36 protein-coding genes and 1 pseudogene are annotated in these 47,614 nt (G+C 30.3%); 29 read left to right on the top strand and 8 right to left on the bottom strand.

Going from position 1 to position 47,614, the window contains the following annotated elements; all coding sequences use genetic code 11:
• The first annotated feature begins 221 nt into the window (after positions 1–221).
• The 6 genes from ACFDSN_RS00630 (at position 222) to ACFDSN_RS00605 (ending at position 6,009) form a co-directional block, all read left to right on the top strand.
• Entirely contained in the window at positions 222–668 is a 447-nt protein-coding gene (locus tag ACFDSN_RS00630; RefSeq protein WP_375237879.1) for a DUF4870 domain-containing protein, read from the top strand.
• Positions 669–712: 44 nt separating this feature from the next.
• Positions 713–1,057 carry a PadR family transcriptional regulator gene (locus ACFDSN_RS00625; RefSeq protein WP_375237878.1) on the top strand — a complete coding sequence of 115 codons (345 nt, stop codon included), beginning with the start codon at positions 713–715 and terminating at the stop codon, positions 1,055–1,057.
• The gene (locus ACFDSN_RS00620; protein WP_375237877.1) at positions 1,050–2,867 is read left to right on the top strand and encodes a PspC domain-containing protein; all 1,818 of its coding nucleotides are present in this window, start codon (positions 1,050–1,052) and stop codon (positions 2,865–2,867) included. Before ACFDSN_RS00625 ends, ACFDSN_RS00620 begins: the two co-directional genes overlap by 8 nt.
• Positions 2,868–3,070: 203 nt before the next feature.
• Positions 3,071–3,898, top strand: coding sequence for a GIN domain-containing protein (locus tag ACFDSN_RS00615; RefSeq protein WP_375237876.1), 828 nt, complete (start codon positions 3,071–3,073; stop codon positions 3,896–3,898).
• Positions 3,899–4,161: 263 nt separating this feature from the next.
• Positions 4,162–5,115: a tRNA dihydrouridine synthase gene (locus tag ACFDSN_RS00610; protein WP_375237875.1), complete on the top strand. Its 954-nt coding sequence runs from the start codon at positions 4,162–4,164 to the stop codon at positions 5,113–5,115.
• Between the two features lie 483 nt (positions 5,116–5,598).
• The gene (locus ACFDSN_RS00605; RefSeq protein WP_375237874.1) at positions 5,599–6,009 is read left to right on the top strand and encodes a hypothetical protein; all 411 of its coding nucleotides are present in this window, start codon (positions 5,599–5,601) and stop codon (positions 6,007–6,009) included.
• 153 nt (positions 6,010–6,162) lie between these two features.
• Here the strand turns inward: ACFDSN_RS00605 and ACFDSN_RS00600 are convergent, their stop codons facing one another.
• Entirely contained in the window at positions 6,163–8,025 is a 1,863-nt protein-coding gene (locus tag ACFDSN_RS00600) for a tetratricopeptide repeat protein (RefSeq protein WP_375237873.1), read from the bottom strand.
• 138 nt (positions 8,026–8,163) lie between these two features.
• Here ACFDSN_RS00600 and ACFDSN_RS00595 point away from each other — a divergent pair, with 138 nt between their 5' ends.
• The 4 genes from ACFDSN_RS00595 (at position 8,164) to ACFDSN_RS00580 (ending at position 17,251) form a co-directional block, all read left to right on the top strand.
• A complete protein-coding gene (locus ACFDSN_RS00595; protein ID WP_375237872.1) occupies positions 8,164–10,947 on the top strand; it encodes a beta strand repeat-containing protein in 2,784 nt (927 codons plus the stop codon).
• 216 nt (positions 10,948–11,163) lie between these two features.
• Positions 11,164–12,177: a T9SS type A sorting domain-containing protein gene (locus tag ACFDSN_RS00590; protein ID WP_375237871.1), complete on the top strand. Its 1,014-nt coding sequence runs from the start codon at positions 11,164–11,166 to the stop codon at positions 12,175–12,177.
• A 28-nt stretch (positions 12,178–12,205) separates the two neighbouring features.
• Positions 12,206–14,146, top strand: coding sequence for a S8/S53 family peptidase (locus ACFDSN_RS00585; protein WP_375237870.1), 1,941 nt, complete (start codon positions 12,206–12,208; stop codon positions 14,144–14,146).
• 288 nt (positions 14,147–14,434) lie between these two features.
• On the top strand, positions 14,435–17,251 hold the full coding sequence (locus tag ACFDSN_RS00580; protein ID WP_375237869.1) for a T9SS type A sorting domain-containing protein: 2,817 nt from the start codon (positions 14,435–14,437) through the stop codon (positions 17,249–17,251).
• A 186-nt stretch (positions 17,252–17,437) separates the two neighbouring features.
• On the opposite strand, the gene ACFDSN_RS00575 is transcribed toward ACFDSN_RS00580, so the two are convergent.
• Positions 17,438–19,195, bottom strand: coding sequence for a T9SS type A sorting domain-containing protein (locus ACFDSN_RS00575; RefSeq protein ID WP_375237868.1), 1,758 nt, complete (start codon positions 19,193–19,195; stop codon positions 17,438–17,440).
• Positions 19,196–19,475: 280 nt separating this feature from the next.
• On the opposite strand from ACFDSN_RS00575, the gene ACFDSN_RS00570 reads away from it, so the two are divergent.
• The 16 genes and pseudogenes from ACFDSN_RS00570 (at position 19,476) to ACFDSN_RS00495 (ending at position 40,891) form a co-directional block, all read left to right on the top strand.
• On the top strand, positions 19,476–21,668 hold the full coding sequence (locus ACFDSN_RS00570) for a B12-binding domain-containing radical SAM protein (protein ID WP_375237867.1): 2,193 nt from the start codon (positions 19,476–19,478) through the stop codon (positions 21,666–21,668).
• A 167-nt stretch (positions 21,669–21,835) separates the two neighbouring features.
• On the top strand, positions 21,836–23,077 hold the full coding sequence (locus tag ACFDSN_RS00565) for a DEAD/DEAH box helicase (protein WP_375237866.1): 1,242 nt from the start codon (positions 21,836–21,838) through the stop codon (positions 23,075–23,077).
• Between the two features lie 104 nt (positions 23,078–23,181).
• Positions 23,182–24,171 (top strand): hypothetical protein, encoded by a 990-nt coding sequence (locus ACFDSN_RS00560; RefSeq protein ID WP_375237865.1) that lies wholly within the window; start codon positions 23,182–23,184, stop codon positions 24,169–24,171.
• A gap of 76 nt (positions 24,172–24,247) precedes the next feature.
• Positions 24,248–26,461 (top strand): RelA/SpoT family protein, encoded by a 2,214-nt coding sequence (locus ACFDSN_RS00555; protein WP_375237864.1) that lies wholly within the window; start codon positions 24,248–24,250, stop codon positions 26,459–26,461.
• Between the two features lie 27 nt (positions 26,462–26,488).
• On the top strand, positions 26,489–26,941 hold the full coding sequence (locus ACFDSN_RS00550) for a Fur family transcriptional regulator (protein ID WP_375237863.1): 453 nt from the start codon (positions 26,489–26,491) through the stop codon (positions 26,939–26,941).
• Between the two features lie 8 nt (positions 26,942–26,949).
• Positions 26,950–28,221: an adenylosuccinate synthase gene (locus tag ACFDSN_RS00545; RefSeq protein WP_375237862.1), complete on the top strand. Its 1,272-nt coding sequence runs from the start codon at positions 26,950–26,952 to the stop codon at positions 28,219–28,221.
• Between the two features lie 129 nt (positions 28,222–28,350).
• On the top strand, positions 28,351–30,168 hold the full coding sequence (locus tag ACFDSN_RS00540) for an OstA-like protein (protein WP_375237861.1): 1,818 nt from the start codon (positions 28,351–28,353) through the stop codon (positions 30,166–30,168).
• Positions 30,168–31,352, top strand: coding sequence for an aspartate aminotransferase family protein (locus ACFDSN_RS00535; RefSeq protein ID WP_375237860.1), 1,185 nt, complete (start codon positions 30,168–30,170; stop codon positions 31,350–31,352). Before ACFDSN_RS00540 ends, ACFDSN_RS00535 begins: the two co-directional genes overlap by 1 nt.
• A gap of 146 nt (positions 31,353–31,498) precedes the next feature.
• Complete coding sequence (locus ACFDSN_RS00530) at positions 31,499–32,893, top strand: tetratricopeptide repeat protein (protein WP_375237859.1); 1,395 nt, start codon at positions 31,499–31,501, stop codon at positions 32,891–32,893.
• Between the two features lie 51 nt (positions 32,894–32,944).
• The gene (locus ACFDSN_RS00525; RefSeq protein ID WP_375237858.1) at positions 32,945–33,952 is read left to right on the top strand and encodes a DUF368 domain-containing protein; all 1,008 of its coding nucleotides are present in this window, start codon (positions 32,945–32,947) and stop codon (positions 33,950–33,952) included.
• An 8-nt stretch (positions 33,953–33,960) separates the two neighbouring features.
• A pseudogene (locus ACFDSN_RS00520) lies at positions 33,961–34,962 on the top strand (DUF368 domain-containing protein); the annotation flags it as partial.
• 9 nt (positions 34,963–34,971) lie between these two features.
• Positions 34,972–35,703 carry a shikimate dehydrogenase family protein gene (locus ACFDSN_RS00515; protein WP_375237915.1) on the top strand — a complete coding sequence of 244 codons (732 nt, stop codon included), beginning with the start codon at positions 34,972–34,974 and terminating at the stop codon, positions 35,701–35,703.
• 88 nt (positions 35,704–35,791) lie between these two features.
• Positions 35,792–37,729, top strand: a complete 1,938-nt coding sequence (locus tag ACFDSN_RS00510; protein ID WP_375237857.1) for a DUF349 domain-containing protein — start codon at positions 35,792–35,794, stop codon at positions 37,727–37,729.
• Between the two features lie 145 nt (positions 37,730–37,874).
• Entirely contained in the window at positions 37,875–38,654 is a 780-nt protein-coding gene (locus ACFDSN_RS00505) for an RluA family pseudouridine synthase (RefSeq protein ID WP_375237856.1), read from the top strand.
• A gap of 104 nt (positions 38,655–38,758) precedes the next feature.
• Entirely contained in the window at positions 38,759–40,171 is a 1,413-nt protein-coding gene (locus ACFDSN_RS00500; RefSeq protein WP_375237855.1) for an FAD-dependent oxidoreductase, read from the top strand.
• 216 nt (positions 40,172–40,387) lie between these two features.
• Complete coding sequence (locus tag ACFDSN_RS00495) at positions 40,388–40,891, top strand: hypothetical protein (RefSeq protein ID WP_375237854.1); 504 nt, start codon at positions 40,388–40,390, stop codon at positions 40,889–40,891.
• 113 nt (positions 40,892–41,004) lie between these two features.
• Here ACFDSN_RS00495 and mazG read toward each other — a convergent pair whose 3' ends face one another.
• The 4 genes from mazG to ruvX form a co-directional block, all read right to left on the bottom strand.
• Positions 41,005–41,787, bottom strand: coding sequence for a nucleoside triphosphate pyrophosphohydrolase (mazG, locus tag ACFDSN_RS00490; protein ID WP_375237853.1), 783 nt, complete (start codon positions 41,785–41,787; stop codon positions 41,005–41,007).
• 94 nt (positions 41,788–41,881) lie between these two features.
• A complete protein-coding gene (locus tag ACFDSN_RS00485; protein ID WP_375237852.1) occupies positions 41,882–42,295 on the bottom strand; it encodes a DUF5606 domain-containing protein in 414 nt (137 codons plus the stop codon).
• A gap of 54 nt (positions 42,296–42,349) precedes the next feature.
• Positions 42,350–42,940 carry a peptide deformylase gene (gene def / locus ACFDSN_RS00480; RefSeq protein ID WP_375237851.1) on the bottom strand — a complete coding sequence of 197 codons (591 nt, stop codon included), beginning with the start codon at positions 42,938–42,940 and terminating at the stop codon, positions 42,350–42,352.
• Between the two features lie 12 nt (positions 42,941–42,952).
• Positions 42,953–43,363 (bottom strand): Holliday junction resolvase RuvX, encoded by a 411-nt coding sequence (gene ruvX, locus ACFDSN_RS00475; protein ID WP_375237850.1) that lies wholly within the window; start codon positions 43,361–43,363, stop codon positions 42,953–42,955.
• A gap of 229 nt (positions 43,364–43,592) precedes the next feature.
• Between ruvX and ACFDSN_RS00470 the strand changes: the two genes are divergently transcribed.
• The gene (locus ACFDSN_RS00470; RefSeq protein WP_375237849.1) at positions 43,593–44,408 is read left to right on the top strand and encodes a 2,3,4,5-tetrahydropyridine-2,6-dicarboxylate N-succinyltransferase; all 816 of its coding nucleotides are present in this window, start codon (positions 43,593–43,595) and stop codon (positions 44,406–44,408) included.
• Between the two features lie 77 nt (positions 44,409–44,485).
• Here the strand turns inward: ACFDSN_RS00470 and ACFDSN_RS00465 are convergent, their stop codons facing one another.
• Positions 44,486–45,235, bottom strand: a complete 750-nt coding sequence (locus tag ACFDSN_RS00465) for a lipopolysaccharide kinase InaA family protein (protein ID WP_375237848.1) — start codon at positions 45,233–45,235, stop codon at positions 44,486–44,488.
• Between the two features lie 143 nt (positions 45,236–45,378).
• Between ACFDSN_RS00465 and ACFDSN_RS00460 the strand changes: the two genes are divergently transcribed.
• The gene (locus ACFDSN_RS00460; RefSeq protein WP_375237847.1) at positions 45,379–46,458 is read left to right on the top strand and encodes a glycosyltransferase family 9 protein; all 1,080 of its coding nucleotides are present in this window, start codon (positions 45,379–45,381) and stop codon (positions 46,456–46,458) included.
• A 6-nt stretch (positions 46,459–46,464) separates the two neighbouring features.
• Here the strand turns inward: ACFDSN_RS00460 and ACFDSN_RS00455 are convergent, their stop codons facing one another.
• Positions 46,465–47,283: a glycosyltransferase family 2 protein gene (locus tag ACFDSN_RS00455; RefSeq protein ID WP_375237846.1), complete on the bottom strand. Its 819-nt coding sequence runs from the start codon at positions 47,281–47,283 to the stop codon at positions 46,465–46,467.
• 51 nt (positions 47,284–47,334) lie between these two features.
• On the opposite strand from ACFDSN_RS00455, the gene ACFDSN_RS00450 reads away from it, so the two are divergent.
• Positions 47,335–47,614 (top strand): glycosyltransferase (locus ACFDSN_RS00450; protein WP_375237845.1); only part of this gene is annotated, 280 nt, incomplete at its 3' end.

Raw genomic sequence — 47,614 nt, 5'->3', positions numbered from 1 at the left:
AAAAAGTCTAAATAGCTTGATAAAAGCAAACTTCCTATTTTATATTACTCTCTCGTCCAACTCTCTACACAAAACACCTAATTAACTAAAAAACAGAAGATTGAATGATTATGTTGGCTTCTTTAAATGTTAATTTTTTGTTAATTTTTAGTACTTTGTATTGCATAATACCTTTTTTTAAACTTATCTTTGCATAGGATACTATTATATAATTTTAAAAAATGATTACAACACATCAAAGAAACATAGCTACATTTATTCATTTATCTACGTTTACACGTTTTATTTTTCCGTTTGGAAATTTTATAGCTCCAATAGTATTATGGAGTTTAAATAAAGATAAATCTGACTATATAGATCATCATGGAAAGCAAGCCATAAATTTCCAAATGAGCATTTTAATTTATGCGCTAATAATTGGCTTAATTACAGTTCCGTTTTTTGTATTTGGCTTATTTAGTCATTTTGATTTTCTAGACATTAATACATTTAACAATATTACTATAAATGCAACCAAACCTTCGCCTCTACTCTATATTTGTGGCGCATTAGGCGGATTAGCAGTTGTAGGATTTATTTTAGAACTAATTTTTATTCTATTAGCAAGTATAAAAGCTAGAGATGGTCAAAATTATAAGTATCCATTAACTATTAATTTTATTAAGTAAGTCTAAAAAGACAAACTCATGAAAAACATAAACACAACACAAACATGAAAATAGAAAACACAAAAGCTCAAATGCGCAAAGGTGTTTTAGAATATTGTATTTTGTCTGTATTAAAAGACGATGATGCATATGTTGCTGAAATATTAAACACACTAAAAGACGCAAAATTATTAGTAGTAGAAGGTACTATTTACCCATTATTAACCAGATTAAAAAATGCCGGTTTATTAAATTATAGATGGGAAGAATCTACTTCTGGTCCGCCACGTAAATATTATGGACTCACAGAAACAGGACAATTATTTTTAAAAGAATTAACCACAACTTGGGACGAATTACGCCACGCAGTAAATATGGTAACAAGCACTAAAACGACCACAGATGAATAAGACAGTAAACATAAATTTAGCCGGGTTATTTTTTCATATAGATGAAGAAGCATACCTTAAACTACAACGCTATTTAAATGCTATTAAGCGTTCGTTTACAGATTCTCAAGGTAGGTCTGAAATTGTTAGTGATATTGAAGCTAGAATTGCTGAACTTTTTACAGAACGTGTAAAAACTAGCAATCAAGTTATTGGTTCTAAAGAAGTAGACGAAGTTATTACCATTATGGGGCAACCTGAAGATTATTTGGTAGACGACGATATTTTTGAGGACGAACCACAATCAACCCAAAAACGTTCTTCTAGTATTAAAAAACTTTTTAGAGACACAGAAAACTCTTATGTAAGTGGTGTTTCTTCTGGTTTAGGTCATTACTTAGGAATAAACGCTATTTGGATTAGACTAATATGGTTACTATTGATTTTTGGTCTTGGTACTGGTATTTTAATTTATATTCTATTATGGATTTTTGTTCCTGAGGCTAAAACCACAACAGATAAATTACAAATGACTGGTGATCCAATTAATATCTCTAACATAGAAAAAAAAATTAGAGATGGATTTGATGGTGTTTCAGAAAATCTAAAAAATGTAGATTTTCAAAAACATGGCGATAAATTTAAAGAAGGATTCGATAACGTTACAGATGCAGTAAGTTCATCCGTTAAAAACGTAAAAGATAATTCTAATTTAAAAGCTACAACGACTTCATTCTTTGATGGTATTAGTGATATTGTTATGTTTTTTGTAAAGCTTTTTGCAAAATTTATAGGTGTAATATTAATGATTACCGGTATTTCAATGTTTATTGGAACTGCAGTAAGTGTTTTAACATTAGGAATTGCCGATGGCATAAATATGCCAGGTTTAGATTTCCTAGACCTATCTTATAATGCTGGTATTCCAATTTGGTTAATCTCATTAATTGTATTCTTATTTGTAGGTATTATGGGCTTCTTTATTTTCTACTTAGGACTAAAAATAGTAGTAAATAATCTAAAATCTATTGGAAGACCTGCAAAATTTGGATTGTTAGGAATTTGGCTACTTTCTTTAATTGCTTTAATTTATTTAGGAATTAATCAAGGCATGAGTTACCAAGAAAAAGCAACCATTACAACATCAGAAACCTTATATAATATTACAAAAAACGACACGTTAAATGTTGCAATGGTTTATAATGAAAATTACACGGAACGTTTTACAAGACGAAATGGTATTAGCCATGTAATTAATGAGTTTGATGAACGCGAATTATATTCTCAGAACATTAGATTAAATATTAAACCAACTAGAGATTCTATTGCTAAAATTAAAGTAGTAAATTCTGCAAGAGGCTTTGATTATGATACTGCAAAATTAAGAGCAGAAAACATAAATTACAACTACATTATTAATGACAAAGAATTATTATTAAATAATTATTTTTTAATAACTAATAATGCAACACCAAAAGACCAGAAAGTTGAAGTTACCTTATATCTTCCAGTTGGAACAACTATTTACTTAGATGAAAACACTTACGAGTATAATTACTTATCATCTAATAAAGACGAACAGTTTTTAATTATGGACAAAAATGAATTAATCTGTAACGATTGTGATAATAAAGATGATAATGATGAAGATTTTGAAATTGATGTAAATATTAATGGAGAAAAAGGAAAACTAATTATTAATTCTGATGGAATAAAAACCCAAAAAGATAATTTAGAATTAGTTATAGATAGCAGTGGCGTAAAATCCAACTCTACTAATTTAAAAATTAATATAGGAGACGGAAAATTAGAAATTAAAGACAACAATTAATTATGATAGCTTTAGCCGAAATTATAGTAAACTTTATTCTATCTCTACTGTTTTAACCTACTTTTTTTGATTGATTTTCCTAAACCATTCCAAACGTTTTAAGTTTGGGATGGTTTTTGTTTATATTTACCAAATCAATTATAGTCAATAATTTAGTGGTACTATTTTTTTTATTGACTTCATTTTTAAAATAAATTAAAAGAATGAAAAACCTTATTTTATCGTTAATTACAATAATTAGCATAGCAACAATTTCTAACGCACAAGAAAAAATAAAAGGTAGCAGAGAAGTTGCTACAAAACTAAAAACAGTTACACCATTTAATCGTTTGGTTGTTGGAGAAGAATTTGAAGTGCGTTTATTACGCAGCGACGAATATTCTGTAGAAGTAACCGCAGACGATAATTTACATGACGTAATTGAGATTATGAGTTTTGATGGTACATTATCTTTTAAAACCACAAAAAAAATAACCTCAGCAAAAAAAATGGAAATCACTGTTTTTTATTCAGACAGTTTAAATACTATAGAAGTTAAAGACAAAGCCGAAATCCATTCAGACGTTACTTTAAAATTTAAAGATTTAACCTTATTAACTAATCAAAATTCTAAAACTTATTTAACCGTAAAATCAAATAAATTTAAGCTTAGTCATAACGAAGATTCTAAAGCAGAATTAAATATTACTGCAGACAATATAACGTTAGAACTAAACGACAATAGTAACATTAAAGCTTTAGTAAACAGTAATAATCTAGAAATAGATATGGTACAACGTTCTAAAGCTAAAATTGAAGGAGATACACCTAATCTTGAATTAAACGTAGATAATTCGTGCCAGTTTACAGGAGAGAAATTAACAGCAAAAAAAGCTAAATTAACAACAAATAACCGTTGTAAAGTAGAAATAGAAGTAAAAGAAGAATTAACAATTAATGCTTCAGGAACTTCAGAAATTTCTATTTATGGTACACCAAAAATAAATTTAAACAAATTTGAAGACGAAGCTGTTCTTTATAAAAAGAAATAACCGTTTTAACTAAAATATTATTAAACCTCTAAATTAGTTTTTAGAGGTTTTTTTTTATGTAGTAAAGTATAACTTGACTTTGTCATTTTTTTCAACTAACTTCGTTTAACTGCTGATATAAAACATTAAAACGTGTTCATATCATCTTGTTAAACGAAACTTTTTTAAAATAGATTTTGTTATAACTTTATAGAAATAAAACTTCTATAAATTACATTTAAGCTCAATTAATAATTCACTTATATTTGCGGTAAGTTTACTTTATGAGCATAACGCTACTTTCATCACCATTACAAGGTTTTACAGATTTTAGATTTCGTAATGCATTCCATCATTATTTTGGTGGTATAGACACCTTTTATGCGCCATACATTCGTTTAAATGGTAAACTGAAAATAAAAACATCTTACCAAAACGATTTACAACCAGAAAATAACACCACACTAACCGTTATACCACAAGTAATGACCAATAGTTCGGAAGAATTTTTATTTGTAGTAAAATATGTGCAGTCGTTAGGTTATAAAGAATTAAACTGGAATTTAGGTTGTCCCTATCCAATGGTTACAAAATCTGGAATGGGTTCTGGATTAATTTGTCAGCCAGAAAAAATAGACGATATTCTAAAACAAGTCCATAACGAAACAGATATTACGGTTTCTATGAAAATGCGTTTGGGTTACGAAAGTCCATTAGAAATTATAGAATCTTTTAAAGTTTTAGACCAATATCCGCTTAAAAACGTTGCAATTCATGCAAGACTTGGAAAACAATTGTATAAAGGTGGCGTAGATTTAGATGGCTTTCAAAAATGTATAGAAACCACCAAACACAAACTCTATTACAATGGAGATATTACAACGGTAGATGCTTTTAAAAACCGAAAAGACCGTTTTCCTACTATAGATCATTTTATGATTGGTCGTGGCTTAATTGCAGATCCGTTTTTACCACAAATGATAAAAGCAAACAGCACAGAATACCCAAAAGATAGATGGAAAACATTTAAAGCATTCCATGATACTATTTACGCAGATTACGATGTGTACTTACAGGGTCCAACACCTATAAAAATGAAAATGTTAGGCTTTTGGGAATTCTTTTCTAAATCGTTTAGTAATCCTCAAAAAACCTATAAAAAGATTAAAAAAGCGGGGAATCCTCATAAATACCAAGCCGCAGTTGCAGAGATTTTTGCTTCGGAAGAAAGGCTTTAATTAGTGTACGGTTTTGGCTTTGTCCTTTTTTTATTATAGCTTCGTTTCATTACTATGTATTATAATGTACAACTAAAGAACATAGGTTATATCGCATTAAAACAACTATAAATAAAAAAAGAATATTCGATTGAAGGTACGTCTCAAATAAATGGCGGTGAAGAAAAGGATTTTAAAATAACTTATGATAATCTTCCTGAAAATGAAGAAAACAATAATAAACTTCTACAGTTACTTAATCATCCGTGGCGGTTAATAAAAGAAGGAGGAAAACTTGGTGTTAATGGCGTAAAACGTTTTTTTACCATTTTATTTCTTTTTTCAATATCAAACACTATTTTATTTTTTTATTCAATAAGTAAACTTTTTTCTACAAACTTTGAATTTAGTAAAATATTTTACATTTTCTTAGTATTAGTTATTGGCTTAGGAATAACTATTTATGCATCTTACAGAACGTATCAATACGTTATTATTGATACTATGAGAGTGATTTACGAAAACTTATCTTCATTTTTTAAAAAAATAAGCGAACTTGTTATTGATAAAGCAGAGGGATTATTTCAAGGTAAAATAGATTTATCAGACAATCAATTAACAAAAGCATTAGATTTTGGAAAAATAGTAAATTCAAAATATCAAAAAACGCCAGCCTTTTTAAGAAAAGGAATTATTCTAATTCTAAACAAAATTCCTTTTGTTGGAATGTTAATAGATTTAAAAGAAGATATTGTTAAAGGAAATAAAATTGAAGCTAGCACAAAACTCTATAGTAAAATGGATGGTTTTATATCCGGAACAATCTTTGGAAATAATAACACCAAATGGGTTTGGTGGTTATTACCACTAAATATTATTATTTTAATAGCTCTTATAAAATTTAAAATAGGTTAATACTACGCCATAAGAAAAAAAATATTCTGTATTTTAAAAACTTGACTTTGTTATTTTTTTAGACAATTATTATTTATTAAAAATAGCTTCTTGGTCTCCCGTTTTCCATTAGCATTATCTTTTTCAATAAATCTATTTAAGTAAATAAATCTGTTAATTAAGACTTCTTAAGGATTCATTCAAATTATCTTTTTTATCAATACCCATTTTTTTACGAAGTGAAAGTCTATAATTATAAATAGATTGTTCTTTAATTTGCATTTGGTTAGCGACTTGTTTTGATGTTAAATTCAGAACTAAATATGTAGCTACCTGAATTTCTTTTTGACTTAAATTAGGGAATTTTTGTTTTAGTTTAAAAATAAAATCTTGTTGTTCAGTACCAACTTTAGTATCAAGCGCAATTTTTTCTTTATTAATATCCATATTGTCTTTAATATAAATTTGGAGATTAGTAAGACCCGATTTAACTGCAGATTCAATAGCTTTTCTTTTTACACTTTTTATTTGGGTTAATAAATTATCTAATAATTTATTATGTTCATTAATGTGTATGGCATACTCAGTAATTTCTTTTTTGCCTTGTAAAATTTGAGCTTGTTTTAACGAATTCAATTCTTTTTCAACGATTAATGTTGTTTTATTTATACTATTGATTTTGCGCTGTCTGTATATAAAAAATATTAGTCCTATCAAGACAAACCCTAAAAGGATATTACGATATTGACTATTTTTTTTTTGAGAATCAAAAAGGGCTAATTTTTGATCTTTTACTAAAATATCTTGTTCATATTGTGCAATATCAAATTGTACTTTAAGTGTTTCAATTTCTTTTGTTTTATTTCGTTGAGCAACACTATCTCCATAAATCTTATATTTTTTATAGGCTTCTAACGCTGCTTTTGAATCCCCTGTGTTTTCTTGAATTTCAAATAGTTTTCGATAGCAAGCTTCAATATTTCCCATAATTTTATTTTCCTTAGAAATAGAAATCCCTTCATTTAACAATGCTATAGCTTTTATGGTATTTTGATTATGTATAGCTAAATTAGCTCTAGCCAGTTTTATTTGACCTAAACGAGTTGGTAGCCTTTCTTCGTATATTTTTTCTGCTTTATCTAAATAAAAATTTGCACTTTCAACATCGTTTAAAGCAGCTAAGCTTTCGGCATATAATCGATAAACAGAGGCTTTTGCATATTCACTATTTGTTTTTGGTAATAAAATGATAGCTTTTTTAAAGACAATAACAGCTTCTTTATATTTTTCGACCCCATTATAGTAATGACCAATATTATGTAAACATTTAATTTGTCCTATATAGTTTTCTTGATTTTCAGCTATCTCTAGTGCTTTTTCTAAAGAAACAAGTACTTCGTTACTTTTACCACTTTTTAAATATACTGTTGCCAGTCCATTATGTATATTATATAAAAACACATCATTATCAAGTTCTTTAGAAATTCTAAATGCTTCATTATAACGAAAACTAGCCTGCTCTAAATTATTTAATTGTATTTGAACAGTAGCTAATCCAATTTGTACCGCTATTTGATCTTTATTTTTAGCATTTGGAAGTGCATTTTTAAAAAACCGTAAGGCTTCTTTGTTATTAAACAATAAACGATGTGTATTTCCTAATAAAATTTCAGTGTTAGCTTTTTTATCTGTCTTTTCTAATTTTTTAAAAAGTTTAATGGACTTTTCTCCAAAATAAAAAACGGAATCGTATGTTGAACTTAAATAGTGAGCATGGGCAAATTGTCGGTAAGTTTCACCAAATAATAAACTGTCAGATTCTCTTTTTGCAATGTCTTTTAATATATGTGAATATTTAAAAATACTATCACTATTTTTTTCTTTTTCAATGTAATGATTCGCTATTTTAATTAGCAGTTTAATTGAGTCTTCTTCTTTTTTTAGCTCTTTTTTTAATATAGTTATTTGGTTTTGTGAAAAACTAAAAAACGACACTAAAAATAGTAGCATAGTTATTGATTTTACTAACTTTTTCATAATTATAAGCAAATTAAAAACGGGTATAAATAGTATACTAAAAACTTACTTTAGTAGGTTAAAAGTAATACTTTTTTATGGTAAAACAATAGTTGGAACTTAATTTAGCCAAGAATCAATTACAAAAATTGTTTAATTATGGATATTAAAAACAAAATATTAGTACTATCAACATTGCTTTTAACTTTAGGCGCTTTTGGGCAAGTAGGAATTGGGAACACGAGTCCGCAAGCAACATTAGATATATCAGCATCTAATCAAGCAACACCATCTAATGAAGACGGAATATTGATTCCTAGAATAGATACTTTTCCTGCTACAAATCCAACAGTAACTCAAGACGCAATGATTGTGTATTTAACGACTACAGATGGTACTGATGCTCCAGGGTTTTATTACTGGAATAACGCTACGACAAACTGGTTGCCGTTTGGAGGAGCATCTTCAGGTTGGGAAATAACAGGAAATGCAGGAACTTTATCTGGTACAAACTTTTTAGGTACTAGAGATAATCAAGCGTTAGACGTCAGAACAAACAATGTTATACGTGCTCGTTTTACTACAGATAGTAAATTAGAAATTTTAAATTCCGGTAATTCAGTATACATTGGTGAAAATGCCGGAGCAGCAGATCCAACAACTGTTGCTAAAGAAAACGTAATGATTGGTACTAATGCAGGTCAAGATATTACTACAGGTGCTAGTTCAGCTTTTGAAGGTGCATATAATACAGGTGTAGGATTTAATGCATTAGCAAGTCAAACCACAGGTAATAGAAACACAGTCGTAGGTAATAATGCCGCTTCAAATACTACTACAGGGAATTTTAATGTGGCAGTAGGACAAGACGCTTTGTTAAATGCTGTTAGTGCAAGTTATAATACAGCATTAGGACAAGATGCTATAGAAAATGTTCAAGGAGATCGTAATACCGCTGTTGGTTATCGTGCACTAGCTGGAAAACAAAATGCAACCATAGGATCAGCTACAAGAAATACTGTAGTTGGTACTCAGGCAGGATTACGCGTACAAGATGCTACAAACAATGTTTGGTTAGGTGATGATGTAGATCAATTTAACAACGATGGTATTCAAAATACGATTGTTGGTTCTCAAGCTGGAGCTAGCTTTGGTTCGGCAAGAGATCTTAACGGTAGAGTATTAATAGGTTACCAAGCCGGTAGTACTTTTGGAGGAGCTGACAATACATTATACATCGAAAATTCTGATAGTGAAACACCTTTAATATATGGAGAGTTTGATAATGATATTGTAAGAATTGGTGGTCAATTACAAATTGGAAGAAGCGATGGAACAGTTGGAAGTATTTATGCTTTTCCTACGGTTGATGGAACTACAGGTCAAGTGTTAACGACAGATGGTTCTGGAAACGTGACTTGGCAAAATGGAGGTTCAGGAGCATCAGCAGATGCTGATTGGTTCGCGCAAGGAACAACAGCTGCACCTACAGCAATTACAGATAATATTTTTACAAATGGTAATGTAGGTATTGGTGATACTACCCCTGATGCTGAATTAGATATAGAAGCGGCAACAGGTGATGCTACTTTGATTATTACTGCAGATCCAACAAATACGAATGAAGAAAACAACCCAGTGATAACATTGGTACAAGATGGTGGAGGTGTTACAGGTCAAATAGAAATGGGTAGTAATACTTTAAGCCCAAATGATTTAGTAATTAGTACGTCAAACACAAATTCTGATATTTTGTTTAGACCTGAAAATACTAATTCTGTTGCTTTTCAAACTGACGGGCAAGTTCGATTACATCAATATGCAACAACAACATCTTTTACTGGAACTGCAACTTCAATATTAGCTGTAGATGCTAATGGTAGAATTATTCAAGAAGCAATTCCTGGTTCAATTAACGCATGGGAATTAACAGGTAACTCAGGTACAACTTCTGGTACAAACTTTTTAGGTACAACAGATAATCAAGCGTTAGACGTAAGCACAAACAATGTTATACGTGCTCGTTTTACTACAGATAGTAAATTAGAAATTTTAAATTCCGGTAATTCAGTATACATTGGTGAAAATGCCGGAGCAGCAGATCCAACAACTGTTGCTAAAGAAAACGTAATGATTGGTACTAATGCAGGTCAAGATATTACTACAGGTGCTAGTTCAGCTTTTGAAGGTGCATATAATACAGGTGTAGGATTTAATGCATTAGCAAGTCAAACCACAGGTAATAGAAACACAGTCGTAGGTAATAATGCCGCTTCAAATACTACTACAGGGAATTTTAATGTGGCAGTAGGACAAGACGCTTTGTTAAATGCTGTTAGTGCAAGTTATAATACAGCATTAGGACAAGATGCTATAGAAAATGTTCAAGGAGATCGTAATACCGCTGTTGGTTATCGTGCACTAGCTGGAAAACAAAATGCAACCATAGGATCAGCTACAAGAAATACTGTAGTTGGTACTCAGGCAGGATTACGCGTACAAGATGCTACAAACAATGTTTGGTTAGGTGATGATGTAGATCAATTTAACAACAATGGTATTCAAAATACCATAATAGGCTCTCAAGCTGGAGCTAGCTTTGGTTCAGCAAGAGATCTTAACGGTAGAGTATTAATAGGTTACCAAGCCGGTAGTACTTTAGGAGGAGCTGACAATACATTATACATCGAAAACTCTGACAGTGAAACGCCTTTAATTGGTGGGGATTTTGCAAATAATCGTTTAGGTGTTAATGTTGATATGAGTACAACTGCTAATTTAACGCACACGTTAACAGTAGGAGGAAGTGTTAAAATTAATACCCTTATGAATTTAACACCAGGTACAGCGCCAGCAACACCAGCTGAAGGAGATGTGTATTATGATAGTGCTACTAAAAAAGTTCGTGTTTGGACAGGTGCTGCTTGGGAAAATTTAAACTAAAAATTGAATTAAGATGAATGATAGAGTTTTAATGGGTGTATTTGTAATAATAATTGTATTACTACTAGTTATTGCAATAAAATTAATACGTGATGGCATTATGATAAGTAAAGAGTCTAAAGAAAATGAATATTAGTTAGGAACATTTAATTAACAAATAGAAATATGAAAAAAATATATTTACTTGGTTTGATTTTTATATCAACTATCATGTCAATGAACGCGCAAACAGTTACAGATTATATTACGGATTTATCTGGACCAAGAGGCTTACTTTTAAATGGAAACGATTTATATATTGCAGAGGCTACTGCTGGAAAAATATTAAAAGTAGATATTACGCAAGCTAGTCCCACACCAGTTGAGGTAGTTACAGGTTTAATTCAACCAAGAGCATTAGCTTTAGATACTAATAATAACATGCTTTATATAGCAGAGTGGGGTAACGAAAGAATTATAAAGATAAATATTACTCAATCTTCCCCAACGCTGCAAGTGGTTACTACAAATATAACAACACCTTATAGTTTAGCACTATCAGGTAATGAGCTGTTTATTGCAGATTCACTAATTGGTAAAATTTTAAAACTTAATATAACAGATGCTATTCCTACTGTATCAACGGAAGTTATAACGGGTTTAGGTTACCCGCAATCAATTGCTATTAATGGGAATGACTTGTACATTAGTGAAGGAACTAATGATTTGATTTCAAAAATAGATGTTACGCAAACAACTCCAACTAAAACTATAGTTTTAGCGACAACAGGATCTCCTTTTCACATGTCGATGATTAGCGGCAAATTATATTTTACTGAAATCGTTACAGATAAATTAGCATCTTTAGATGTTAATGCAGCAACTCCTACTACATCAACAGATGTTGTTACAGGTATTAATGGGGCATATGGGCTTGTTTATGATGGGACAGACTTTTATGTGGGAGCACTTTTTGACAATAAAATTGTAAAAGTTGAAAACCTATTATCGATTAATGAAAACGAGTTTAACAAAAACAATGTTAAGATTTATCCTAATCCAACTTCAAGTTTTTTGAAAATTTCTGGCTTACAAAAACCAGAGCCATACAAAATATATAATAACCTTGGGCAACAGGTTACTTCTGGAACAATCTCTAAGAGTGAAAGTATTGATGTAACAAAATATATGAATGGTATTTATTTGATTACTTTTTCTTCTGGAACTTCACATAAGTTCATAAAAAAATAAATAGATGCTACCACAGGATAAAAATATTATGAAAATAAAATTATCTTTAAAGGTTATTGTAGCCTTCTTGTTCGTTAACGTTACTCTTGCTCAAACAGAGAAACAAAGAGCAGAAATTAAAAGTACATATAATAAAGATGTTTTAAACACAATTTCTCAAAACATTAAAACATATACAATTCAACAAAAAGCAGCAGTTAAGCGCTTAGTTTCAGAAGGACATAGTGAGTTTATTTATCATAAAGATGGTACTTTTGATCAGCTTACAGGTATTTCTGCAGATGATAGTCCGATGTATCTCTCTTTATATAATGATGATTCTGCAGATGCAGTAAATGCTTCAGCTTTATATACTGGTGGAAGTCTTGGTTTAGATATTAATGGTGAAGGTATGGTTGCTTATGTATGGGATGGCGGAAAAGTTAGAACTTCACATCAAGAATTTGATGGTACTAATAAGGTAGAGCAAGTTGATCATGAAGGTCCAGTTACACCAGCCGACCTAAATGGGAATAGTAGCCATGCAGTACATGTTGCAGGAACACTAGCAGCTCGAGGTGGTGTTCCAGCAGCTCGAGGTATGGCTCATAAAGCAATTATAAAATCTTATGATTGGATTGACGAGTTTAATGAAATTAATAACGCTAGTTCTGGTGGTGCTTTAATTACTAACCATTCTTATGGTTTAACTACTAGTTCAGCTCCGGATTGGAAATTTGGTGCATACTCAGATGTGGCTTACTTTATTGATCAAATGACGGATGCATATGAATTTTATTTATTTGTGACCGCTGCAGGAAATGATGGGAACACAGCATACAATGGTTCACCTTTAGAAAGTAACTCTGCTTACGATAAACTAACTTGGAGAGCAGTTACTAAAAATAGCTTGTCTGTTGCAAACGGATATAATCCTATAATGGACGCTAATGGTAATATTACCAGTTTTTCAAGAAATAGTACAAGTAGTGAAGGTCCAACAGATGATCTAAGAATAAAACCGGATATCACAGGTATTGGAACAGATGTTTATTCTTGTGGAGTTACTGCAGATAATACTTACAGAACGACATCAGGTACTTCTATGGCATCACCAAATGTCTCCGGCACTTTACTTTTATTACAACAATATTACAATCAAGTTGAAGGTAATTTTATGCGTGGGTACACGCTAAGAGGTTTAGCATTACATACTGCCGTTGACGATAATACACAAGTAGGACCAGATGCTCAAGTAGGTTGGGGACTTTTAGATGCTAAGACAGCTGCAAATGTTATCACTGACAAAGGAAATACGTCTCGTATAACAGAATCAATTATTCAAAACGGACAACAGCTTTCTATTAATTATGATTCTGATGGTTCAGAACCTTTTCGTGTGTCTATTTCTTGGTTTGATGTTGGTTCACAAACAGTTAGTTATGATGGTGCTTCAGGACCAAATACTGGACCTAAAGTATTAATTAACGACTTAGATATTCGTGTCACTAAAGATGGTGTAACTTATTATCCTTGGCGTTTAACAGCGGTAGATGCTAATGCAAATGATGGTGACAACGATAGAGATAATTTTGAGCGTATCGATATCGAGAACCCTACATCTGGAACTTACACGGTTACGATTTCTCACAAAGGAACTTTACCTGCAGCAGGAGAAACATTTTCTTTAATTGTCACTGGTGTTGAAAGTAATAACCTATCTACCAGTTCATTTACTCAAAACGATATATCAGTTTTTCCAAATCCAACAAATAATGATTTAAATGTTAAATTGAATTCTAATAGTAGTGAGTCTATTTCTGTTAGCTTAATAGATGTTTTAGGTAGAAATGTTTTTAGTAAAAAATACAAGACTAATGGATCTGTATTTTCACAAAAAATACCAATGTCTAATTTAAAATCTGGAATGTATTTCTTACAAATCACTCAAAATGGGAATACTATTACTAAAAAAATTATGAAGAAGTAAAAATTTAGTTTTTAATCAAAGCTTCATTTCATAATGAAGCTTTAAAATAGTCTAAGAAAAATGAATTTGAATAAAGCTAGGTTTTTTTAATTGTTCTTAAAATAACACCAAACCTAAACATATTTACAGATCTGTCTATTAATTAGATAATTCATTTTGACTTTAAATTAAATGATAAATAAAACCCAAATAATAATTATTATGAAATTAAAATTATCTCTGAAGTGTATTTTAGCTTTCTTGTTAGTTAGCGTAAGCTTTTCTCAAAGCAACATTACGACTCCTCAATTGAGCAAAAACATTACACTTAACAGCAATAATCAAAAAGGTTTTGGTGATCTTAAAGACGCCACAAAAAAAAATATAGAACTTACAGGTTATGCAAGATGTTTAAGTGATGAAAACGAATTAATTCTACAACAAGAAAGTAAAAGTAGATATAGTAATGACGATTTTGAAAATTGGTTAAAACCTCACGTTGAAAAAATTAAAGCAGATAGATTAGCAGGAAAGTCTATTGCACCAATTTATAATATCCCTGTAATTATTCACATTATTCATAACGGTGATGCGGTAGCAACTGATGAGAATATTTCTTACAATCAAGCAATTTCTCAAATTCAAGTTATGAATGAGGATTTCCAAAGATTAGCAGGAACACGTGGTGGTGCAAATACTACTGGTGCTGCTGTAGATGTGCAAATTAGTTTTTGTTTAGCACAACAAGATGCTAATGGAAATCCTTCAAATGGTGTTGTAAGACATAATATTACTCCATATAGTAATACTGGTACTCCTGCTGTTACTGATGATTGGGAAGCAAGAAATGATGTAGAAACTATGAAAGCTACAACACAATGGGATCCAACCTTATATCTTAATATGTGGACAATTAAACCAGGTGGATTAACTCTTGCAAATGGTGGTTTAGATGGTTTATTAGGATACGCTCAATTTCCAGACAATTCTGGCTTAGGTGGTTTAAACACAAGTGGTGGTAATGCAAATACCGATGGTGTAGTTGCTGCTTTCGATACGATGGGTACTATGGATTTAGATGATGGTTCATTTAATATGAACCCAACTTACAACTTAGGTAGAACAATGACTCATGAAGTTGGTCACTGGGTAGGATTAAGACACACTTGGGGTGATGGACCTGCTTCAGGTAGTTGTGGTGTAGACGATTATTGTGCAGATACGCCAAACCAAGCACAACCAAATTACTCTTGTAATACCAACAATGACTCTTGTACGGGTGGTGGTATCGATATGGTTCAAAACTATATGGATTACACAAACGATGCTTGTATGGATACATTCACACAAAACCAGAAAGACAGAATTATTGCTGTTATGCAGAACTCACCAAGAAGAAATATGAATGCTTCTATTGGATGTAACACAGCTGCTCCAACAGCTAACTTTACAACCTCAGCGCCTGCATCTAGTCAAGAAGGCTCTGACTGTAATTTTACAGATTATACGTTTAATATTTCACTAAGTGATGGTGGTTCTCAATCAGCTACAGTAAGCCTTCTAAATTCAGGAACAGCAATAGAAAACGAAGATTTTGAATTAATTGATAATTCAGTAACTTTTACAGCAGGAGCAACTTCAGCTTCAGGAAATAATACCATTACTTTAAGAATATTTGAAGATGACTTTGTAGAAACAGACGAAACTATTACTTTAAATTTAAGTGTTAATACCGCTGGTAACACAATTGCTTCATTGGTAGAGTTTAATCACACTATCATTAGTGATGATTTAGATATTGCACAATCAACATATCAAGATTACCAAACTGATTTTCAGACTAGTAATTCGAATACTTGGTCTATTCTTAATGTTGACACCGCAACTTCTACTTGGTTCACAACTGATGTGCAGCCGGCAAGTAATTTATACCTTGCTGGAGTAATAGAAGGTTTTGCTGCAATTTCAACGTCTGATACGAATGATACTTCTACAGATGATTATCTTTTCACGGAAACATTCCCTGTATCATCAACAGCTAATAGATTAGATGTAAGTCATGCCTTATACTCATTAGGTAGCACAGAGGTTGCAGTTTTTTATATTTTAACAGAAAATAATGAATACATACAAATTGGTAATGCTTTTTTAGCACCTGGTTTTACGGGTAATAATGACTTAATAAATGTTGAAATACCATTTAATACACCAGAATTAATAGCTGTAAGAGGTACAAATATTAGATTAGTTGTACGTCATACTATAATTCCTACTCAAGGTTTTAATAATGATAATGGCTCACTAATTTGGGATACGTTAACGGTTACCGAATTATCTGATACTTTAGTTCAAACCGCTATAAATCAGTCTGTTTCAAATGATAGTGCACAGATTAACATTGTAGGTTCATTAAATGCGAGTGACAACAATACAGGTAATGCTATGTTAAGTATTTCACCAAACACTAATTTTAATTATGGCTGTACAGCAACCTCTGTATCTAGAGCAGGAACAAGTACTCAATCATATAATGGAAGTACAGTAGCAGATAATGTAATGGATAAAACTTTTACTATCACACCAACAAATATTAATAATTCAGGAAACGTAACTATAGATTTCTATTTTACAAACACTGAAATTAATGGTTGGACGTCATCTACAGGCAATGCACAAAATGCTTTAGGTGTGAGACGTATTGGAGCTTCAACTAGCGAATTCTCTACAATAACTATAACAAACTTTGGCGCAAATGCTTTAAAAGCTTCTGCTACGTTTACTCAAGGTATGGAAGGAACTTATTACTTTGGTAGAGCTGAATCTTTATCTGTAATAAAAAATAATAAATTTCAAGATTTTAGCATCTTCCCTAACCCAACAAATAATGTCATTAACATTGCTTTTAACTCTCAAAATAATAATAATAATAATAATAATAATAATAATAAAGTTAGCATAAATATATTAGATGTTAGAGGACGTTTAATTATGAAGAGAGACGACTTAAGTGTTAGAAGTGAAAAGTTTCAAACAAGCTTGAATGTATCAAATTTGGCTTCAGGCATTTATTTGTTACAAGTAAACCAAAATAACACATCTATTACTAAAAAGATTATTATTCAATAATAAGTCATCTAATAGTTAAAAAAGCTCAAATACATTGATTAGTATTTGAGCTTTTTTAATACTACATAAAAATTAAAATCATTAAAGCAAAAAATATGTCTTTTCAATGGCTACTTCTATATATTTTTTTTAATATATAATCTCATAAGGATATGGTATTTTAATAATAATAATAATAATCCATATTTATTTATTTAACACTAGCTTCTTAGTTACCTGTTTACCATTGGAATTTCCTATTATATAATAAATGCCATTTGCAAGATTACTCATATTCACACTTTTTTCAATATTTGAATCAACATCAAACGAATGTACTTTCTGCCCAAATTGATTTACAATTACAAAAGAACCATCAAAATCAGATTTTATATTAAATATACCTGAATTTGGATTTGGGTAGACCAAAAACAGCTCGTCCTTTTCAAAAGAACCTACTCCTAAAGTACTACAAGCCATAGTTCCATCTGTTATGGTTAAATCAAAAACACCATCTACATTTATAGAACTACCATCTAACAATACCCAATAATTTTCACCTGAGTCTAAACATTCTATGTTTAAATTTTCATTAAAAGATGAAGCTTCATAAGAGCTCACAAGTTCGGTAAGTGTTCCCGAACAAGTATTATTATCACTTGAGTACACAGCCAATTGTATATCTATAACATCTGTACCAGTTGGAAAAGGTAAATCTGAAACGGCATTAATTATAACATTCCCACTTGTTGGTGCTTGAAATTGAAACCAAACAGCTTTATCAATACTCCAATTACTTGGAGTAGGATCACTTGTAAAGGTCGCACAATTATTAGATTGACTTAAGGAAGGTGTTGCCACATTACCATTATCAGGAACTTGTCCTAAATTTTCGGCGTCGCATATTAAATCTGCTGCTTGTTGCACTCCATTATCTGTAATTTGTAGACCAAAATAACCTTCGCCTCCACCAGAAGGTATTAGTTGCTCTTCACCATCTACTAAAACATAATACGTAGTATTTGGCTTTAAACAAGACACTTGCAGGTCTTCATCAAATATTATTCCAGCACCTTGATAATCTTCACCTATTAAAGTTAAAGCTCCAGAACAAGTACCATTACTTGACTCATAAATAGCTAATTGTAAATCTATTTGATCTCCTACAGTTTGTGGATCACTATAGGCCGAAATTGATGTAACTGATCCAGAATTACTAGACGTAGTAAATTGAAACCACACACCTTGATCATTATTTCCACCCCAAGCATTTGGCTCTCCAGCACTTCCTGCACATAAGTTAGTATAATTACTAAGATTAGAATTACCAAGTGAATCCCCAGAAGCTAAAGCACCTAAATTTATAGCATTGCAAATTAAGTCATTACCATTATGTGGCCAAGAGCTAAAAATTGTTCTATATTGTAGCCTAATTTGCCATGTAACGGTACTTCCTCCACCACAAGAATCTCCTGTTACTGTAGTTGTATAGGTGTTAAGTGTTGTCCATGCTGATTGAAGTAAGTTAATACTAGCTGCAGGAATATTAATTGTTTGCAACGTAGTTACAGCATCACCAACTGTAGAGTTTACATCTCCAGGTAATGTGTCATCCTTTTCTCTTGCACGCCATCTAAACTGGTAACTAGTTGGAGCACTACAGCTATAAGTTTCTGAGAAAAAAATATCATTTGGAGTTTCAGATCCTAAACAATTTGTATTTTCGTATTCTACATTACCTTCTCCGATTCTCGAAAAACTATTATCCAAAATCTCGTAACACCAAACAGGATCACTATCTCCACTAGGAAACCCATCCATATCATCTAAATCAGTAAACACAGAAGATATACGAAATTCTACTGTAGCTTGCGCACTAACAGTCAAACTAGTAAAACTAAAAACAAGTAAAAGAATTAAACATTTGTTTTTAAAGTAATGGAGAGAAGAAGAATGCTTAGACATTATGTTTTGGTTAGTTAGTTAACTTTTTATCTGAAGTTCACTCAAAAAAAGAGTACAAGACAAGATTTTATCAAGCTACAGACCTCAAAGATAGCAATTTATTAATTTCTTCTTATGAAACATAAAAACATTGAGATTAATAAGACATAAATATATTATTAACTTAAACAACATAACAAGTCTAACATTAACCTTAAAAAAATCCCATAAACCCCAACAAATAAAAAAACTAAATAAAAAGTCTTTTATAATTACCTTTACAAACAAAAGCAAAACCACTTTGAAAGATCTTTTATTAATAACACCACCATTTACACAGTTAAATACGCCATATCCGGCAACTGCGTATTTAAAAGGTTTTTTAAACACTAAAAACATTAGTACTTTTCAGTGTGATTTAGGTATAGAAGTAATTTTAGAATTATTTACAAAAAAAACGTTTTCAGAGTTATTTAATATTGCTTTTAAGAATGACACTATCTTTTCAGAAAATTGTAAAAGAATTTATGCGTTACGTCAAGATTATTTAAGACCATTAGACAACGTTGTATCTTTTTTACAAGGAAAAAAACCAACGTTTGCACGTTTACTGTGTACAGATTCTTATTTACCACAAGCTTCTCGTTTTGATCAGTTAGACGATATGGAATGGGCTTTTGGCTCTATGGGTTTACAAGATAAAGCCAAGCATTTTGCAACACTATATTTAGAAGATTTATCGGATTTTATTATAGAATGTATAGATCCAAATTTTGGTTTTTCACGCTATGCAGAACGCTTAGGTCAAAGTGCCAATAATTTTAATACTTTATATGAAGAATTACAGCTAGAGTCAACTTACATAGATGATATCACGCTAAAACTTTTAGATCAAAAACTAAAAACTACGCAACCTAAATTGGTATGTATTTCTGTACCATTTCCTGGTAATTTATATAGTGCTTTTAAATGTGCTCAGTTTATAAAAACGAAATACTCTGAAATTAAAATTTCGCTTGGTGGCGGATTTCCAAATACAGAGTTACGCCAAATAAGAGATACACGTGTTTTTAAATTTTTCGATTTTATTACATTAGACGATGGCGAATTACCGTTAGAACTTTTACACGAACACATCACTTCTACTCCAACCGAAAACCCTGAATTTAAACGCACCTTTTTATTAGAAAACAACCACGTTGTTTATAAAAACAATACCACAAAACTAGATTATAAACAGGCTTTAGTTGGCACGCCAGATTATTCAGATTTACAGTTAGATAATTATATTTCTGTTATAGAAATAGCCAATCCAATGCATAGTTTATGGAGCGATGGTAGATGGAACAAATTAACAATGGCACATGGTTGTTATTGGGGGAAATGTACTTTTTGCGATATTAGTTTAGACTACATTAAAATTTACGAACCTATTGCTGCTAAATTATTAGCAGACAGAATGGAACAACTTATAGACCAAACGGGAGAAAACGGATTTCATTTTGTAGATGAAGCTGCGCCACCAGCTTTAATGAAAGCTTTAGCTTTAGAAATTATAAAAAGAGGTTTAACCGTAACTTGGTGGACCAACATTAGATTCGAAAAAAACTTTACCAAAGACTTATGTTTATTACTTAAAGTCTCTGGTTGTATTGCAGTTTCTGGTGGGTTAGAAGTCGCATCGGACAGATTATTAAAATTGATTGATAAAGGCGTTACAGTAGAACAAGTGGCAAAAGTAACTCGCTATTTTACGGAAACCAATATTATGGTTCACTCCTATTTAATGTATGGTTATCCAACCCAAACCGAGCAGGAAACTATAGACAGTTTGGAAATGGTACGTCAGTTATTTGAGCTTGGAATTATTCAATCTGGATTTTGGCATCAGTTTGCTTTAACTACTCATAGTCCCATTGGTAAAGATCCCGAAGCTTATAATATTACGCCACATTACAACAATATTTCTTTTGCAAATAACGATGTAGACTTTACCGATAATACAGGAATAGATCACAGTAAATTTAGTTTTGGATTAAAAAAATCATTATTTAATTTTATGCACGGAATTGGTTTTGATTTAGAATTAAAAGATTGGTTTGATTTTAAAATTCCTACAACTACTATTAATCCTAATTATATTGAAGATTGTCTTACTGAAGAACAAAACTTTAGCATAAAATCTAAAGCTAAAATAGTCTGGTTAGGTCATGAACCTTTAGTCGAAGAATTTTCGAAATCTAAAAAAGGACAAACGTTTTTCCAATTAAAACTAACGTTTCATAATAAGACCGAAACACATCAAATCACTCTAAATAAAAATGAGGGTAATTGGCTACTAAGCAAATTACCAGAATTAAAACCAACAAATTCTACTACTTATACTTTTGGGGAACTTAAAACAGATTTTGAAACTGAGTTTGAGAATTTTGAATTATTCTGGTTTTCTAAATCTATATTAGAATTACAAAATTTCGGATTATTAAAAGTTTAAAATCAAAAACTACTCACTTGAATTTGTTCTTTTTTTTAAACTAATTTCATTTAACTATTATTTTAATAGATTAAAACAATTTCATATTGTCCTGTTAAACGAACTTTAAAATCTTCATCAAAAAAATTACCAACTAAATAACATACCTTTGTTGCAAAGCAAAAAAAATGTCATTCAAAGCCTTAAAATTAAACAGACCAATACTTCGTGCAATAGCAGAATCTGGCTACGATAATCCTACATTAATTCAGGAAAAAAGTATTCCATTAATTTTAGACAGACAAGATATTATAGCTTCAGCTCAAACTGGAACAGGAAAAACAGCTGCGTTTGCACTACCAATTCTTCAACAATTATACGACAGACAAGATGCACCTAAAAAAGGAAAAACAGTAAAAGCTTTAATAGTTAGTCCAACTAGAGAATTAGCTGTACAAATTTCAGAAGATTTCACTAAATATAGTACACATACCAAATTAACCTCTACAGTAGTTTTTGGTGGTACAGCTTTAGAACCACAACAAGAAGCTCTAAAAAATGGCGTTGATATTTTAATTGCAACTCCAGGTAGACTTTTAGACCTACATAAACAAGATATAATAAACTTAGACTATATAGAAACCTTAGTTTTAGACGAAGCAGATTTAATGCTAGATATGGGTTTTATAGACGATGTAAAAAAATTAGTGCGTCTATGTCCTAAAACAAAGCAAACCTTATTGTTTTCGGCAACAATTCCATTTAAAGTAGAACAACTAGCCAAAGACATTTTAAAAGACCCTAAACGTATAGAAGTTTCTCAAAACTCATCGACTTCAAAAAATGTGAGTCAGCAATTATATTTTGTCCCTAAACCAGATAAAATTGAATTATGCTTGCACTTATTAAGAAATACCATAAAAGGTCATATTATTATATTTAGACGTACTAAATATGGCGTAGATAAATTATATCAATCGCTACTTAAAAATGGCTTTAGTGTAGAAAGTCTTCATGGAGACAGAAGTCAAACAGAAAGACAAGAAGCTTTAAAAAGTTTTAAAAAGAAAAAAGTAGATATTCTAGTTGCTACAGATGTTGCTGCTCGTGGATTAGATGTGGATAGTTTAGATGCAGTAATTAATTTTGACTTACCTAACATTCCAGAAACCTATGTTCATAGAATTGGAAGAACAGCTCGTGCAGGACAAGTAGGAATAGCCTATTCTTTTTGTTCTGCAGATGAAAAAGCATATGTTTTAAGTATACAAAAACTAATCAATTTACAATTAAATGTAGTGGAAGACCATCCATATCCACTAGATCCTAAAGCAAAAAAAGAAGTTCACACTTCTAATAAAACTGGAAGTAAGCATAAAAAAGGACGAAAAAGTGAAGCGTCTAAAAAGAAGAAAAAACGTTGGTATTAATTTACAACAAGGTAAGTTTTAAAAAAGCCTAATAAAATTGAAAAAACCAAAAAAACATAGTATACAACAATAAATCAGGCATTGTTTTTGTTATATTTGAGACTATGATAGTACGTTTTACACTTTTTGCATTTATAAGTTTTATTACATTTAATGTTTCTGCTCAGACTAAATTATTAGATAAAGAAAGTAATAATCCTGTACCATTTGCAACTATTTCGTTTGGAAATGGAAATGGCCTTTTTGCAGACGATGAAGGTTCTTTTCTTTTTACAAAAAAATTGTATAGTGATATTGACACGTTGTATATTTCATCTGTAGGATTTAAAGATTTTAAAATCCCAACAGAGAATTTACCAAAAACTATAACGTTAGAACCATTTTCAAATCAGCTACAAGAAATTACAATAACAGCAAAACCAAAAGGTAAATTTAGAATTAAAGAAATAGACCCTGTTTTTCATAACGATTATCATCAATGTTGGTTACCAACTATAGAATCTGAAATTGCTGTATTTTTTCCAAATAAAGAAAAATTACCAAAACGCATTACAAAACTCTATATTCCAATAAAAACTGAGGCAAAAGATTGGCGCACTAGAAACAGAAAAGACACTAAAAAACGTAAATTTTCCACCTTATTCAGAGTTCAATTCTATGAAAATATTGATGGGTTTCCTGGGGAAGTTATTAATTATGGAAATATTGTTTTTGTTGCCACTGAAGAAAACGAGAAGTTTTACGAGTTAAACATTAAAGAACATAACATTTATATTCCTAAAAATGGGGTTTTTGTATCGATTCAAATAATGGGATTTACAGATCCAAAAGGAAAATTATTACCAAACAAAAAATACCAAGAAGTAAAAACCAGACGTGGTATTGTTAAAGTATCTACAACTTTTAGGCCTTTACTTCCATTTACAAACACCATTTTAGAAAAAAGAACTTTTGTAAAACGTATCTTTTTAAATGATGGAAACTGGATTTTATTTGATAAAAAAAACATATCTAACTCTAACCTTTTAGCTAAAGGAATGAACAATTATGGTATTGGTTTAAAAGCAGAAGTCTATTATCAAAATAAAGACTAATATTTTTTAATTCTTAGCTTTTCTATATCATTAATTATTGTATTTTTAAGTTTCAACTTAGCCTAACTTGAAACGTATGACGGATTTACAAATCGAACAAGAAAATGCTGCTATAACAAATGCTTACAGAGAATTACTTCGTGTAAGCTATTTAACGTTATCTGAAGACGATAAAAAACTAATCCGAAAGGCTTTTGAAGTTGCTGTAGATGCACACAAAGAGCAACGCAGAAAAAGTGGCGAAGCTTATATCTTCCATCCAATTGCAGTAGCAAAAATTGTAGCACAAGAAATTGGTTTAGACGCTACATCTATTGCTGCAGCTTTACTTCATGATGTAGTAGAAGACAACGAAGACTATTCAATTAACGACATAGAACAGTTATTTGGAGAAACCGTTGCACGAATCGTAGATGGGCTAACTAAAATTTCTTCACTTAAAAAAGATAAGGACGTAAGCTTACAAGCTGAGAATTTTAGAAAAATGCTCCTTACTTTAAATGACGATGTACGTGTAATTATTATAAAGATAGCAGATAGATTGCATAATATGCAAACTATGGACTCAATGCGTGCAGATAAACAAATTAAAATTGCAAGCGAAACTTTATACATTTATGCGCCTTTAGCGCATAGGATTGGTTTGTATAATATAAAAACAGAACTTGAAGATTTAGGTCTAAAATATACTGAACCAGAAGTCTATAATGACTTACAAAGTAAGCTAGAAGAAAGCAAAGAAGAGCAAGATCAATACATAAAAGAATTTAATGAAATAATAAAAACGTCTTTAGATAGAGAAGGTTTAGATTACGCTATAAAAGGAAGACCAAAATCCATTTTTTCTATTAAAAGAAAGATGGCAAAACAAGGCGTGAGTTTTGATGAGGTTTACGATAAATTTGCTGTTAGAATTATTTATAAAAGTGAACCTAAAGATGAAAAGTTTTTTGCTTGGAAAATCTACTCAATAGTAACAGATCATTTTATCCCTAACCCTATTAGGTTAAGAGATTGGATTTCTTCTCCAAAATCTACAGGTTATGAAGCTTTGCATATTACAGTTATGGGACCAAAAGGTCGCTGGGTAGAAGTGCAAGTAAGAAGTGAAAGAATGAATGAAATTGCAGAAAAAGGTTATGCTGCACATTATAAATATAAGAACCAAGGTGATAAAGAAGACAGTTTAGATATTTGGGTTAACCGCCTACAAGAAGCTTTGGAGAATAACACTACAAATGCAGTAGATTTTGTAGAGCAATTTAAATTAAACTTATATTCTAAAGAAATCTTTGTTTTTACACCTCAAGGAGATTTAAAATCCTTGCCTAAAGGTGCAACACCTTTAGATTTCTCGTTTAACATCCATACACAAGTTGGTATGAAAACACGTGGTGCAAAAGTTAATGGAAAACTAGTACCGCTAAGTACAGAATTAAAAAGTGGAGATCAGGTAGAAATTATTACCTCAGAAAATTCTAAGCCAAATCCAAACTGGCTAAACTATGTTTCTACCTCAAGAGCTAAAAGTAAAATTAAATCACTTTTAAAAGAGGAAAAGAAATTAATTGCCGAAGATGGAAAAGAAATTTTACGACGAAAATTAAAACAATTAAAAATAACTATAAACGAGAAATCTATTAACGAAATGGTTAGTCATTTCAAATTAAAAACAAGTTTAGATTTATTTTATCGTGTTGGTATTGGAACCATAGATAGTCCTGCCATAAAAGGTTATGCTGCTTCAAGAAGCAATGCCTTAATGAATTTTATTAAAAATAAAATTTCTAGAAAATCTGATACAAACAAAGACACAATTAATAAAGATGAAGTTACAGATAAATTCGATTTATTAGTTTTTGGAAAAGAGGAAGAACGATTAGACTACAAACTATCATCCTGCTGCACACCAATTCCTGGAGATACTGTTTTTGGTTTTATTACTATAAATGAAGGTATAAAAGTTCATAAAAAAAATTGCCCAAATGCCGTAAGTCTTCAATCAAATTATGCTTACAGAATTATTTCGGCTAAATGGATAGACTCTTCACAACAAGAATTTACTGCTCAGATTAAATTAACTGGAATTGACAACGTTGGCTTGTTAAATGATGTTACCAAAGTAATTTCTTCAAATATGCATGTAAACATAAATGGCTTAAATTTCCAGTCAGATGATGGCGTTTTTACAGGTAATATTAATCTTGTAATAAAAAACAAAAATCATTTAAAAAAGCTAATTGAAAATCTTAAGAAAATTAATGGTATTCATAAAGTCGATAGAGTTTAAAAATTGTGTAAATTTGCAACCGCAAATATGAATGAAACAACAACATTAAAAAACCAAGATATTGTAAAAAATGTCTTTACTAAGTTTTTAGAGACCAAAGGCCATCGAAAAACACCAGAACGCTACGCTATCTTGCAAGAGATTTATGAAAGTGACGAGCATTTCGATATCGAATCTTTGTACATAAAAATGAAAAACAAAAAGTATCGTGTTAGCAGAGCTACACTTTACAATACGATAGAATTACTTTTAGAATGTGCCTTAGTTCGTAAACACCAATTTGGACAAAGTCAAGCTCATTATGAAAAATCATATTTCGATAAACAACACGATCACGTTATATTAACAGATACTGGCGAGGTTATCGAGTTTTGCGACCCAAGAATTCAAACTATTAAAAAAACCATCGAAGAGGTTTTTGATATCAATATAACCAATCATTCATTATATTTTTACGGCACACGTAAAGATACTAAATAACTAAAAAAATGGCAGTAGATTTACTACTTGGATTACAATGGGGAGATGAAGGCAAAGGAAAAATTGTCGATGTATTAACAGCAAACTATGATATTATCGCTCGTTTTCAAGGAGGACCAAATGCAGGTCATACTCTAGAATTTGACGGTATTAAACATGTTTTAAGAACTATTCCTTCTGGAATTTTTCATAAAACCTCTACCAATGTTATTGGTAATGGTGTTGTAATTGACCCAGTAGTTTTTATTAAAGAATTGGAAGGTCTTGATCAATTTAAAATTGACTATAAAAAAACACTTATCGTTTCTCGTAAAGCTCATGTCATTCTTCCAACACATCGTTTATTAGACGCTGCAAGTGAAGCTAGTAAAGGAAAAGCAAAGATTGGTTCTACATTAAAAGGTATTGGTCCAACATATATGGACAAAACCGGACGTAATGGAATTAGAATTGGTGATTTAGAATTACCTAACTGGAAAGAAAAATACCGTAGCCTTGCTAATAAACATGAAGCTATGATTAAATTCTATAACGTAGATGTACAGTATGACTTAGACGAAATGGAAGTGGAATTTTTTGATGCTGTAGAACGTTTAAAAGAATTACAATTTATAGATAGTGAAGAATTTATTAACAGCAACTTAAAAGCAGGAAAAACAGTTTTAGCAGAAGGTGCTCAAGGATCTTTATTAGATATAGATTTTGGAACATATCCATTTGTAACATCAAGTAACACAACTGCTGCTGGCGCTTGTACAGGTTTAGGAGTTGCTCCAAACAAAGTAAAAGATGTTTATGGAATATTTAAAGCTTATACCACTCGTGTAGGTTCTGGGCCTTTTCCAACAGAATTATTTGATGAAGTTGGAGCTAAAATGGCTAAGATTGGTAACGAATTTGGTGCTGTTACAGGAAGAGCAAGACGTTGTGGTTGGTTAGATTTAGTAGCATTAAAATATGCAGTAGATGTAAATGGAGTTACACAATTAATGATGATGAAATCTGATGTTTTATCTGGATTTGATTCTATTAAAGTAGCAACTAAATATTTATATAAAGGAAAAGAAATTTCTCACTTACCATATAGTATTGAACCGGAAAACGTAACACCTATATATCAAGAATTTAAAGGTTGGAAAGAAGACTTAACTAAAATGAGTACTGAAGCTGAACTACCTAAAGAAGTTCACGATTATATTGCATTTTTAGAAAAAGAATTAGACACACCAATAAAAATAGTTTCTGTTGGACCAGACAGAAAACAAACAATTTTCAGATAGTCTATTTTTAAATATAGTAACAAAAACCTGCCTTTAAATCTATTGGCAGGTTTTTTGGTATTAAATATTTCATAAAGTACAATAGCACATTAATAATATTGTTACTTTTGAAATCAAACACAATTAACATTGAAACATTTAAAATCTACATATCTCCTACTCTTTCTTTTTGGTTTAATTACGCAAATAGCTTTTACTCAAAATAAAACTATAGAAATTAAAGAAGCGGGCTTTGGAGATAAAGATGAAAAAAATCATCCTGGAGCAAGTATTCTTACACGAAATAATCAAGCTCAAGTTCATATTTATCACGAAGGAATTGATATGTATTGCGATAAAGCTATTTTTTATGGTAAAGAAGATTTTATTGAAGCTTATGGAAATGTAGTAATGAAACAAGGAGATACTATTAACCTTACCGCTAAGTATGCAGAATATTCTGGTAAAACAAAATTAGCATTTGCAAGTGGTGATGTATTATTAACCGAACCAAGCTCTACACTAACAACAGATACTTTATATTTTAATAGAGAAGCACAACAAGCTTATTATAAATCTGGCGGACGCGTAGTTAGAGATTCTTCAGGTGTTATTACAAGTACAGTTGGACGTTTTTATATGAAGGAGAAAAAATACCGCTTCCTTAACACAGTTAAATTGGTAAATCCAGAATATATATTAACTACAAATCAGTTAGATTTTTATACAGAAACAGGTCACGCCTATATGTATGGTCCATCTGATATTGTAGGAGAAACAAGTGAAATTTATAGTGAACGTGGTTTTTACGATACTAATAATGACACAGGTTATTTTGAAAAAAACGCAAAAATTGATTATGATAACAGAGAAGTAAAAGGTGATAGTTTATATTTTGATAGAAGTAAGAATTTTGCATCAGCTACAAATAATATTACAGTTACAGACACCATAAACAACAGTATAATAAAAGGTCATTATGCCGAAGTGTATAGGGCAAAAGATTCTGTTTTTATTACTAAACGTGCTTTAGCTATAACAATTCAAGAAAACGATAGTATATATATTCACGCAGATACATTAATGGTTACTGGTAAAGCAGACAAACGCATTACTAGAGCTTTTAAGAATGCTAAAATCTATAAATCTGATTTAAGTGGAAAAGCTGATTCACTTCATGTTAATCATCAAAAAGGACTAACCGAGTTAATTAATATTAACAAAGGTAAAATTGATGCATTTTCTAAAACAAGAAAACCTGTTTTATGGCACCTAAAAAATCAGATGACTGGAGATACAATCCATATTATATCTAATCCTGAAACAGAAAAAATAGATTCGCTCAAAGTATTTAAAAATGCTTTTATGATAAGTAAAGACAGCATAGATGTTAATGGCTATAATCAAATTTCCGGTCAACGTTTGATTGGATTATTTAATGACAAAAATGAAATTTATCAAGTAGACATACTAAAAAATGCCGAATCTATTTACTACGCTAGAAACGAAGAAGATGATTTAATTGGCATAGAACGTTCCAAATCTGCCAATATTTCTATCTTTTTTGAAAGTCAAGATGTTGTAGAATTAAGAAAATTACAACAAGTAGATGGTACACTTTTTAAAGAAGAAGAAATTAATGCTAAAGAGCGCATTCTAAAAGGTTTCAATTGGAGAGAAGAAGAAAGACCTAAAAATGTAGAGGATTTATTTTCTGAGGATTTACCACTTAATTTACCTAAAATAAAAGGTATTGAAGAAGCGCTTCCAGAAGAAGAATTTTTCGATGAGAAACTAATCAATCGTATGATTGATGCAGACAAAATTGCTGAAGACAAAAACCTCACAAAAAAAGATAAACTACCAAAATCATCAAGAAATTTACCTAAAAAATTCATTTCAAAAAACAAAAAAGGAAAACGCAAACTAGTAGCTAAACCAATTCTAGAAGTAGCTCCAAAAAAATAATGAAGCAAGGTTTTTTTAAATATCAAGCGCAAACATCACCGTATCCTTTAGCATTAGAGATTTCTCATGCAAAAGGCAGCTACATCTACGACACAAAGAATAAAGCATATTTAGATTTTGTTGCTGGAGTTTCAGCTTGTAGTTTAGGCCATTGTCACCCAAAAGTAGTTAAAGCCATTCAAAAGCAAGCAGAAACATATATGCATGTTATGGTTTATGGCGAATATGCACAAAAACCAGCAGTAGATTTAGCTACATATTTTGCAAACCATTTGCCAGAACCTTTAAACCAAACATATTTAGTAAATTCTGGTACAGAAGCAATTGAAGGTGCATTAAAATTAGCTCGTAGGGCAACCGGAAGAAGTCAGATTATTGCAGCGCATAACGCTTATCACGGAAATACAATTGGATCTTTAAGTTTAATGGATTTTGAGGAGCGCAAAAGTGTTTTTAGACCATTATTACCAGGCATAAGTCATATTACATTTAACTATGAACCGCATTTAAAGCATATTACTACAAAAACTGCTTGCGTTGTTTTGGAAACCATTCAAGGTGGTGCTGGCTTTATAGAACCTATAAATAATTATTTAACAAAAGTCAAAGCTAGATGTAAAGAAGTTGGAGCTTTATTAATTTTAGATGAAATTCAACCAGGAATTGGAAGGACCGGTAAATTATTTGGTTTTGAAAACTATAACGTAATTCCGGACATTTTAGTTACTGGTAAAGGTCTTGGAGGTGGATTACCAATAGGTGCATTTACAGCATCTACAGAATTAATGTCGCAACTAAAAGATAAGCCCAAATTAGGACACATTACTACATTTGGAGGAAATCCCGTAATTGCAGCGGCAGCATTAGCTACAATAAAAGAAGTTAACGAAAGTGACTTAATGACAGAAGCTTTGGAAAAAGAAAAGTTAATCAGAAAATATTTAAAGCATCCATTAATAACAGAAATTAGAGGAAAAGGTTTAATGTTAGCAGTTATTACAGCTTCAGCAGATATTACCAACCAAGTGGTTTTACAAGCACAAGAGCAAGGTTTAATTTTATTCTGGTTATTATTTGAAACTAAAGCCATTAGAATTACGCCACCTTTAACTATTTCTAACGAAGAAATCCTGAAAGGTTGTGGCATTATTATTGACTTACTTAATAATATAAAAAATAATTAAATATTATTTTTATATCTCAAAAATCAACCTAAAAACAAAAACTAGCGCCACAAGAAATGTTTATTACTTTGTTAAAAACATTTCTTATAAAATGCCGCTTCAAGTAAAATAGACATTACATTTAAATGTAATTAAATAGCTTGCATATGCAGTTTAGTCAAGAAGAACCAAATCATAAAATATCGATTTCAAAGTTCGAGAAGATGTTAAAAACCAACAGTTTGTTGTTTTTTGATTCAGATGAATTTGAAAGTATTATTCATTTTTATTTAAATAATGGAAAAGTTGCTTTGGCTAAAAAAGCTATTAAACTAGGTTTGGATCAGCATCCTTTTTCAACAAATTTGAAATTATTTAAAGTTGAAATCTACATTTTTGAAAATGATTTACCAAAAGCTAATCAGATATTAGATGAACTTCACTTATTAGAACCAACTAACGAAGAGGTTTATATACAGAAAGCTAATTTATTGTCTAAACAAGATAAACATAAAGAAGCGATAACTTTTTTATCTAAAGCTTTAGAGTTAAGTCAAGAAACATCAGATATTTACTCTTTAATTGGAATGGAATATTTATTCTTAGATCAATTTGAAGATGCTAAAAACAGCTTTATGAAATGTTTAGAAGTGGACAAATATGATTATGCATCACTTTACAACGTAATATACTGTTTTGAATTTTTAGAACAAACGAAGGAAGCTATAGAGTTTCTAAATAAATATTTAGACGCAAACCCTTATTCGGAAATTGCTTGGCATCAACTAGGTAAATTACATTACGATTTAAAAGATTACAAAAAAGCATTAAGAGCTTTTGATTTTGCTATTATATCAGACGATACTTTTGTAGGAGCATATATCGAAAAAGGAAAAACATTAGAAAAACTAAATAAGCATAATAAGGCTATAGAAAATTATGCAATTACTTTAAGTTTAGAAGATCCAACTTCTTTTGCGCTTTTACAAATTGCAAAATGTTATGAAAAACTAGGTAATAATAAATTAGCTTTAGAATATTATTATAAAACAGTTCACGAAGATCCATCTTTAGATAAAGGTTGGATTGCAATTACCAAGTTTTATTCGAAACAAAACAATTTCCAGAAAGCGTTATATTACATAAATAAAGCAATACATCTTGATTCTGAAAATGTAACATACTGGAATTTGTATGCTAGTATTAATTTACGATTAAACTTTTTTGAAGAAGCAGAACGTGGCTACAAAAAAACTATAGAATTAGGTAATTATGAGCTAGAAACCTGGCTTACAAGAGCTGACATTTTAATTAAGTTAGGTGAAGAAGAAACTGCTATGTATAACTTGCTACAAGCAATGGAGTATCATCCTGAAAATGCAGAAATTGAATTCCGATTAGCTGGCATTTACTTCAAGCTGCACGAAATAGAAAAAGCAACCTATCATTTAAGTAATGGAATGAATTTTGACAAGGAGTATCTTTTTGTAATTAAAGAATTATTTCCACTATTATCAGAATCTCCTTTATATGTAAATGCTTTAAAAAAATTCATTTTATAAAAAGGCTTCTTTTATATTTTGCATACCTTTAGGTTTTAAAACTAAAAGCAAATGCAACGTAGCATAAAAGATTATTTTGTAATAGCATTAAAAGGAACTGCAATGGGCGCAGCAGATGCTGTACCTGGAGTTTCTGGCGGAACAATAGCCTTTATTTCTGGTATTTATGAAGAGTTAATTACTACAATTAGCAACGTAAACTTATCATTATTTACCACACTAAAAAAAGATGGCTTCAAGTCTTTTTGGTCCAAATTAAATGGTAATTTTATACTTGCGCTTTTAACAGGTATTGTAGTTAGTTTTGTAAGCTTTATGCGCTTAGCAAAATTTTTAATAGAACAACATCCTGTTTTAATATGGTCGTTTTTCTTTGGTTTAATTATTGCCAGTATTTTCTTTGTTGGTAAACAAATAAAAAAGTGGCGTATTTCAACAATTACAGCACTTATTATTGGTGCAATTTTGGCGTATTATATAACATCTCTTCCTTCTTTAGGTGCTAACACTAATCCTTATTTTTTATTTGTTGCTGGAGCAATTGCTATTTGTGCAATGATCTTACCAGGCATTTCTGGTTCTTTTATCTTAGTTGTTCTTGGCGCATATAAAACATTAAGTGATGCATTTCATGATTTCGATATTAAAAAAATAGTCATTTTTGCTTTTGGTGCATTGGTTGGTCTTTTAAGTTTTAGCCATTTATTAAAATGGTTATTTAAAAATTACCACAACACTACTCTAGCAATATTAACAGGGTTCATATTTGGTTCTTTAAATAAAATTTGGCCATACAAAAAAACCATATCTGTTTTAAATGAAACTACAGGAGAAATTATACTATTTTCTGACGTTAGTAATTTAGGAACTTTATCTGTATTACAAAAACAAACACAAGATTTTGAAACTTATAAAACAATTGTTGAAGAAAGTATTTGGGCAACTCACTATTCAGAAATTAACAATTTAATTAGCTCACAAAGTTTTGCTGTTATTGGACTAATGATTCTAGGTTTTTTAACTATTTTTAGCTTAGAAAAGTTTGGTCAAAAAAAATAACCGTATTAATGGAGCAGCCACTTAAAACTTTTAAAAGTCGCGTACTTCTAGTCTTAAAAGGACTAGCAATGGGCGCAGCCAACAAAGTACCTGGTGTTTCTGGTGGTGTAGTAGCTTTTGTAGCTGGTTTTTATGAAGAGTTCATTTATTCTTTACAACGATTTAATAAAAATGCTTTTAAGTTTCTTTTTACAGGAAGATTTAAATCGTTTTTTAATTATGTAAATGGTACTTTTTTGAGCTTACTATTTCTTGGAATGATTATAAGCTATTTTAGTATTTCAAAATTACTAGATTACCTTATAAAACATTATGAATTATATGTTTGGAGTGTGTTTTTTGGAATGATTATAGGCTCTATTATATACATAAGTAAGGATTTTAAAGATTGGAAAAAAACCACTATCACGTCTTTAATTATTGGAATTATTTTAGGTCTAAGCATTACTTTTTTAAGACCTGCAACAGAAAATGACAATTTATGGTTTGTGTTTTTGTGTGGAATTATTAGTGTTTCAGGGATGACATTACCTGGTTTTTCTGGATCCTTCATATTAATTCTTTTAGGCAATTATGTACTACTTTTAGTTGATTCTGTTAATGCGCTTTACGATACGTTTATTGAAGTTTTAACCGGTGACTTTAGTTTTCTAAATAATTTAGAACGTCTTAGAATGCTTAAAGTTTTAATTGTATTCACATTAGGATCCATAACCGGATTAGTAACGTTTTCTCATCTATTAAATTATATACTAAAACATTACAAAAGCATTACAATAGCTTCAATAATTGGTTTTATTACAGGAAGTTTAGGAGTTGTTTGGCCTTTTAAAACTATACTTTATAAAACAGATAGATACAATACACTTATTTTAGATTCTAAAAACCAACCTACAATAGAAAACTATCAACGATTTATTCCCGAATTAAATCAAGAATCTCTAATTTCTGTTTTTTATATAATTTTGGGTATTGGCATAGTTTTAGTATTAGGATATTATGATAAAAAAAACAATCATATGCGTAAATTTGGCTTAATAGGCAAAAACATTTCTTACTCTTTTTCTGAAAGTTTTTTTACTAAAAAATTTAAAATCGAAAACATTCTAAACTCAAGTTATCAAAATTTTGATTTAGCAAAAATTGAAGACTTCAAAACAGTAACTAAAGACAGTACAATAAAAGGTTATAACGTAACTATTCCTTACAAAGAAACTATTATTCCGTTATTAGATGGTTTAAATAGTAAAGCTGCACAAATTGGTGCTGTAAATACTATTAAAATCACAAAGCACGGAAAACTAAAAGGTTTTAACACAGATTATTATGGTTTTGAAAAATCGTTAAAACCACTTTTAGAAAGCCATCATAAAAAAGCTTTAATTTTGGGTACTGGCGGAGCAAGCAAAGCGGTTTCTTACGCTTTGGAAAGATTAAAAATCCCTTACATATTGGTGTCTAGAATAGCTAAAAATAACATTATAGGTTATGAAGACATCACAAGAGAAGTACTTTCAAAATATCATATTATTATAAACTGTACACCTTTAGGCACGTTTCCAAACACGGAATCTTGTCCAAATATACCTTACGGATCTATAAATACTCAACATCTTTTTTACGACTTAATCTATAACCCTTCTGAAACTGAGTTTTTAAAACGTGGTAAAAAACAAGGTGCAAAAACAAAAAACGGATTAGAAATGTTAGAGTTACAAGCAGAAAAATCTTGGAAAATATGGAATAAATAAAGGATTTATAAGCTTTACTTTGAAAACTTATAGCTTAGCACTATCTTTAAAGTCTAAATTAGTATTTAATAAATAAAACATTTTTATAATGTCTGAGCAAGATAACCTGCCAAAAGCAGAAGGAATTGAGGAAAACACAGCAGCTATTAATAACGAAGAAGTAAACACAGCTTCAGATGAGTTAATTAATGAAATAGATAATTCTAATGCAGAAGATGCAGAAGATGAAAGCCATCTAGAACGTCATGATATCGAAGAAAAGGATTATGACACCTTATCTCTAGACGAATTAGTTTTAGAGCTTGAAAACTTGGTAGAACACCAAAAAATTCAGACTATAAAAAAACACGTAGATGGAATAAAAACGGCTTTTGACACCAAATTCAATACACTTTTAGAAGACAAAAAAGAAGAGTTTTTAGCCGAAGGCGGAAACGAAATAGACTTCTACTACTCTACACCTTTAAAGAAGAGTTTTAATAACGCCTTTAAAGAATACAGACAAAAAACTAAGACTTATTATAAAAATTTAGAAAACAATTTAAAATCTAATCTAAGTTTAAGACTAGAAATTATTGAGAACATGAAAACTGTTATTGATAATGAAGATTCAATAGGTAATAAACACAAACAATTTAAAGAATTACAAAACCAATGGAAATCTGCTGGTCCAATTCCAAGAGATAAATATAATAACGCATGGAACAGCTACCATTTTAACGTGGAGCGTTTCTATGATTTAATGCATTTGGATCGTGATTTAAGAGATAAAGATTTCGAACATAATTTACTTGAAAAATTAAAAATTATTCTTAGAGCTGAAGAATTAGTTAAAGACGAGAATACAAATAGATCGTTTAGAGAGTTACAAAATCTTCACAAAATATGGAAGGAAGATATTGGTCCAGTTGCTAGAGAACATCGTGAACCAGTATGGGAACGTTTCAAAGAAGCAACTCGTAAAATCAATGATAAACGTCAAGATTACTATAAGGAATTAGACGCTTTGTATATCAAAAATTTAGAACACAAAAAGGAAATTATTTCTAAAATCGAAACTTTAGCTGCAGAAAAAATAGACAATCATAGTGGCTGGCAAAATAAAATTAAAGAAATTGAATCTTTACGCGAAGCTTTCTTTAAAGCAGGAAAAGTACCTATTAAGGTAAACGAAGCTACTTGGGCAGAATTCAAAGCTGCAGTTAGAAGCTTTAACCGTAACAAAAACGAATACTACAAAGGGTTAAAAGGAGAGCAACTTAACAACTTAGCTAAAAAATTAGAATTAGTAAAAATTGCTGAAGCCAATATGGCAAGCGAAGACTTTGCTTCTACAACACCTTTAATGAAAAAAATTCAAGCAGATTGGCGAAATATTGGTCACGTACCAAGAAAAGATAGCGATAGAATCTGGAAGCAATTTAGAGGTGCTTGTAATTCGTATTTTGACAGAATTAAAGAAAAACGTAACGAAGCAAGTGCTGAAGAAGAAACTGCCTTTACCACAAAAGAAACTTTATTAAAAGAAGTTGCTGCAATCACCTTAAAAGGAAATCAAAAGGAAGACTTAGTAACAATTAAAGATTACATCAATCAATGGAAAACTATTGGTAGAGTTCCAAGTAATAAACGTAATATAGAAAACGATTTTAATCAAACTTTAGATACATTATTTACGTCTTTAGACCTGAATAAAACCGAAGCTGAAATGATTAAGTTTGAAAATAAAATTCAAGACTTAGCTTCTGCTAAAGATGGACGTTTATTAGATAATGAACAAAACTATATCCGTAAAAAAATGGATGATGTTAGAGGAGAAATTAATCAACTCGAAAATAACTTGCAATTTTTTAGCAATGCAAAAGCAGATAATCCTTTAGTTAAAGATGTATATAAAAACATTGAAAAACATAAAGACAGCTTAGGTTTATGGCAAAACAAATACAAACTGATTAAGCAACTTAGAAAAGCTAACGAGCCACAACCAGAAGCTAATAATACTGAAACTCAAGAAACCGAAAACTAATACTTTAAAAAGCCTCTAAATATTTAGAGGCTTTTTTATTAAATCAATAAAACAAAATCTTATCCAAGAACAAAGTCACATAGTAATTACACAAGAAAAACCTATAAGACTTCAAGATTATGGCGTTGGCATATTTACAATGGTGATGAGTAAGTCTGCTTTAAAAAAAGCCTTAAAAAAAGGATTTATTAGTGTAAATGGTGTTATAGGAACTTCTGCAACTTATATTTATGGAGGAGAAACCTTAACCTATTCTGCACCAGAAATTATACCACAAAAGAAACAATTTAAGCAGAAGTTAGATGTCTTGTTTCAAGACGATTATTTAGCAATTATAAAAAAGCCTGCAGGTCTTTTGGTTAGTGGTAATGCATTTAAAACTGTTACAAATGCATTAATACAAAACTTAAAAAAAAGCAGTTTACCAAATGCTACAAAACCACAACCAGCTCATAGATTAGATTACGCAACAACAGGTCTTTTGTTAATTGGAAAAACCACACTTAGTATTACAGCTTTAAATAATCTTTTTAAAGACAAAATCATACAAAAACGCTACTACGCTATTACTATTGGAAAAATGCAAAAAAGTGGCACTATAAATACTACCATAGAAGGTAAAGATGCCATTTCTAGCTACAACGTTTTATCAAGTGTACCATCCAAACGTTTTGAAATATTAAATTTAGTCAATTTAAATCCTAAATCAGGAAAAAAACACCAACTAAGAAAACACTTACATAGTATTGGAAACCCAATTTTGGGCGACAAAGATTACTTTTTAAATAATTTAATTTTAAATGGAAAAGGAATGTATTTACATGCTTATGCTTTAGAATTCAAACATCCATTTACAAAAGAAATCATTTCTATTAAAGATCAATTACCAAAACGATTTAGAAAAATATTCGATTTAGAACTGTAGCTATTTAATAAAATATAATAAACACTAAATATTATAACAATTATAGTATTTTGCATCTTTACAGTACAGCGTAAATTAAAAAGAACAAATTAATTAATTAATTAATGAAAGTTATAATTATTGGTGCTGGACCAGCAGGTTTAAGTTGCGGTTATAAATTAGCCAAAGAAAACGTAAACGTTGAAATTTTTGAAGCTTCGCCATATGTTGGTGGAATGTCAAGAAGTTTTGATTTATGGGGACAACGCGTAGATTTAGGTCCACATCGTTTTTTTTCTAAGGAAAAGCATATTAACGATTTCTTTACTACACTTATAAAAGACGATTATACTTTAGTAAATAGATTAACACGTATTTATTATAAAAATACCTTTTTTAATTATCCAATAAAGCTTTTTAACGTATTAAGAAACCTTTCTATATTTACAATTTTTCAAATTTTATGGGATTATGCTAAAGTTCGATTAGTACCTATAAAGAACCCTGACACTTTTGAAAAATGGGTTTCTAACCGATTTGGAACAAAACTTTATGAAATTTTCTTTAAACATTATTCCGAAAAACTTTGGGGAATTCCTTGTTCTAAAATTGATGCAGATTGGGCTGCACAACGCATAAAATCTTTATCGTTATTTGAAGCTGTAAAAAGTGCGTTTTTCGGAAATATTGGTAATAAACACAAAACATTAATAGATCAATTTGCCTATCCTAACTACGGAACAGGAACTTTGTACGAACGTGCTGCAAATTATATTACAGAACATAACGGACAAATTAATTTAAATAAAAAAGTCTCTAACGTTATTCAAGATGCTAACGGAAAAGCAATTGGAATAGAGTTAACAGATGGCACACAAGTATTTGCAGACGTGGTTATTTCTACAATGCCATTAACTCTATTATTAAAAGGCCTACAAAATGTGCCAACACAGATTACTAAAGCTGTAAATAAACTTTATTTTAGAAATACCATTTTAGTTTACTTAGAAGTAGATGCTTTAGACTTATTTAAAGACAATTGGATTTATGTGCATTCTCCAGAGGTTAAACACGGTAGAATTACAAATTTTAGAAATTGGAGTCCAACATTAAATAAAGACAAAGACACTACTATTCTATGTATGGAGTTTTGGGCTTTTAATGAAGATGAAATTTGGACAGATAAAGATGAAAATATTTCAGAATTAGCTATTAAAGAAATAAAAACTCTAAACCTAATACCTAAAGAAACTAAGTTTTTAAACTCTAAAATTATTAGAGTTCCTAGATGTTATCCTGTTTACGAAACCGGTTATCAAAAACCATTAAAAGAAGTAGAAAGCTATTTAGATACTATAGAGAACTTAATACCAATTGGTAGATATGGTTCTTTTAAATATAATAACCAAGACCATTCTATTTTAATGGGAATTTTAGCAGCTGAAAAAATCACTACAGGCAAACATATTGATTTATGGGAGATTAACACAGATGTGGAATACCAAGAAGATGCTAAAATTAAAGATGTGTTGTTGTAATTTTCTAATTAATCCCTCTATCTTTTACAGTCCAATCTCAACAACTTAAAGCTTGACATTGTTATTTTTTTCACCTAACTTCATTTAACGCTCAGGGTATATGTTTTGTTGTTAGATTTTTATCAAGTTAAGAAATAAAATTAATAAACTGGCACAAATTTAGTCGATGCATAGTCATACCCTGACCGTTGTAAACAAGCTTAAAAACGAAAATTTATGATACATTTACTTTGGTCAATTATTAATTTAATTATTCTTTTCTATTTTCTATACCTGATTGTCGGATTTATTAGAAAAGGTAAACGAATTTTTAACCCTAAATTTAAAGTTGTTTCAATATTTGTATTGGTAATTGGGATTGTTCAAGTAATTTCTGCTGCTAATTCGGAGGAAAAAACGAACCGAATCACCATAACAAACAACTATGACAAAAAGAATAATTCAAAAGTAGAAAAAGTAAAACCCGAAGATAATTTGACTTTTGATATAAATATGCTCGTAAAATATTCTATTGAACAAAACGAATTGATTCCTATAGAGAGTAATAGTTCCCTGACTGGATTTATTAGTGGTTACGATTGGGTATTTATCTCGATTGAAACTAATAATTATAAACCGAATGGAAAAGCTAAATTTACTGCAAATGGAATTTTGAACTGGAATCTTTTCGGAATAAACATTTATAGAGAACCGAAAACATTTAGCGGAATTATAAAATAAAAAAGCCTATTTACAACACTGTATAAAAATAATTGTGGTTTAGTACTTAATCAAAGGTCTTTAAAAACGTAACTATTCTTATACATAACCGTTAAACGAACCTTTCCTAACTACTATTTTTTTGGAAGTCGCTTCGCCTCCTCCCAAAAAACATCCATTTCAGCCAAAGTCATATCTTTTAAATCTTTATTTAGAGATTTTGCTTTTGTTTCTAGATATTGAAATCTTTTTTTAAATTTTTTATTGGTGCGTTCTAAAGCGTTTTCTGGGTTTATATTTTTAAAACGTGCATAATTAACCAAAGAAAACAAAACGTCACCAAATTCGCTTTCCATTGCATCTGCATCGTTTTTAGCAACCTCAACTTTAAACTCCTCTAACTCCTCTTCTACTTTTTCCCAAACTTGCTCTGGCTTTTCCCAGTCAAAACCAACACCTGCAACTTTATCTTGTATGCGATTTGCTTTTACTAGAGCAGGCAAACTATTTGGAACACCTTGTAACACACTTGTTTTACCTTCTTTTAGTTTTAGTTTTTCCCAGTTTCGCTTTACCTCTTCTTCGTCTTTAACCACTACATCTCCGTAAATATGTGGATGACGGTGAATTAATTTTTCGCAAATCTCATTACACACATCTGCAATATCAAAATGATTGGTTTCACTTCCTATTTTAGCATAAAATACTAAATGCAATAAAACGTCTCCAAGCTCTTTTTTTACTTCATCCAAGTCATTATCCAAAATAGCATCTCCAAGCTCGTAGGTTTCCTCTATGGTTAAATGACGAAGCGTTTCCATAGTCTGCTTTTTATCCCAAGGACATTTCTCTCGCAATTCGTCCATAATGGTTAATAATCTATCGAATGCTTTTAATTGGTCTGCTCTGGTATTCATAAAATTGGTAGTTAAAACCTGTATTTCAAAAGTACATAAAACAAAACATCCAGCAAGTTGCTGGATGAATTCTGTGTTTTATAATTTATGTTTCTTATTCTTCTTCAGAATCATCTGGTTCAGAGAAATCTAATAAGTCATTTTTTTGCAAAGTATTATACCAAGAAATTACTTTTTTAATATCGCTTGCATATACTCGATCTTCATCGTAATCTGGTAATACATTAAAGAAATACTCTTCTAATTTATCTTTAGATTCTTTATGTCCAACACTTGTTTGCTCACCATTTTCTTTATCAGAAATATTTTTAAAAACCTTATTTAAAGGAACTTCTTCTGTTAATGTATAAATAGCAATTTCGCTTAAGACACTAACATTTTGTTGTACACCAACAGATATTTTTTTGTTATCTATTAAAGATTGTGCTAAAAAACCTGCTCTTGTTTGTGTTACTAATTTAAATAAACCTGGTTTTCCTGCTATTGCTAATACTTTATCTAAAGCCATAATATTGTTTTAAAGGTTGCAAATATGAATTGTTTGGGATAGTTATGCAAATTTTTAACGCTTCTTTTTTAATAAAGGAAATTTCATTCTGTAATCTACATTAATTTTACCTTTAGAAATGTTTCCTAATTTTCCTTTTATTAAACGTTTTTTTAATCCAGACAACTTATCTGTAAATAAAACTCCTTCAATATGATCAAATTCATGTTGAAAAACACGAGCAGCTAAACCTGTTAATTCCATTGTATGAGTTTTAAAATCCTCATCTTGAAATTGAACTTTAATATCTGGTTTTCTAAACACATCCTCTCTAACATCTGGAATACTTAAACAACCTTCATTAAAAGCCCATTCGTCTCCAGACTCTTCTAAAATTACTGGATTTATAAACGTATGTTTAAAGTTTTTTAAGAACTCCTGCTCTTCTTTAGGTAAAGCTTCATCTTCGGCAAAAGGTGATGCATCTACTAAAAACAAACGGACACTTTTACCAATCTGTGGTGCTGCTAATCCTACTCCAGATGCGCCATACATAGTTTCGTACATATTTTCAATTAAGGCATCTAAATTTGGATAGTCTGGTGTAATTTCTTTAGCTACTTGTTTTAATACAGGATCGCCATAGGCTACTACTGGTAATATCATGTTTATTTTATTTTATTTATTATAAAGGTAACTTTGTAATATAATTGTTGCACTAATTTCGTCTAATAACGCTTTGTTTTGACGTTGCTTTTTCTTTAAACCGCTATCTATCATAGTTTGAAAAGCCATTTTAGATGTAAAACGTTCGTCTACACGTTTTATTGGCATATCTGGAAATGCGTGTTTTAACCGTCCAATAAATGGTAGTATTAAAGATTCGCTTTCACTAGGCGTATTGTCCATTTGCTTTGGTTCTCCTACTAAAAACAACTCTACACTTTCTTTAGCACAATAATCTTTTAAATAAACAATTACTTCTTTTGTAGCTACGGTTGTTAGACCAGAAGCTATAATTTGAAGTTCGTCGGTTACTGCTAATCCTGTACGTACTTTTCCGAAATCTATTGCTAATAATCGAGCCATATAATGATTTATCGCTTGTTTTTAAATGTGTGCAAATTTAAGGTTTATATTCGTAATGCATAAATATTATGCCAAATTATAAATTGAAGTTATATTTGCGTGAGTGATGGAAGCAATTGTTGAAGTTCTTTTAGTGCAGTTGTGCTTATGCAACACTAAAAAGCGACTGCTGAGAGCACGACCATTTTGGGCACGCTAAAACTATTAAATATTATAGAAAATAAAATTGATGAAAGACTTAAGAGACATAATAGAAACTGCTTGGGATAACCGAGATTTACTAAAAGAAGATAATACGCAAAATGCTATTAGAAAGGTGGTAGATTTATTAGATACTGGCGATTTACGTGTAGCAGAGCCTACAGGTAATGGTTGGCAAGTTAACGAATGGGTGAAGAAAGCTGTTGTAATGTATTTTCCTATTCAAAAAATGGAAACTTTAGAAGCTGGAATTTTTGAATACCATGATAAAATACCATTAAAACGAAATTATAAAGAAAAAGGAATTAGAGTGGTTCCAAATGCCATTGCAAGACATGGCGCTTATATTTCTTCTGGAACTATTTTAATGCCAAGTTATGTAAATATTGGTGCTTTTGTAGATGAAGGAACTATGGTAGACACTTGGGCAACAGTTGGTTCTTGTGCTCAAATTGGTAAAAATGTACATTTATCTGGTGGTGTTGGTATTGGAGGCGTTTTAGAACCTTTACAAGCTGCTCCAGTAATTATTGAAGATGGTGCTTTTATTGGTTCACGTTGTATTGTTGTTGAAGGCGTTAAAGTTGAAAAAGAAGCTGTTTTAGGCGCTAATGTTGTTTTAACTATGAGTACAAAAATTATTGATGTTACTGGAAATGAACCATTAGAAACAAAAGGAATTGTTCCTGCTCGTTCTGTTGTAATTCCTGGCAGCTATACTAAAAAATTTCCTGCAGGAGAATTTCAAGTACCTTGCGCTTTAATTATTGGAAAACGTAAGGAAAGTACCAATAAAAAAACATCTTTAAACGATGCGCTACGCGAATACAATGTTGCGGTTTAATCTGTTTTGTTTTTATAGATTATAAAAAAGGGATTTAAAATAGAAAATTTAAATCCCTTTTTTAGTTTATTTTATTCTTATTTCTTACCCTTTCTTAACTTTTTACGGTTTACTTTTTTTTGAAATTCGTAACTATATTTAGTCATTAATTTATGAGTTTCTTCGGTTGATTTTTGGTACAACTCGCTATACGTTTTAGACATAATATTTATCATAGTTTTAGACAACCATAAACGTCTAAAATTATGCATTCTATTATCAAAACTCATTGATTTAAAACGCATTCTATTTAAATCTATTAAGTAAAATTCGTAATCAACATCACTTTTTTTAACGATTAATGTGTTTCCTGGAGAATGATCTAAAAAATCAATATTATTTTCATGTAACTTAAAAGTGAATGCCGTAAACTGCTCAAGAATAAGTGTTCGATTTGGATATTTTGGTTTATGAATTAAATCTCTAAAATCAAAATTATAATTTACATGTTCACTAATATAGTAGCTAGTTTTTAATCCTGAGAATGTAGATGCTTCAAAATAAGCAATTGGCAAAGGTGTTTTAATTCCTTTTTCTACCAACTTTACAGCGTATTCAAAAGATCGTTTTGCTTTACTTGATCTTATGTACTTATATATAAAACTATTAAACAAGTTAGGAGACTTAAAAGATTTTATATTTATAACTTTATCTCCTACTTTATATTTTTTAATGCTATTTCTAGCACCTTTAACTACATATTCTCCTTTTATTTCAAAATTTGAGATACAATCTTGAAGCTCAGATTTTAAGGATGTGAAGTTTGGATGAATAAATAGCTCTTGCATTCTTGTTATTTAAGCACCAAAGATAAAAGAAACCTAAAAACTCTAATAACATTCTAATAGTTTTAATATTTTATTCTGAATATTTATTTTTACATATAAAAAACAATTATTTTGCAGCATAAACAAAACAGCATTAAACAAGCATGAAAAAGATATTAGTGATACAAAACAAACGTATTGGAGATGTACTCATTGCGTCTATTATTGCTAATAATATGAAACGTTTATTTCCTAATAGCAAAATTGATTATTTAGTTTATAATTACACTACTGGCGTTATAACAAACAACCCTAACATTGACACCATAATTAGCGTAAATGAAAAGGAATTAAAAAAATATGGAAATTTATTTGCAATGATTAAAAAAATTAGAGCAGATAAATATGATATTATTTTTGATCCATACGCTAAATTGCAAAGCCGATTGATTTGTTTATTTTCTAGAGCTAAAATGAGAATTGGAACAAAAAAAAGAGACAAAAACCCGTTACTTCCATTTTACACACACAATGTTAAACTTTTAAAAGAAAAAACGCTTAACTGTGGCAAGGCTATTGAAGACAGATTAAATATGATGTCTTCAGTTTTTAATTTAAAGAAAAACGATTTAGACCCAGAGCCACACATTTTTTTAACCGAAGAAGAAAAAAAATATAACCGCATAGAAAAATACAATAAACCATTTATTATGCTAGGTATTTTAGGTAGTACACCTCAAAAATCTATGCCTTACGATTATATTGTTAACGTAATAGACAAAATAACATTTACATATAATGTAAACATTTTATTTAATTACTCTCCAGATCAAAAAGATGATGCTTTAAAAATTTATGACGCTTGCCAAAATAAAGAAGCAATAGTAATAGATATTTACGAAGACAGTATTCGTGGATTTATAAAACTCATGAATAAATGTGAACTTTTAGTTGGTAATGAAGGTGGTATTGTTCACATTACAAAAGCTTTAGACAAGCCTAGTTTTACCATATTTTCTCCTTACGTAATGAAAGATCATTGGGCGAGTTTTGAAGATGGTAAAAAACACACATCTATACACTTATTAGAAGAAAAGCCTAATCTTTTTAATGAGTTTAGTGTTGATGAACGACGTAAAATAGAAGAAAACCCGTCTGAATTGTATCATATGCTAACACCAAATCTAATTCTTAATCGTTTGTTGCCTTTTCTAGAGTTACATCTTTATGCTTACAAAAAATAAAGAAGCTTACTTCTTTATAATTCCAAAGTCTGTCCAAGTCTTTTTTTCGGTTTTAGTTATATCTCTAATTGCTCTGTTTTTAGCAATAGATGTTTCATTTTTATAACCACGCTTATGGTCTAAATGTATACAAATAGCAGAATATCTAATTTGTTTGGTCTTTATACCTAAATTCATCAATCGCTCTCCAAGTTCTCTATCTTGTCCGCCATATTGCATGCGTTCATCAAAACCATTAATAGCAATAATATCTTTTTTCCATCCAGAGGCATTATGTCCATTCCAACTTGCATTTGTTGGTGTAACTGCATTTAATAAAGTTGACTTTAAACCTTTAGATGTTAATTTATTATTTTTAAAAGATGGTTTTAAACCATTGTTTTTTAGCCATTTTAAATTAAAACAATTTTCTTTATAAATATCATCTTTTGTAATAGTATTAGAAATATCCATAGGCAACATAAAATAACCACCAGAAAGAAAATAACCTTCCTCACGTTCTTTCACATGGACTTCTACATAATCCTTTCTTGGAATACAATCGCCATCTGACATTAAAATATAGTCAGTTGTACATTCTACTATGGCTTTATTTAAAATTTGAGATTTTTGAAATCCATTATCTTCATGCCAAATATGAATAATAGGGTAAAACACTTCAGTTTTTATAGATTCTATTAAATCTATAGTTTCTTGTTTAGAACCATCGTCTGCAATTACAATCTCGAAATTACGATAGGTTTGGTTGTTATATCCGTAAAGCACTTTTGCTAACCATTCAGGTGAATTATACGTGCTAATAATTATTGAAGTATCTGTTTTCATTATAGCTACAAATATAAAGTTATTTTAGTAATTTTGAATTTTAAACTTGATATGAATTCTATAACTGTAATTATACCTACTTATAACGAGGAAGCATATATAAAAGAAGCAATTCAATCTGTTAAGTTTGCTTCACAAATTATAGTTATAGACTCCAATAGCACAGATAATACTGCTGAAATAGCTAAACAAATGGGTTGTGAAATTCATTTTAGAGATTTCGATAATTTTTCTAATCAGAAAAATCACGCCTTACAGTTTGCTAAAAATGATTGGATTTTATTTTTAGATGCAGATGTTTTTCCAAAATCTAAACAATTTATTTACAATT

The organism is Aurantibacter sp., from assembly GCF_042094015.1.
GTDB lineage: Bacteria > Bacteroidota > Bacteroidia > Flavobacteriales > Flavobacteriaceae > Aurantibacter.
This window is presented reverse-complemented; position numbering and strand designations above follow the sequence as displayed.

Excerpts from the sequence above, each read along its gene's own strand:
- ACFDSN_RS00630 (WP_375237879.1), top strand. The coding sequence starts at position 222 with ATGATTACAACACATCAAAGAAACATAGCTACATTTATTCATTTATCT.
- ACFDSN_RS00625 (WP_375237878.1), top strand. The coding sequence starts at position 713 with ATGAAAATAGAAAACACAAAAGCTCAAATGCGCAAAGGTGTTTTAGAA.
- ACFDSN_RS00620 (WP_375237877.1), top strand. The coding sequence starts at position 1,050 with ATGAATAAGACAGTAAACATAAATTTAGCCGGGTTATTTTTTCATATA.
- ACFDSN_RS00615 (WP_375237876.1), top strand. The coding sequence starts at position 3,071 with ATGAAAAACCTTATTTTATCGTTAATTACAATAATTAGCATAGCAACA.
- ACFDSN_RS00610 (WP_375237875.1), top strand. The coding sequence starts at position 4,162 with ATGAGCATAACGCTACTTTCATCACCATTACAAGGTTTTACAGATTTT.
- ACFDSN_RS00605 (WP_375237874.1), top strand. The coding sequence starts at position 5,599 with ATGAGAGTGATTTACGAAAACTTATCTTCATTTTTTAAAAAAATAAGC.
- ACFDSN_RS00600 (WP_375237873.1), bottom strand. The coding sequence starts at position 8,025 with ATGAAAAAGTTAGTAAAATCAATAACTATGCTACTATTTTTAGTGTCG.
- ACFDSN_RS00595 (WP_375237872.1), top strand. The coding sequence starts at position 8,164 with ATGGATATTAAAAACAAAATATTAGTACTATCAACATTGCTTTTAACT.
- ACFDSN_RS00590 (WP_375237871.1), top strand. The coding sequence starts at position 11,164 with ATGAACGCGCAAACAGTTACAGATTATATTACGGATTTATCTGGACCA.
- ACFDSN_RS00585 (WP_375237870.1), top strand. The coding sequence starts at position 12,206 with ATGAAAATAAAATTATCTTTAAAGGTTATTGTAGCCTTCTTGTTCGTT.
- ACFDSN_RS00575 (WP_375237868.1), bottom strand. The coding sequence starts at position 19,195 with ATGTCTAAGCATTCTTCTTCTCTCCATTACTTTAAAAACAAATGTTTA.
- ACFDSN_RS00565 (WP_375237866.1), top strand. The coding sequence starts at position 21,836 with ATGTCATTCAAAGCCTTAAAATTAAACAGACCAATACTTCGTGCAATA.
- ACFDSN_RS00560 (WP_375237865.1), top strand. The coding sequence starts at position 23,182 with ATGATAGTACGTTTTACACTTTTTGCATTTATAAGTTTTATTACATTT.
- ACFDSN_RS00555 (WP_375237864.1), top strand. The coding sequence starts at position 24,248 with ATGACGGATTTACAAATCGAACAAGAAAATGCTGCTATAACAAATGCT.
- ACFDSN_RS00550 (WP_375237863.1), top strand. The coding sequence starts at position 26,489 with ATGAATGAAACAACAACATTAAAAAACCAAGATATTGTAAAAAATGTC.
- ACFDSN_RS00545 (WP_375237862.1), top strand. The coding sequence starts at position 26,950 with ATGGCAGTAGATTTACTACTTGGATTACAATGGGGAGATGAAGGCAAA.
- ACFDSN_RS00535 (WP_375237860.1), top strand. The coding sequence starts at position 30,168 with ATGAAGCAAGGTTTTTTTAAATATCAAGCGCAAACATCACCGTATCCT.
- ACFDSN_RS00530 (WP_375237859.1), top strand. The coding sequence starts at position 31,499 with ATGCAGTTTAGTCAAGAAGAACCAAATCATAAAATATCGATTTCAAAG.
- ACFDSN_RS00525 (WP_375237858.1), top strand. The coding sequence starts at position 32,945 with ATGCAACGTAGCATAAAAGATTATTTTGTAATAGCATTAAAAGGAACT.
- ACFDSN_RS00515 (WP_375237915.1), top strand. The coding sequence starts at position 34,972 with ATGCGTAAATTTGGCTTAATAGGCAAAAACATTTCTTACTCTTTTTCT.
- ACFDSN_RS00510 (WP_375237857.1), top strand. The coding sequence starts at position 35,792 with ATGTCTGAGCAAGATAACCTGCCAAAAGCAGAAGGAATTGAGGAAAAC.
- ACFDSN_RS00505 (WP_375237856.1), top strand. The coding sequence starts at position 37,875 with ATGAGTAAGTCTGCTTTAAAAAAAGCCTTAAAAAAAGGATTTATTAGT.
- ACFDSN_RS00500 (WP_375237855.1), top strand. The coding sequence starts at position 38,759 with ATGAAAGTTATAATTATTGGTGCTGGACCAGCAGGTTTAAGTTGCGGT.
- ACFDSN_RS00495 (WP_375237854.1), top strand. The coding sequence starts at position 40,388 with ATGATACATTTACTTTGGTCAATTATTAATTTAATTATTCTTTTCTAT.
- mazG (WP_375237853.1), bottom strand. The coding sequence starts at position 41,787 with ATGAATACCAGAGCAGACCAATTAAAAGCATTCGATAGATTATTAACC.
- ACFDSN_RS00485 (WP_375237852.1), bottom strand. The coding sequence starts at position 42,295 with ATGGCTTTAGATAAAGTATTAGCAATAGCAGGAAAACCAGGTTTATTT.
- def (WP_375237851.1), bottom strand. The coding sequence starts at position 42,940 with ATGATATTACCAGTAGTAGCCTATGGCGATCCTGTATTAAAACAAGTA.
- ruvX (WP_375237850.1), bottom strand. The coding sequence starts at position 43,363 with ATGGCTCGATTATTAGCAATAGATTTCGGAAAAGTACGTACAGGATTA.
- ACFDSN_RS00470 (WP_375237849.1), top strand. The coding sequence starts at position 43,593 with ATGAAAGACTTAAGAGACATAATAGAAACTGCTTGGGATAACCGAGAT.
- ACFDSN_RS00465 (WP_375237848.1), bottom strand. The coding sequence starts at position 45,235 with ATGCAAGAGCTATTTATTCATCCAAACTTCACATCCTTAAAATCTGAG.
- ACFDSN_RS00460 (WP_375237847.1), top strand. The coding sequence starts at position 45,379 with ATGAAAAAGATATTAGTGATACAAAACAAACGTATTGGAGATGTACTC.
- ACFDSN_RS00455 (WP_375237846.1), bottom strand. The coding sequence starts at position 47,283 with ATGAAAACAGATACTTCAATAATTATTAGCACGTATAATTCACCTGAA.